The organism is Duganella sacchari (genome assembly GCF_900143065.1).
In the GTDB taxonomy this organism is placed as follows: Bacteria; Pseudomonadota; Gammaproteobacteria; order Burkholderiales; family Burkholderiaceae_D; genus Rugamonas; species Rugamonas sacchari.
The window spans coordinates 459700-517370 of record NZ_FRCX01000003.1; the positions used below are offsets into that span (position 1 = coordinate 459700).

Consider the following 57671-nt stretch of genomic DNA (forward strand, 5'->3'; position numbering starts at 1 on the left):
ACCTGGGCCATCTGCGTCATCAGACCGATAACCAGCGCCTGCAAACGGCGGGCTTCGGCGCCGAGCTCAAGACTGAACACGGCGCGGCACTGCGGGCCGGGCGTGGCATGCTGCTGTCGGCCGATGCGCGCAATGGCGGCAGTGGCCAGCAGCTCGACACGCGTGAAGCGCAATCGCAGATCGAGCAAAGCAATCAGTTGCAGATATCGATGGCGGACCTGGCGCAAAAACAGAACGCCAGGCTGGCCGCCAAGGGGGGCGCGGAACCGGCGCCGGATCAGCTGCCAGCGATTGCGCAACTGGCTGCCAGTGCCAAGGCGGTCGGCACCACGGGCAGTGGCAGTGGCGGCGACAGCGGCGGCAGTGGGCAGGTGACGGCCTACAGCAATCCGCACCTGCAGCTATCGGCGCCGGCCGGCATTGCCGCCGTGACGCCGGTCAGTGCGGTGCTGCGTTCGGGCACTACCTCCAGTCTGACAGCGGGACAGGACATCAACCAGGTCGCGCAAGGGAACAGCATGCATCTGGTGAAGGATGGCATCAGCCTGTTCAGTTATGGCAAGGCCAGCAGCGCGGACAAGCCGAACCAGGAAACCGGCATCCGCCTGCACGCGGCCAGCGGCAAGGTCAGCGTACAGAGCCAGTCGGACCAGACCAGCATCACCGCCGACAAGCTGATTACGGTGGCCAGCATCAGCAAGAGCGTGACCGTGGCCGCCAAGCAGCACGTGAAGCTGACGGCACAGGGCGCCTACCTGCAACTTGAAGGCGGCAACATCCTGGTGCACGGCCCGGGCACCATGTCGTTCAAGGCCAGCATGAAGGAGCTGACCGGTCCTGCGGACGGCAGTGCCGGCAAGCCAGCGCTGCCGCAAGCCAAGGACCTGTACAACGAAGCTTTTGTGCTCAACCACGAAAAGACGGGCGAGCCAATGGCCAATGTGCCTTACCGCCTGGAGTCCGCCAGCGGCCAGATCCTTGAAGGCATCACGGATGCCGAGGGCCGCACACAGCGTCTGTTCACCAGCAAGGCGGAGCAGGTCAAGCTGTTCCTGTTAAACCAAGATTGATTTTTGTTGAGATGGTACGACCATGAGCCTGGATTCTTCCGCATCCTCTTCCACCACTGGCGTGATGGCGCTGCAACCGCACGCGGAGGGCACCACCAACATCCCCGCCGGCACCTTCATTCCCGCCAAGCTGCCGGAAGGCGAAGGCGCGTTGATGTACTGGCCGGAACAGAACGCCTTTCTGGCGCTGTTTGCGCCCGAGTTCAATGCCCTGCACTTCCAGGCCGACGAACACAGCAAGAAGATCGCGGCGCTGCAAGAGGCCAACAAGAAGGTCACCGAAGCGGCGGTGGTGCTGCGCGCTGCGCAAAAGGCCAATGTCGCCGCCGACATGAAGAAGGCGGAGGAAGAGCTCAACAAGGCGCTCAACGAGATGCAGCAGGCCAGTGACGAAGTCAAGAAAAAGCTGGAGCCGCTCGACAAGCTCGATGCCAAGGGCGGTAACAAGATGATCGAGCTGGTTTCGCTGAAAGCGGGCCGCTACGACAAGAAGGACAAGGGCGTGCCGATCTACGTCACCAGCGACAAGATCAAGAAAGTGCTGGCGGAAAAGCGTCTCTACCTCGTCGAAAGCGAAAAGGCCAAGCGCGAGAAGGACAAGATCTTCAAGGACGGCAAGCTCAACACCAAGGAAATCAAGCACCGCATTGCCGAGAAGGCGCAGTCCAAGGATTTCAAGAAAGAGTGGAAGCTCAAGCCGGACGATGCCGATGAATACACCGGCGTGCTGTCCGAGTGGGCGCGCACCATGAACGGCGACATCGCCAAGTTCATCGAGCGCAATACGGATGACCTGCAAAAGAAATTCAACCACGACCCCAAGGATGAGCACCGCAACATCGACCTGTCGGTGGATGCGCAGCTGATGCGCTACACCGCTGGCGCCGGGCTGGCGGTCAACTTCAAACCGTTCCAGGGCAATCTGTTCGACCAGCGCGACCGCAACTGGCCCAGCCGCATCAAGCGCGGCCTGATGTCGGCCGACTGCGGCATCAAGGCCAATGCCAAAGCCGCGTTTGCTGTGGCCGAAGGCCGCGTGCACACCGAGCTGTACTGGCCGCATTATGCGGGCTGGCATGCGACCGCAGAGATCGCCGGTCAGACGGTGGAGTTCGGCTATTGGCGGCTGTATGGTGACATCGTCCTGTCCGGCAGTGTGGGCGCCAGCGTGGCGGTCGAGCTTGGTGTCGAGGTCAGCCTGACGGGCGGCAAGCAGGGCATCCGCGGCATCCCGCCAGCCAACAAGAAAAAGAGCGGCGCCAAGGCCCGCGTCGGCGCCAGCGGTGACCTGGACGCGTTTGCCGGCGCCCGCGCAGGCCTGGACGCGAAAGGCGCGCTGCAATGGCTTAACCCGGAAGGCGCAGAGAGCAATGGCAAACCGCTCAAAGTCAAACCCGGCAAGGCGATTGCTGAATACAAGGACATGGCAAAAATCGACACCGGCGTGGCGGGCACGGCAGGTATTGGCGTGCGCGGTGCGTTTGCGATCAAGCACGAGGCGGGTAAATTCGTCATCTATGCCAAGATAGGTGCGTGTCTTGGCCTGGGCGGCGAAGGCTCACTGAAGTTCGAAGCGGGTACCGCCACGATCGGTGAATTCTTCAAGTGCATGGCCTATCATCTGAAACGTATCGACTACCATAAGCTTGCCGACGCTATTGACCAGCAGGCTTATAAGACCTATTGCCAGGTCAAATACCTGATCGTCGCAGGGGGCCGGAAAATCGAAGACTTTGCTGTCAAGGCAGCAGCTGAAATCGGCCGGGAATTCGATAATCTCTTGCAAAAAATTGATAGAGCGATTCAGCAAGGTGCCCAAGAAGCAAAGGATTTCCTTCAGCGTATACGTACCGAGTTGGAACTGGAGACTGCCAGTTGGTTAAGTTATGCTCCGCCAGAGGTGATGGGGCAGATTACGCGGCAGATCGCTGCGGCAGGCATGAGTACGGATTCTTCGATCAGTGCAGAGGCGCCGGTATTAATGGCCATGGCATTAGGTGCTCCGCAAACGATGAACCATCTGAATACTATTGCCGAGCGCATGACCGTCGCGATGGGCGACAAGCAAAGTGAAGCTGCTGGCCTGACCATGATACAGGCATGCTTGTCGGGCAGCCGTTATGCGAATTCACTCGATGATGCACAACAGCGGCTGGCTGGTATTCAGCCTTTAGTCAGCCAGCCGTTTATCTGGAATAGCGAACCCGAATTCATGACCGCTTCTTTGGCAATTGAACACTCTATGTTTGCCTAGCGACATATCCTCTAGCGATTTCGTACACAACGGAAAGCATTATCTTCGTAGCTTGAATATTTGGTGTGCGGAATCTCGCGGTCGGGATCGTTTTTAGTCTTGCCATACTGCGTCCAGCTTCCTTTCCGGCCGCCGTTATCGTAGGACCAGCGCTTGATTGTCATGGCTGAACTATCGCTGCCGAAGTAGCCACGAATAACGTGGACCTTGCCGGTTTTAGGGCCAGCAGGATTCTGTGTGGGAGAGGTCTGGTAATACTTGGCGTCATACCAGTCGTTGATCCATTCACGAATGCCTGCGCTCAGGTTATAGATCCCGGCGGCATTGGGAGGATATTTTCCGATTTCGACGATACCGCCCGCCGCCTCGCGCTGTTCAAATGAGGGGGTGTTCTGCCCTGGAATAGATTGGCCGTTGTCCGTGGGATAAAGGTGGCGCTTGCCGCCGCTGCGCGCCGCATATTCCCACTGTGCCTCCGTTGGCAAATCATAAGGCTCGCCGGTTTGCTTGGCCAGCCACAAGCAGTAGTCTTTTGCGCCCTGCCAGCTTACGCCAGCAGGATTTTTGGGTTTACGGAATTTTTGAGCAATTTCTTCCTGATTGATTCTTGGGAGACGCTGGGCTGCTGTAAACACGTCAAATTCTGCATAGGTCACGGGATATTTCCCAATGAAGAATGCACTGAGTTTCACTTTGTGCAACGGTTTGGAATCGGCATCGCCGTCAAATGGCAGGCCGTTTTCATTAACCTCTGCCCCCCAGTCTCCCATGTCGAAGCTACCAGCAGGCAGCGGCACCATGTTTTTCTTCGTATCGGCCAGTAGCTGCTTGATGGCTTCTGCACTTGGTGCCGGATCGCGCCAGTTCCCGTCTGGCATTTGCTCAGCCTGATCGGCTGACGCGATGTTGGCGGCGAACAGAAGATTTAGCAACAGGGTTGAGCTGGCGAGTACAGTACGCATGGTGGTCCATCATCTAAGCAAGTGTGCTTATTATGTCATCAATAAAACCAGTCTGATTTCCTGTTGAGCCCGACGCCGGGGCGGCGCTGCGGATGTTGAGAATGCCTTATCATGGTGCCTTGCAAACGACCGTATCCTGGGCGCCATTGGAACCGACTAATTACCATCTTGCCGTCTGCGCTTATCTGGAGCAGCGGGAGCCAGAACTGTGGAACTGGATCGCCGCTTCACGGCAGGAGCAAGACCCCGCCTTACGCCTGCATCTGCTGAAAACCACCTATCAATTGAGCCAGGAAGCACATCCCGCCTTGCATGCGGCGGTGGCGCAGGCCTCGCAGCGGCTCAACATCGCGCCAGAGGTGGCGCTGTATCAGGCCAATCACGCGGAGCAGATCAACGTTGCGATCTATGTCGAAAACAATGCGGCCCACATCATTTTCAGCGGCGCCGTGCTGGAATTGCTGGATGACGCCGAACTGAGCGCCGTGATCGGCCACGAGCTGGCCCACTACGAATTGTGGCAGCGGGATGGTGGCCGCTTCTGGATCGCCAGCCGCCTGGTCGAACGCCTCGCCGATGAAGAACCGGGCCGTGGTGAATGGCATTACACCGCCTTGCGCTATCAGCAGTACATGGAGATTTATGCGGACCGCGGCGCCTACCGCGTGTGCCAGGACATTGCGCCGTGCATCGCCAGCCTGGTCAAGATCCAGACTGGCCTCAAGCAGGTGCACGTGGACAGCTACCTGGAACAGGCGGAACGCATCCTGGCGCACGATGGCGTGGTCAGCGACGCTGTCAGCCATCCGCAAGCCTTTATCCGCGCCAAGGCGCTGGCGATGCACGCTGCGGCCGCGCCGGAACTGGATGCCACGCTGGATCGCCTGCTGGCCGGCGCCATGGAGCCGGATACGCTGGATATCACGGGCCAGGTCGCCCTGGCCGCGCTGACCCGCAGCGTGGTCGCCAGCCTGCTGACCTCACCGTGGTTTGCCAGCGATGCTGTCAAGGCGCTGGCCCGGCGCTACTGGGACGACTTCACGCCTGGCGAGGCCGCAGCGCCCCAGCATCTGGGGGCGGTCGGCCAGGTGCTGCTGCCGGATGCACACAAGCTCGATACCTATCTGTCCTTTGTCCTGCTGGATTTCGCCTGCGTCGACCCAACGCTGGAAGAACTGCCGATGGCCGCCGCGCTCCAACTGGCCGACCAACTCGGCATCGGCGACACCTTTGAAACCACCGTGCTGAAAGAAACCAGGCTGAAAAAGACCGCCCCGGCCAAACTGCGCGCCATGGTGATTCCCACCCATATCGATCGCCCATGAGTACTCCTGCCCCCGGCTTTTTTGATTTTCTCAACGGCCTGCACGATGCTCCGCAGACCGAAGACCTGCAGGCGTGGCTGCTGCCGCTGTTTGAACAGGTAGCACAGCTGCACGCGCAGGATCAGGTGGCGCCGTTGAAGGGCGTGGCGAGTGTGCGTTTCGATTATAACCAGCTGTGGTTTGAGCAGGGGCTGGCGCAGGCGCCGCAACGCGCCGACGATAAAATCGCTGCACTCGATCCGCAAAGCACGCTGACCATCAGCGCGCGCCTGTATCAGGACGATGAGGAGACGCGCAACCTGCGCATCGCTGCGCTGCAGACGGGGACGGGTGTCGAAGCACCGGCCTACCTGCCCGGCTATGTCTCGTGGGAGCACACCTGGTCGCACCACGATCCGCTGACCGATATCTTTGTCCTGGGCCTGATGCTGGCCAGCGCCGCGTGCCGGCTGAACCTGTCGCAGGAAGAGGATCTGGCGCGCTTCGCCGCCCATCGCCACAATCTGTTTGCCTTGAACGACAGGCTGAATCCTGTCTGGGCGCGCATGATTGTGCGGATGACGGAGCTGTCGCGCCACCGTCGCGAGCCGGACCTGCAAGAGGTGATTCATACGTTGCGCAACTACCGCGTGCTGGATGCGCCGGTGGCGTTGCCTGCGGTCGCGCAGGGCGAAGGTTCGCGCAACCGCCAGCTGCAGGCGCATTTGCGCGACCGCCTGTTTGAGGTATCGCGCCGCAACAAGCTGCTGTACTTCCGCCAGTCGCAGCAGACGCTGAACCTGACGGTCGGCTCGTTCCCGCTGATGCTGGATGTCCGCAACATCAAGGAAGAGCAGCTGTTCTACTGGCATGAGGGCGTGGCAAAGCAGGTATGCAGCGAGGCGCCGATCCCGCTACAGAAGTATCTGCGCTTTGAAGACCTGCCGTTCCTGCCATCGCAGCTGGATGCGATACGTACTGCGGCCCAGCGTGACCAGAACGAGTACGGCTGTTCGCAATTGCGACTGGCCGTGTGCATGCTTCGCTGGCATAACTTCAAGGAAGACAAGAACGAACGTATCACCACGCCATTGCTGCTGTTGCCAGTGACGCTCACGCGCAAGAAGGGGGTGCGTGACACCTATCAGCTGCAGGCAACGACGTCGGTGGCGGAAGTCAATCCTGTGCTGCGCCATGTCCTGCGTCAGGTGTATGGCATGGAACTGCCGGAAACCGTCGATCTGGAGCAGCCGCTGGATGCCTTCCATGCGCAGCTGGAACAGCAGATCCGCCAGTCGGAGCCGGGCATCACGCTGCACAAGATAGAGCGCCCGCAGATTCAGGTGATCCGCAAACTGGCCAAGGCGCGCCTGGACCAGTTCGAGCGTCGCCGCAAGAAGCAGCTCAGTGGCCTGACCCGCCGCAGCCATGGCGATTTCGAATACAGCTACGACCAGTCTGCCTACCATCCGCTCGGCGTGCAGCTGTTCCTTGACCGCGTCAAGCCGCAACCGGCGCCGCTGGCCAACCTGGTCGGCAAGCCACGCCCGCTGTACATGACGGCGCCTGGCTTGGTCGAAAGCGAGACGTACGTGATCGATGAGGACCGCGCAGGTTCGCCCTACGACTGGGAGTTTGACCTGTGCGCGCTCACGCTGGGCAATTTCAACTACCGCAAGATGTCGCTGGTGCAGGACTATAACGCGCTGCTGCGCGAGAACCTGTCCAGCCCCGCGTTCGACGGCATCTTTTCGCTGGAGCCGCGCCGCAGCTTTGCCGACACGGTGGAGCAGCCGGACCTGGCCAGTCAATTCACGGTGGTGCCGCAAGACCCGACGCAGGCCCGCGCGATAACGCACGCCCGCAGTGGCGCCAGCATGATTATCCAGGGGCCGCCCGGCACCGGTAAATCGCAGACCATCACCAATCTGATCGCGGACTATGTGGCGCGCGGCAAGCGCATCATGTTCGTCTGCGAAAAGCGCGCGGCGATCGACGTGGTTTACCACCGCCTGCAGCAGCACGGCCTGGAAAAGCTGTGCGCGTTGATTCACGATTCGCAGGGCGACAAGAAAGCCTTTGTGATGGACCTCAAAGCCTGCTACGAAGCGTGGCTGGCGCCAGTGGCCGAGCCGGAACAGGCCGAGCATCAGCGCAATGCCTTGCTGGCGCTGGCGGGCCGCGAACAGGAGCAACTGGCCGCGTTCTCATCGGAGATGACGGCGACGTACGCCAATGTCGGCATTCCCTTGCGCGACCTGTACAAGCGCATCGCCATACTCGGCGTCGATGAGGGCGCCAGCGTTTCCATGGAGTTGCCGGACTACGCGCAGTGGGCCGGCAATGGCGCGATACTGCTGGACCTGGCGACGCGCCTGCGTGACGCCGGGCAGGACCCGGTGCTGGCACATCATCCGCTGCGCAATGTGCACCCGCAGTTGCTGGCGACGCCACAGCCGGTGGCAGCCGTGCGTGCGGCGGCGGCAGAGGCCTTGCCGTTGCTGCGACAGCTGCAGTCATCGCTGTCGGCCTTGCCGGCGGAGCTGTGGCAGGACATGGCCGGGTTGCGCCGTCTGGCGGGCTATCTGCAGGCGGTGCGGCCGCTGCTGCAGCGCCAGCTGCCGGAGCTGCTGGACGCAGATCTGCCGCGCAGTGCCGCCTTCCTCAAGCTGCGCAAGCAGTATCTGGCGCAGCGTGAAGCGGTGGTTGCTGCCACAGGCAAGAGCGCGCACTGGCGCGTGCGGCCGACTGCGGATGAAGTGGAAATCGCGCTGCCGCAAGCAACGGCGGTGGAGCAGAAGCTGCTGGGTTTTCTCAGTCCCGTATGGTGGCAGTTGCGGCGGTTGTTCAAATCGGCGTATGACATGGGCGCGCATGCGGTCAAGCCGCGCTGGAGTGATTGCCTGCGCTGGCTGCAGCAGGATTACCAGGCCACCGCTGCGCTGGCCGCCGTTCAGCGCGAGATCGACAGCGAATGGCATGTCGATGATGTGGATGCCTTCTCGGCGCAGGTGGAGGCGCTGCACGCACAGAGTGCCGCGCTGCCGCCGGCCCTGCTGCTGTTCCAGCGCGAGCTGACGAGCCGCCGCCATGCCGATCTGGCAGGTCTGGTCGAGCTGGAGCACTTGTGCACCGTGGTGTTCCGTGCGCTGGATGCGGGCTGGGTCGACTTCGATCACCTCAGCGTACCGCAATGGCTGGATCAGCTGGAGGCCACCGGTGACGCCAGTGCATGGCTGCCGCTGATGGCCAGTGGCCTGACGGCGCTGCATCAGACCCCTGCGGCGTTCGCGCACGCCGCGCGCACCTGGCCGGGCCAGCCGGAAGCGCTGGAACTGGCGATGGCGCGCGCTTCGCTGGCGCAGGTCTACCGTGACAATGCGGCGTTGTCGCGCCAGAGCGGCGCCCAGCTGGACCAGTTGTGCGCGCAACTCAGCGCGCATCTGCGGGAACTGCATGCGCTGAACGCGCGCGTTATCCTGGAGCGCCGGCGTAACCAGTTCCTGGCGCAGCTGGCGATTGCCAACAGCAGCGCAAGCCAGTTGAGCGCCGAACAGAAGGAGTTCAAGAAGAACTACTCGGCGGGCCGCCGCGAACTGGAAAACGAGTTTTCCAAGGTGATGCGCTACAAAGCCATCCGCGAGTTGGCTTCGAGTCATTCCGGGCTGGTGGTGCGCGATCTCAAGCCGGTGTGGATGATGAGCCCATTGTCGATCTCCGACACGCTGCCGCTGGAAGCCGATTACTTTGATGTCGTGATCTTCGACGAGGCCAGCCAGATACCGGTGGAGGAAGCCATACCGTCGCTGTACCGCGGACCGCAAGTGATTGTGGTCGGCGATGAAATGCAGCTGCCGCCCACGAACTTCTTCAGTGCTCAGCATGACCCCGATGAAGCGGATGAGGAGATGATGGCGGACCTCAGCAGCGATAGCTTCCTGAACCAGGCCGCGCGCAGTCTGCCGTCAACCATGCTGCAATGGCACTACCGCAGCCGTTCCGAGGCCTTGATTACCTTCTCCAACCATCGCTTCTACGAAGGCAGCTTGCTGACGATTCCGGACCATGCGCTGATGCAGCCGGCGGCGCCGATCGTGATGGCAAATGGCGCGGAAGCCGCGCCAGCATTGGTGCAGGCGCTGCAACGGCCGATCAGTTTCCACTTCCTGTCCGACGGCCTGTATCGCGACCGCCGCAACCAGCCGGAGGCGGCCTATATTGCCCAGCTGGTGCGCCAGCTGCTGGTCAGCGGCAGTCCTCTGACCCTGGGCGTGGTGGCGTTCTCCGAGGCGCAGCAGGATGAAATCGTCCAGGCCTTGCGCGCGCTGGCCAGCGCCGATGCCGGGTTCTCAACGCTGCTCGATGCAGCGTATGAACGCGAGGAAGATGGCCAGTTCTGCGGCCTGTTCATCAAGAACCTGGAAAACGTGCAGGGTGATGAGCGTGACCTCATCATCATGAGCGTCTGCTACGGCTACGACGCCCAGCGCAAGATGCTGATGAACTTTGGTCCGATCAACCGTGCCGGCGGCGAGAAGCGTCTGAACGTGGTGTTTTCGCGCGCGAAGCGGCATATGTTCCTGGTGTCGAGCGTCAAGCATACCGACATCCGTAACGACTACAACCCTGGCGCCTTTGCGCTCAAGGCCTACCTGCAGTTTGCCGAGTTGTCATCCATCGGCGATCTGCCGGGTGCGCGGCAGGTGATTGAGCTGTTGGGCGGTAAGCACCGCGTGCGGCGGCAGACGGAATATCATCCGGTGGTGGCGCAGTTGCAGCACGTCCTGCAGCAGCGCGGCTATCTCGTGGACACGGATATAGGCGAGTCCAGCCTGCGTTGTGACCTTGGTGTACGCCGCCATGGCGACAGCGCGTATCGCCTGGGTATTCTGGTGGACACGGATACCCACTACGCCGCGCCGGATCTGATCGAGCGTTACCTGCAGCAGCCGGATTTGCTGTCCGGCGCTGGCTGGCGCATCGCGCGCGTCTACAGCAAGGACTGGGTGGCGCGTCGCGAAGCCGTGCTGGATGAATTGTTCAAGACGCTGGACGCTTGAGCAGCTCCGTCAGGGCTTGCGCCGCGCGGCTCTGGTGGCGCTGACGATGATGCAGCAGCGAGAATGGCCGTGGCGGCAGGTCCAGATTCACCTTGCGCAGCAGGCCCGCCTGCAGATGCGGCGCCACCACGAGTTCTGACACTACTGCCGCATATGGTCCCGCCAGCACGGCGCTGCGTACGGCTTCGTTGGACGGCAGGTCCAGCGCGACGCGCAACTGCGACGGCATGATGCCCATGGCCGCCAGCCGTGCCTCGAATGCGGAGCGAGTGCCGGAGCCTGGCTCGCGCATGATCCACTCGGCGTCACGCAGCGCATCCGCGTCCACTGCGCGGCCATCGGCCCATGGATGGGCGGGCGCCACGACCGCGACGATGTCGTCCTGCGCCACGGTGGTGCTGGCCAGCTCCTGCTCGTCCACGCCATCTTCCACCAGACCGAGATCGGCCATCCCTTCACGCACCGCTTGCGCCACGCTGCTGGTGTTGCCGATGGTGAGGCTGAGGGTAATCAGCGGATACTGCTGGTGGAAGGACAGCAGCAACGGCGGCAGCCAGTAGCTGGCGATGGTCTGGCTGGCGTGGACGGCCAGTGCGCCGCGTTGCAGGCCTGCCAGTTCGGCCAGCGTCAGTTCGGCATTGCGGGCGGCGGCCAGCGTGGCGCGTGCTTCAGCCAGGAACAGGCGTCCGGCGTCATTGAGCTGGATGCCGCGCCCCATGCGGTGGAAGAGCGGCGTGTCGTAGCGCTCTTCCAGCGCGCGGATGGAGGCGCTGACGGCCGAGGGTGTGAGCGCCAGGGCATCGGCCGCCTGCGTCAGGTGCTCGCGCTCGGCGACGGCAATGAAGATACGCAGCTGTTCCAGCGTCATACGGATTCCTTAAGCGATATGCAGAAAATGGATCAGTCCCAGGCTGATGGCCGACAGTGCCAGCAGGGACAGCACCACGACCATGGTAACCCGGCCACCGGCGCGCAGCACAGAGCGCGCATCGACACCCAGGCCCAGTGCGGCCATGGACATCACGGTCAGCGCATTGGCGGCGATGTGGGTTGGCGCCAGCAGCGCTTGCGGCAGCAGGCCGAAGGAACGCAGCGCCATCAGCGTCAGGAAGCCGACGATGAACCATGGCAGCAGGTGCGACAGTTGCGGGCGCTGGCGTTCGCTGCGTGGACCGAACAGGGACAGTAGCAGCACGACCGGCCCGAGCATCAGCACGCGGACCAGTTTGACCAGTGTGCCGATGTGGGCGCTGGTCAGCGATACGGCGCTCGTGGCGGCCAGCACTTGCGGCACGGCGTACACGGTCAGGCCGGCAAACACGCCGTACTGCATGGCGGACAGCGACAGCAGCGGCATCATCAGCGGCAAGGTCAGCACCACAATCACGCCCAGCACGGCGGTGAAGGAGATGGAGGCGGCAACGTCTTCGCCATCCGCATCAATCACCGGCGCTACGGCGGCGATGGCGGAATTGCCGCAGATGGAGTTGCCGCAGGCGATCAGGATGGCCAGTTTGCTGGGCAGGCCGCCGAGGCGGCCAATCGCGTAGCTGCAGGCGATGGCCAGCAACACCACGCCGGCGATGCCAGCCAACAGCGTCCAGCCGCTCGCAAGGATGGCCCCGGCACTGACCGATGCGCCCAGCAGCAGGACGGCAAGTTCCAGCAGGGTCTTGGCGCTGAAGTGGATGCCGGCGTCCCAGCGCGGCGATAGCTGCACGGTGGTGCGCAGTGTGGTGCCGAGCACGATGGCCAGCACCAGGCTTTCCAGCCAGGCGCGGCCGAATAATGCTGCTTCGATGCGCTCCAGGCCGATGGCGGCGGCAGTGACGGCTGCACACAGCAGCAGGCCAGGCAGGATATTGTTGCGCATTTCATACTCCTTATTACAAATCCGAATAAGCAAAGTATGAAACCGCATGGCCATGCAGTCCATTGATATGTTCTGCACAAATCGTTCGATTTCATAAAACAATTGGCCTCCACCCGCTGTCAGGCGAGCGGAATCGCTATGGACATTAATATCACGCTAAGATGGCCGTTTCTTGGTCGGGGGAGCAGCGATGGGAATGCGTGATTGGCTGGCGGCGGTGCTGGTTGGGGTATGCAGTCTGGCGCAGGCGGCCGGACCGAACAACCGCGCGGAAGCGGTGCAGATCGTCGCGGAGATGCGCCGCGTGGTCACGCCCGGCGGCGTGGAGCGCAGCCAGATGGTGCGTATCGGCGGCATCGACCAGGCGGTGACGATACGCGGCACGGACCTGCGCAATCCCATCCTGCTCATGGTGCATGGCGGCCCGGGTTATGTGGCGATGCCGACCAGCTGGTATTTCCAGCGTGGCTGGGAGGACTACTTCACCGTGGTCCAGTGGGACCAGCGCGGCGCCGGCAAGACCTACGCCGCCAACGACCCGGCCACCGTGGCGCCGACCATGACGCGCGCACGCATGCTGGCCGATGCCGAAGAAATGGTGACGTGGCTGCGCAAGGAATTCGGCAAGGACCGTATTTTCCTGATGGGGCATTCCTGGGGTAGCTCGCTGGGCGTGGACATCGCCAGCCGCCATCCGGAGTGGCTGCATGCCTACATTGGCATGGGGCAGATCGCCAATTCGCCCGAGAGCGAGCGGCGCGGCTGGCGTTTTGCGCTCGATGCGGCAAGGCGTGACGGCAACCAGCCGGCGGTGCGCGAGCTGGAAGCGTTGGCGCCCTATGCCGCGCCGGGGCAGACGGTACGGCTCAAGGACCTGTACGCGCAACGCAAATGGCTGGGTTACTACGGCGGCGCGGTGCATGCGCGCCGTGGCTTTGAGGCCGAGTCGGCGGCTGTGAAGCTGGCGCCCGAATATTCGGATGCGGAGCTGAAGACCATCTGGGAGGCCGGCGACTTCTCCGCCAGCCATCTGCTGGCCGACGTGGTGGCGATCGATTTCAGCAAGCTGACGCAGTTCCGCTGCCCGATCATCATTTTCAACGGCCGCCATGACTACAATGTGTCGTCCAGCGTGACGGCCGAGTGGTTCGAGACGATACAGGCGCCGTCGAAAAAGCTGGTGTGGTTCGAACACTCGGCGCATGAGATGTTCAACGAGGAGCCGGGCAAGATGCTGGTGTCGCTGGTGAATCTGGCGCGGCCATTTGCCGAGAAAGCAGGCGATGTAGCTCCCTGATACAATAGCCGCGTGAAAAAAATACTGCTCATACTGCTGCTGACAATATTGCCTATCCAGTACTCCTGGTCGATGGCGGCCGTCTATTGCCAGCACGAGTCGAGCAAGGTCACGCACTTTGGCCACCATGGCCATCAGCACCAGTCGCAAGCCGATGATGGCGCGGACAAGAGCAAGCTGTCCAAGCATGGCGATTGCGAGGTTTGCCACCACGCGGTGCAAGCCTCGCTGTCCGGCGCCGATGCGGTGCTGGCCGCTGCGCCGGCAGTCGTGTACACGCCGTCCGGCGTGCCGCGCTACCACTCCTACATTGCCGACGGGCCGCCGCGGCCCAACTGGTCCCTCGTCGCTTAACGCGGCGAGACCTGATCTCCTATTCCCTGTCACGTCTCGTCGAATTCCATCCTTTTAACTGGAGAATTCGATGTACAAATTTGTTTTGCCGCTATGGCTAGCGGCATGGCCTGCCTATGCGCAGGCCGGAATCGAGCCGCCTGCGCCATTAACGCTGCCCGCAGCGCTGGCGCTGGCGGATAGCGCCAATGCCGATCTGGCGGCGGCGCGTCATGAACTGTCGGCGGAAGATGGCGTGGTGCAGCAGGCTGGCTTGCTGCCCAATCCCTCGCTGACCGTGGAGCGCGTCGATACGCGGCGCGATACGCGCGAAACCACGGTGCAACTGAGCCAGCCGCTGGAACTGGGCGGCAAGCGTTCGGCCCGGGTGCAGGCAGCGCAGCGCGGACGCGAAGGTGCGGCGGCTGCGCTGGTCCAGCGTCGCGCCGAGGTCCATTCTGAAACCACGGCGGCGTGGTTTGCAGTGCTGGCCGCGCAGGAGCAGTTACGTCTTGCGCAGAAGGCGTCCGAGCTGGCGCAGCGTGCGGCGGCGGCGACTGGCCGCCGGGTGGTGGCCGGCAAGGTGTCGCCGGTGGAGGAGACGCGGGCGCAGGTGGCGGCATCCACCGTCAAGCTGGACCTGATCCGCGCGCAAAGTGCGCTGGTGACGGCGCGTGCGCGGCTGGCGTCCATGTGGGGCAATCCGGCGCCGGTGTTTGAGAAAGTGGCGGGCGAGATCGAGGCGCTGCCCGAGTTGGCGCCGCTGCCGGCGCAGCGTGCGTTGCTGGCGCAGGCGCCGGCCATGCAGGTGGCGCGGTCGGAAGTGGAACGCCGCCAGGCGCTGGCGAAGGTGGAACTGTCGCGCCGCGTGCCGGATGTGTCGGTCAATATCGGCAGCAAGCGTTCGGAAGAGCTGGGGCGCACGCAGGCGGTGTTTGGCATTTCCGTGCCGCTGCCGCTGTTCGACCGCAATCAGGGCGCGGTGCTGGAGACGGCACGCCGCGCCGACAAGGCGCGCGACGAGCTGACGGCGACTGCCGCGCGGCTGGAGGCCGAGCTGGCGCAGGCACGCGAGGAGTATGCCGCGTCGCGCGCACAGGCGCTGGCGCTGCGCAGCGAGATTCTGCCGGGCGCGCAAAGCGCCTACGACGCGGCCATCACAGGCTTCGACTACGGCAAATTCGGCTTCCTCGATGTGCTGGACGCGCAGCGCACCCTGTTGCAAGCCCAGTCCCACTACCTGACCACCCTGGCCGACGCGCATCGCGCGCAAGCCGCCATTGCCCGCATTCTGGGAGCAGATCATGAATAAGAAACAGACCATTACCATCGCCGCCATGGCGGCTATTGCGCTGCTGCTGGCGGCGTTCATTCTCAAACCGCGTGCAGAAAGCGCACATGACGGTCATGCGGACAGCGAGCCGGCCACCGCTCGCGAAGGCGCGGCTGCGGTCGAGGCGGTGGCGTTGAGCGAGGCGCAAATCAAGGCGGCCGGCATCACGCTGGCCGCCGCCGGCCCGGCGCAAATCAGCACCGTTCTCACGCTGCCAGGCGAAATCCGCTTCAACGAAGACCGTACCGCGCACGTGGTGCCCAAGCTGTCGGGCGTGGTGACCGCCGTGCATGTGGAACTGGGCGAGACGGTGAAGCGTGGCCAGTTGCTGGCGGTGGTCGCCAGCAGCGCCTTGTCGGAACAGCGCAGCGAACTGCTGACTGCACAACGCCGGCTGGCGCTGGCCGGGACCACGCTGGAGCGTGAACGCAAACTGTGGCAAGACAAGATCTCCGCCGAGCAGGACTATCTGCAGGCAAAGCAGGCTGCGAGCGAAGCGGAAATCGCGGTGCAGAACGCGCGCCAGAAACTCAGCGTGCTGGGTACTGGCGCTGCTGGCGGTACCCAGCTGAATCAGTTGAATCAACTGGAATTGCGCGCACCATTCGATGGCGTGGTGATGGAAAAGCACCTGGCGCTTGGCGAGGCGATCAAGGAAGACGCCAACGTCTTCACCATCTCCGACCTGTCCACCGTATGGGCCGATTTCGCCGTGCCGCCGCAGGATCTGAACCGGGTGCGTGTTGGTGAAACCGTCATCGTCCGTGCGTCCGCGTTTGATGCCCAGGCCAGCGGCAAGATCACCTATGTCGGCGCCCTGCTGGGCGAGCAGACCCGCACCGCCAAGGCGCGCGTGTCGCTCAAAAATCCGCAAGGCGCCTGGCGTCCCGGCCTGTTCGTCAATGTCGATGTGCAGTCGGGCCTGAGTTCCGCTGCCGTCACAGTGGCGGCGGATGCGGTGCAGACGATAGACGGCAAATCCGCCATCTTCGTACGCAATGCCAAGGGCTTCCAGGTGCAGACGGTGACGCTGGGGCGCAGCGATGGCAAGCTTACCGAGGTGCTGCAAGGTCTGTCCGCAGGCGCGCAGTATGCCGCCGTCAACAGCTACGTGCTGAAAGCGGAACTGGGCAAAGACAGCGCCGAACACGAACATTGATACGGGAGACGACTATGTTTGAACGTATCATCCGCTACGCCATCCATCAGCGCTGGCTGGTCCTGCTGCTGGTCGCAGGCATGGCTGCCCTGGGCATCTACAGTTATCAAAAGCTGCCGATTGACGCGGTGCCGGACATCACCAACGTGCAGGTGCAGATCAACACGGCGGCGCCGGGCTACTCGCCACTGGAGGTCGAGCAGCGTGTGACCTTCCCGCTGGAGACGGTGCTGGCTGGCTTGCCGCGCCTGGAGCAGACACGCTCGCTGTCGCGTTATGGCCTGTCGCAGATCACCGTGGTATTCAAGGACGGTACCGACATCTACTTCGCGCGCCAGATGGTTAGCGAACGTTTGCAGCAAGCACGCGCGCAACTGCCTGCCGGGATCACGCCATCGATGGGGCCTGTCTCGACCGGCCTGGGTGAAATCTACCTGTGGACGGTGGAAGCCAAGCCCAACGCGAAAAAAGCCGATGGCACGCCGTACACGCCAACCGATCTGCGTGAGATTCAGGACTGGATCGTCAAGCCGCAGCTGCGCAACGTGGCTGGCGTCACCGAGATCAATTCCATCGGCGGCTACGCCAAGGAATATCATGTGGCGCCGCAGCCGCAACGGCTGGCGTCATACGGCCTGACCTTGCAGGATGTGGTGACTGCGCTGGAGCGTAACAACGGCAATGCCGGCGCCGGCTACATCGAAAAACGTGGTGAACAGCTGCTGGTGCGCGCACCGGGGCAGGTACGCTCGCTGGAAGACATCCGCAACATCGTGCTGCGCACGGCCGGCGGCGTGCCGGTGCGCGTGCGCGATGTCGCGGAAGTTGACGTCGGCCGCGAACTGCGCACCGGCGCCGCAACCGAAAATGGCCGCGAGGTGGTGCTCGGCACCGTCTTCATGCTGATCGGCCAGAACAGCCGCGCCGTGTCGCAGGCGGTGGACAAGCAGATGGCCGTCATCAACCGCAGCCTGCCGCCAGGCGTGGAGGCGATCACCGTCTACGACCGCACCGCACTGGTGGACAAAGCCATCCGCACCGTGAAAAAGAACCTGCTGGAAGGTGCGGTGCTGGTGATTGCCGTGCTGTTTATCTTCCTCGGCAACCTGCGCGCGGCATTGATTACAGCCATGGTGATCCCCTTGTCCATGCTGTTCACCTTCAGCGGCATGGTGGCGTACAAGGTCAGCGCCAACCTGCTGAGCCTTGGCGCGCTGGACTTCGGGATCATCGTGGACGGCGCGGTGGTCATCGTTGAAAACTGCGTGCGCCGCCTGGCGCATGCGCAAGCGACGCTGGGCCGTTCGCTGACACGCGCGGAGAAGTTCGAAGAAGTCTTCGCTGCCGCCAAGGAAGCGCGCCGGCCGCTGTTATTCGGTCAGCTCATCATCATGGTGGTCTATCTGCCGATCTTTGCGCTGACGGGCGTGGAAGGCCGCATGTTCCATCCGATGGCGCTGACGGTGGTGATGGCGCTGCTGGGTGCGATGATCCTGTCGGTGACCTTCATTCCCGCCGCCGTGGCGCTGTTTATTGGCGACCGTGTGGTGGAGAAGGAGACGCATCGCATCAATCTCTGGTACGGCGCAATGCTGGAACGCGCGCTGGCGAATACTCCGGTGGTGCTGAGCTTTGCCGGGATTGCGGTGGCGCTGTCGCTATTACTGGCGACGCGCATGGGCAGTGAGTTCGTCCCCAGCCTGAACGAAGGCGACATCGCCATGCAGGCCCTGCGCATCCCCGGCACTAGCCTGACGCAGTCGGTCGAGATGCAGAAGCAGATCGAGACGACGCTGATGCGCAAGTTCCCGGAAATCGAGCGTGTCTTTGCGCGTATCGGTACGGCGGAAATCGCATCCGACCCGATGCCGCCGAATATCTCGGACGGCTACATCATGCTGAAGCCGGAGCCGCAATGGCCCAAGCCCCGGAAGTCGCATGCCGAGCTGCTGGAGGCGATACAGAAAACCGTGGCGGCAATGCCGGGCAATGCCTACGAGTTTTCGCAGCCGATCCAGCTTCGCTTCAACGAGCTGATATCGGGTGTGCGCAGCGACGTCGCCGTCAAGCTGTTTGGCGACGATGCCGATGTGCTCAACGATACCGCTGCGCGCATTGCCGCCATGCTGGGCAAGGTGAGCGGTGCGCAAGAGGTGAAGATCGAGCAGACCAGCGGCCTGCCGGTGCTGACCGTCGATATCGACCGCAGCAAGACCGCGCGCTATGGCCTCAACGTCAGCGATGTGCAGGACGCGATTGCCACCGCCATCGGCGGCAAGCAAGCCGGCACCATGTTTGAAGGTGATCGCCGCTTTGATATCGTGGTGCGCTTGCCGGATGCACTGCGTGCGGATATGGAGGCGATCCGACGCCTGCCGTTGCCGCTGCCGGGCGGCGCCAACTTCATCCCGCTGGGCGAGGTGGCGACGTTCACCATCGCACCGGGGCCGAACCAGATCAGCCGCGAGAACGGCAAACGCCGTGTCGTCATCAGCGCCAATGTGCGCGGGCGCGATATCGGCTCATTCGTTGCGGAGGCGGAGCAGCGCTTGCAGCAGGTGACCATCCCCGCCGGCTATTGGACCACGTGGGGTGGCCAGTTCGAGCAGCTGCAATCGGCTTCGCAGCGTTTGCAGATCGTGGTGCCGGCGGCACTGGCGCTGGTGATGCTGCTGCTGTTCGCGATGTTCGGCAATCTGAAGGATGGCTTGCTGGTGTTCAGCGGCATTCCGTTCGCACTGACGGGCGGCCTGGCGGCGCTGGCGCTGCGCGGCATACCGTTGTCGATCTCGGCGGTGGTGGGCTTTATCGCCTTGTCCGGCGTGGCGGTGCTGAATGGCCTGGTGCTGATTTCCGCCATCCGCAAGCTGCGCGAAGATGGCCGCACTGTTGAACAGGCGATTCGCGAAGGTGCGCTGGGCCGTTTGCGTCCCGTGCTGATGACGGCGCTGGTCGCTTCGCTGGGCTTCATCCCCATGGCGATTGCTACCGGCACCGGTGCGGAGGTGCAGCGGCCACTGGCCACGGTGGTCATAGGCGGCATCCTGTCGTCTACCGCGCTGACGCTGCTGGTGCTGCCGCTGCTTTACCGTCTTACTTCGCAGCGCAGCGCGCCTTGATGTAGGCAGCGTGTGACGGCATCTGGCTGACGCACTGGCCGATCACGGAAGCGATGTCGCGCAGGTAGCCGGCGACTTCGCTTTCGTCCATCAGGTCGGCCAGCGGGTGATAGCCCTCGACCGGCACACGCTGGCCCTGCAGCACCTGCAGCCAGCCTGCTTCCGCAAACAGCTCGTTATCGACGCGCACGATGCGGCCACGCGTGCGCCACAGTGCCATCTTGTCCCGCAGCGTTTGCGGCACGTCCATGGTGCGAACATGGTCCCAGAACGGCGTGTCGTTGCGCTCCGTGGCGTGGTAGTGCAGGATCAGGAAGTCGCGAATGCGTTCCACCTCGAAGTCGCACTGGCGGTTGAACTCCGCCACGTCCGCGGCGCTGAAGCCCTGGTCCGGGAAAAAGGCAATCAGGCGCGCGATGGTGGACTGGATCAGGTGGATGCTGGTGGATTCCAGCGGCTCCATGAAGCCGGAAGACAGTCCCACCGCGACCACGTTCCTGTTCCAGACCTGTTTGCGCTTGCCCGCTGTGAAGCGCAGCTGTTTGGGCTCGGCCAGTGCGCGGCCGTCCAGGCTGGACATGAGGATGCCGGCCGCTTCATCGTCGCTCATGAATTTTGAGCAGTAGACATGGCCGTTGCCGGTGCGGTGCTGCAAACCGATGCGCCATTGCCAGCCTGCCGGGCGCGCGGTGGCGCGCGTGTAAGGCAGCAGTTCGTTCCCCAGTTCGCACGGTACGGCGTAGGCACGATCGCATGGCAGCCAGTGCGACCAGTCTTCAAAGCCGGTGTGCAGCGCCTGTTCGATGAGCAGGCCGCGGAAGCCGGAGCAGTCGATGAACAGTTCACCGCCAATCAGCTCGCCGTTTTCCATGCGGACGGCATCGACATGGCCATCCGAGGCGCGCGTCAAGGCATCAACCACTTTGCCTTCGATGCGGCGTACGCCTTTGGCTTCGGCATAGTGGCGCAGATAGCGCGCGTACAGGCCGGCGTCGATATGGAAGGCATGCACGATGTCGGCCAATGGCGAGTTGCCGTGCGAGCGGTCGGCGCGCATGAATTTGCCGGCCTTGGCGGCCATGCGGTTGATGGAGTAGTGTTCGATGTCCGGCGCCTTGCCGGCATGCTGCATGCGCAGCCAGTACTGGTAGAACGGCAGCGTGGCCAGGTCCTGGCCGAAGATGCCGAAGCCGTGCATATAGCTGTCGCCAATGCGGCCCCAGTCCTTGAACTCGATGCCCAGCTTGAAGGTGGCCTGGGTGGCGCGCATAAACTCGTCTTCGTCTATGCCCAGCACGGAGTTGAACAGCTTGATCATGGGGATGGTGGATTCGCCCACGCCCACGGTGCCGATGTCGTCGGACTCGATCAGTGTCAGTTTGATTTTATCGCCCAGCACGCGGGCCAGGGCCGCTGCTGTCATCCAGCCGGCGGTGCCGCCGCCGACAATCACTACCTGCTTGATGTTCTCCATCCATTCCGCCTTTATGGTTTATTTTTTGACGCGATGCGGTGTCACTATATCGCATCGCGGCCGGCAGTAACGGCCAAGGCGGAAGCTGTTACTGCCGGTGTCAGGCTGCTTACTCCTGTGGTGTCAGGGCCAGGGCGGCGCTGAAGTCGCCCATCGGCTTGGCGCCGCTGCTAGCCAGCGCTTTGTCACGCGTGGTCAGGCCATCGAGCACCGGCAGGTTGAAGCGGTGGGTGATGGCGCGCAGGATCGATGCGGAGTCGTACTGCGTATGGTCGACGGTCCCCTTCTTCACGTATGGCGACACGATGATTGCCGGGACGCGGGTGCCTGGACCCCAACGGTCGCCCTTTGGTGGCGCGGCGTGGTCGTAGAAGCCGCCGTTCTCGTCGTAGGTCACGATGACCAGCATGTTCTTCCACTGGGGGCTTTTCTTCAGTTTGGCGATGACGTCGGCGATGTGCGCGTCGCCGTCCGCTACCGAAGCGTAGCCGGCGTGCTGGTTCAGGTTACCCTGCGGTTTGTAGAAGGCCACGGCTGGCAGCGTGCCGGCAGCAGCATCCGCCACGAACTGGGTGTCGTAGTCTTTCAGGTGGGCCGCGCGGTAAGCCGGGAACTTCACCGGGTCCATATTGGCGAAGTAGTTGAACGGCTGGTGGTGGAACTGGAAGTTAGGCGGATTGGTGAACGCGCCGCGTGGGGCGGCGGTACCGGCTGCCAGCGTATCCTTCCATGCGCCGGCATACCAGGCCCAGTCGACGCTCTTGGCGGTGAGCAGGTCGCCAATGTTTTTCTGGGTTTGCGGTGGCAGCGTATTGGACTTGTTGGTGTCGGCATACAGGTGGGTGCTGTCGTCGCCGGCCGGGGCGTTCGAGCTAGGCTGGTACGGCGGCTGCATGGTGTTGACCGCGTAGAACATGCCGCTCGAATCCGCCGGCGTGATGGCGCCGTCGTTGGCGTAGGCCGGTGCGCCATTCAGCACGCTGGCGGGCGCGGTGGCCGATGGCGTCAGGCGCAGGAAGTTGCCTTTGCTGTCCAGGTCGATCTTGGCGATCAAGCCCGAGGCGACCGACTTGTCGGCGTTCGGGTATTGCGGTGCGCAGGCGCAGATCAGGTACTGGTGGGTCAGGAAGGAGCCGCCGAAGGCGCCGATGAACAGGTTGTCGGCCAGCGCGTACTGCTTGGCGATGTCCCACATCTTCATCTTGCTGCCGTCGTAGTAGCCCATGGTCAGGCCGCCGGCGTCGGAATAGGCCGCGAACTTGTCGTTGGCGCCGCCGTTAATCTGCATCTGGTTGTTGTAGAAGCGGTGGACCAGGTCGCGCGTGATGACCGATTGCGGCATCGAGATCGCGCTGTTGGCGTCGTCGATCTGGAATGGCTTGTTGGCCAGGTTGGCCGACTGCGCCTGGGTGATGACCAGGCTCTGGCCCGCTGCGGTCATGCCGCCCCAGGTCGGTGGCAGTACCGGCAGGGTGCTGTTGTCGTAGTCTTTCTGGGCGACATAGCCGCCGGTCGAGGTCGGGTTCACGCCCGGTACGCCGTTGGCGCCGGGGAACAGGCCGTACAGGTTGTCGAAGCCGCGGTTTTCCGCGTAGATCACGACGATGTTCTTGATGTTGGCCAGCGCGGCGCCAGCGGTGACGGTGCTGGCGATGTCGGACGCGGCGGTCTGGGCGGCGGCGTTGGCAATGACGCCGGTCATGACGTCGTTCTCGGCCTTGAGCTTGGCCTGGTCGTCGCCGCTGACCTTGTTGACGTCGGCCAGCAGGTTGGCTTCCGCAACGCCGAGACGCGCGGCCAGCTGGCTGCTGGCTTTGGCGAAGTCGCCGCCGTTGGCGTCCATGAGCGCGGTCAGCTCGGTGCTGATGGCGTCCACCACGGCAGTGTGGCCGTCGGGGGCGCGGAACAGCAGTTTCTGGGTGACCTTGGTGCCGGCATCGCCGACCGCGTCGTGGCGGATGGCGTCGGTGCCCACCGTGACCAGCAGCGCGCCATGGTTGGCGCCGGTGATGGTGAAGCTGCCGTCCGCGCCGGTGCGTACGGTACCGGAGTTGCTGTCGCAGGTGAATTTGGCGCTGCTGCTTTCCAGGCAGACCACAGCGTTTTCATAATAGCTGCCCACGACCTGGCCGGTCATGGTGGGGACGCTGCTATCGGACGAGCTGCCGCAAGCGATCAGGCCGGCGCCGATGCCGGCGGCCGCCAGCACCAGCGGCAGTGGACGCAGCGCCGTTTTCAGGGTGGATTTCATCTTCATGCCTTGAGGGTGGGGTGTGAAAGCGGCTCATGCTAATTAGGAAATATTTCAGGACGATGAAATGAAACGGCCGCAAAAGTATCGTTTTGTATCGGTTTCTCACTGTCATGTAGCGGTCATGTCATTTTGGTAGGCTGCGCGCATGAAAATTATTTATGCAGTGTTGACCGCTGCGCTGCTCAGCGCCTGCCATCCCAAGACCCCCGACGACGCCCCCAAGGCGGCCTATGCGCCCAGCGCCCACCAGCCCACCGTGCCGGAGCTGACCGCGCTGGGCCGCGCCATGTTTGTGGAGCCGAGCCTGTCTGCCTCAGGCCGCACCTCGTGCGCCAGCTGCCATAGTCCGGACAACGCCTTCAGCCCGAATAACAATCTGGCGGTGCAGCTGGGCGGCGGCGATGGCCGCACCGAGGGCACGCGCGCGGCGCCGTCGCTGTGCTATATCCAGAACGTGCCGGCGTTCACCGAGCACTATCACGATGACGATGGCGACGACAGCGTCGATGCCGGCCCGACCGGCGGCCACAACTGGGATGGCCGCGTGCAGACCGCGCACGAACAGGCGCTGGGACCGCTGCTGTCGCCGCGCGAAATGGGCAACAAGGATGAGGCGGCCGTGCTGGCCAAGCTCAAGGCCGGGCCGCTGGCGCCGCAGTTCCGCAAGGTGTTTGGCGACGACGTGTTCGAGCGTCCGCGCGCGGCCATGCAGGGCGCGCTGATGGCGCTGGAAGTGTTCCAGGAAAGTCCGACCGAGTTCTATCCCTACACCAGCAAGTACGATGCCTTCCTGCGCAAGCAGACCACGCTGTCGGCGCAGGAGCTGCGCGGCATGCAGCTGTTTAACGACGAGACCAAGGGCAATTGCGCGTCCTGCCACATCAGCCGGATTTCGCCGGGCGGCGTGTTCCCGCAATTTACCGACTATGGCCTGATCAATATTGGCGTGCCGCGCAACCGCCAGCTGGCGGTGAATGCCGACCCGGCGTATTACGATCTCGGCCTGTGCGGGCCGGACCGCACTGATCTCAAGGATCACAAGGAATACTGCGGCGCGTTCAAGACGCCATCGCTGCGCAATGTCGCGCTGCGCAAGGTGTTCTTCCACAATGGCAGCTTCACCAGCCTGGAGCAGGTGATCCGCTTCTATGTCACGCGCGATACCACGCCGCAGAAGTGGTACCAGGGCGGCCGCAAGTTCGACGACCAGCCGGCCGGCATGGACGCCAACGTCAATAGGGAAGCGCCGTTTGGCGGCAAGCCGGGCGACAAGCCGGCGCTCAACGAGCGCGAGATTGCCGACATGGTGGCGTTCCTGAAGACGCTCACTGATGGCTATCAAGTGAAAAATTAGCAAATGTGTCATAGAATGCTGATTCCGTTGCTTTAAAGAATTGCATTCTCATGAAGAAAAAAGTCCAGTATCTGTTGATCATTGCCGCTGTGGCGGCGGGTGTGGCGGGGCCGGTTGCCTACTTCGGCGGGCGGCAGGGCGCGGCGCCCACTGCGGGGCCGGCTGCCGCGACGGCCGCCGTGCCGCAACTGCAACCCGAGTTGCAGGCGCTGCTGGCCAACTACCGCAAGATCATCGTCCTGCTGGCGGATGAGAAATCGCTCAATGATGGCGAACGCAAGGCGGCCAACCAGGTTGGCCAGGCACTGTTCCATGAAAACCTGGAACGTCTGGCACGCGTGCAGACGCTGCTGGGCCAGGCGCAGGCGCTGCCGCAGTCCCAGCGTGATGCGGCGGACGACGCGCTGCTGTCGTATATCGAATCCTCGGCCGAGCTGTTTGACGCCGACCGTCTGGCCTTCCGCGAAGTGTTGATCAGCCTGCAAAAACTGGCCGCTGCCGACCAGACGCTGCCGGCCATCAAGCTGCACAAGCGCGTCAGCGAAGACCTGGCGGCGCTGGAAGACATCGAAAAGCAGTATGACAAGGAACTGAGCGGCATCTTCGGCCGCTTTGAAACGCGCGCCATCGTGCCCAAGCGCGAGCGCTGGGAGGACTACATCGCCAAGCTGCGCAAGCTGTACAGCCGCGAACAGATCATGAAAGACTACGGCGTCATCGTGCCGTATCCGGACCCGCCGAAGACCGCCGAGCAGGAAGAGCAGGGCAAGGAAATTTTCGGCAACACATTGCCGCCGAAAACCGTGGTGCTCACCTTTGACGACGGTCCGCATGGCACGTACACGGAGGAAGTGGCGGCCATCCTCAAGCAGTACAACGTGCCGGGCGTGTTCTTCCAGGTGGGACAGAATGTCGGCAAGCTCGACGCGCAGGGCAAGCAGACTTTGAGCAAGAACGCGGCCGAGAGCCGCCGCCTCATCGACGCTGGCCATACCGTCGGCAACCACAGCTTCACCCACGCGCAGCTGTCCAAGCAGAAGGGCGAAGCGCTGTATGGCGAGATCGCCAATGCGGACGCGATGCTGAAGGCGGCCGACTCACGCCGCTCGCAACTGTTCCGTTTCCCGTACGGCGCGCGCAATGCCGAGGGCATGGCCGTGCTGTCCAAACTGGGCCTGCGTTCGGTGATGTGGAATGTCGATTCGCTGGACTGGGCCGATCCCGTGCCGAGCTCGATTGCCAACCGCGTGCTGACCACGCTGGGCAAGGAGCAGCGCGGCATCATCCTGTTCCACGACATCCACGAGCGCAGCGTCAAGGCGCTGCCGATGGTGCTGGACAAGCTGATTGCCGATGGCTACAGCTTTGCTGGCTGGGACGGACAAGCGTTCAAGGTCGCGCAGGGCAGCCGGCCCGAGCCGGAGAAGATTGCCGTCAGCACCGGCTATGCCAACAGCTACGCGGTGGTGATCGGCATTAACGATTACCAGAAGTGGCCCAAGCTGCAGTACGCGGTGCAGGATGCCAAGGCGATCCGCGACACGCTGGTCAACCGCTTCGGCTTTGCCAGCGAGCGTGTATTCACCCTCAGCAATGGCGAAGCGACGCGCAACAACATTCTCGCGGTATTCCACGACAAGCTGGCCGATGCCAGGCTGAACAAGGACGACCGCATCTTCGTGTTCTTTGCCGGCCACGGCGCTACGCGCCAACTGAGTTCGGGGCGCAACCTCGGCTACATTGTCCCGGTGGACTCCGATCCGCAGCAGGTCAGCGTCGATGCGATCCCGATGACGGATTTGCAGAATATTGCCGAAAGCCTCAACGCCAAGCACGTGCTGTTTGTGATGGATGCCTGCTACAGCGGGCTGGGCCTGACGCGCGGCGGCGGCAACACCGCCTTCCTGCGCGACAACGCCCGCCGCATGGGCCGGCAGATGCTGACGGCCGGCGGCGCCGACCAGATGGTGGCCGATGGCGGCCCGAACGGCCACTCGATCTTCTCGTGGACGCTGCTGCAGGCGCTGGGCGGCAAGGCCGACCTCAACGGCGACGGCCTCATCACCGCAACAGAGCTGGCGGCGTATGTGGCGCCGGCGGTATCGAGCGTATCGCAGCAGACGCCCGCGTTTGGCAGCCTGCCGGGATCGGAAGGCGGCGAGTTCGTGTTCCAGCTGCCGGCCGAGGCCGAATTCCTGAGCGCGCAATCGAGCCAGCTGTCGCCGGAAGCGATCGCCATGAACAGCAAGCTCGACAGCGGCCGCAACCAGCAGGCGGACGGCAACACCGTTGTCATCAAAAACCTGCAAGGCGGCGAACAGAAGATCGCCGCGCCGAAACCGGTGGATGCCTCCGCGCGCCAGCTGGCGCAGCGCGCCAACGACAAAGGCCTGCAACTGTACAAGGAAAAACAGTACGCCCAGGCAGAAGCCGCGTTCACCGAAGCGTTGAAATACCGACCCGACTTCGGCCTGGCGGCCAACAACCTCGGCTTCGTCTACTACAAGCAGGAGAAATATGCCGAGGCGGCGCGCTGGTTCGAGAACACCATTCAAATCGACACCTCGCGCGCCATCGCCTACCTCAACCTGGGCGACGCGCGCATGCACCAGGGCGACAACGACAAGGCCCGCAAAGCCTACAGCAGCTTCCTCGAACTGGCGCCGAATCACGCCAGTGCCGGTTATGCGCGCGAGCAGCTGAAAAAACTCTAATCAGTCGCTGCCGGCCCGCTCGATCACGAGGATGCGGGCCGCGCCGCGCGGATGAGCGCAATGAGCGTCGCCGGCGCCGGCAAAGAACAGATCGCCAGCATGCAGCGTGGCCACTTGTTCATTGCCGGCGATACGGTAGTGCATATCGACCACGCCATCCATCACGGCAAACACCTCCTCGCCATCGTTGACGTGCCAGCGATAGGGCTGATCGGTCCAATGCAGGCGCACGGTGGCGCTGTCCATCGCCGCAATCAACTCGCTGCCCCAGGCCTGCGCCGCAGTGAAATCCTTACTTCGAATCACTTTCATACTTTCTCCCAATCCAGGGTCAGGTCCGTCATTTCTACACGCACTCAGCTGTAGCGGCGGCTTACGGCCGAGCTCGTGTAGAAATGACGGACCTGACCCCGGAGTTAAGCTTCTTTCCAGTCGTATTCCATTTGCAGGGCGGTGCGCTGTGCCAGCTCGCGGCTGGCCAGGCGTTCGACCAGGTGCAGCGACATGTCGATGCCGGCGGAGATGCCGCCCGAGGTGACGGTGCGGCCGTTGTCGACCCAGCGGCGGTCGGTCCTGACGGTGACTTGCGGCCAGCGCTGCTGCAGTTCGGCGATGTCTTCCCAGTGGGTGGTCGCTTCTTTGCCGTTCAGCAGGCCTGCTTCGGCCAGCAACAGGGCGCCGGTGCAGACGGCGGCGACCAGCTCGCAATCGCGCGCTTGCCCGGCGATCCACGCAATCACTTCCGGTTTGGCCAGTTCTGCCGTGACGACGCCACCGGGAATCACCAGTACGTCGATCGGGCCGGCGTCGGCAAACGTGGCCTCGGGATGTAGTTCCAGTCCGGCCCGTGCGCGGATCGGTGTCCGTTCCGGGGCCAGGGTGCGGACCCGGAATGGGGCCGCCGTGTCGGGCGCCAGCTTGCCGGCGACGCGGCTGGCGCAGGTGAAGACTTCGTAAGGACCGGCAAAGTCCAGGACTTCGACGTCGTCATAAATGTAGATGCCGATGGTGCGTGTCATGTTGTGCTCCTTTCGAATGAATAGTGCCATCACGGTGATTGACACAAATGACATCAATGGTGGAATATCTGCCATTATGAATCCCATCGATATCTGGCTGCTGGTCTATCCCGGCTTTACTTTGCTGGACGCCGCCGGCCCCGCGCAGGTGTTTTCTTCGGCCAATGACGAGGCGTGCGATGCCGGCTTGCCGCCGCCTTACCGGATTCAGATGATTTCGGCCGATGGCGGCCTGGTCGCCTCCACTTCGGGCGTGGCGTTGCAGACTGCGCCGTTGCCGCGCGACGGCCTCGGCGGGGCGACCTTGATTGTTTCCGGCGGCCGCGGCCTGGAGTGCGATGCCAGTCCGGCGCTGGAACCGTCGCTGGTGGCCTGGGTGCGGCAGGCGGCCGCCACGGTGGGGCGTTGCTGCTCGGTCTGCACGGGGGCGTTTGTGCTGGCCCGCACGGGACTGCTGGATGGCCGGCGGGCGGTCACGCATTGGCAGGACGCGGCGGCGCTGCAAGCCCAGCACCCCGCCATTACGGTGCAGGAGGATGCGATCTATATTAGAGATGGCGCGCTGTACACCTCGGCCGGGATTGCTGCGGGCATGGATCTGGCCCTGGCGCTGGTGGAAGAGGACCTGGGCCGCGCCGCCGGGCTTGCGGTGGCCAAGCGGCTGGTGGTGTTTTTCAAGCGGCCCGGCGGCCAGCGCCAGTTCAGTTCGGAGCTGCTGGCGCAGGCTGATCCGCAGGGCTTGCATGGCCAGCTGACGGGCTGGCTCAGGCAGCGGCTCGCGCAGCAGCTGGATGTGGAGCAGATGGCGGCGGCGTTTGCGCTGTCGGTACGCACGCTGCACCGGCGTTTGCAGCAGGAGGCGGGGATTTCGCCGGCCCAGCTGTTGTTAAGGCTGCGCATGGAGGCCGCTTGCGCGCTGCTGGAAAAGCCGGGCATGACGGTCAAGCGCGCTGCCCACCAGAGCGGCTTCGGCAGCGAGTACAATCTGCGGCGCGCGTTTGCCGCGCAGCTGGGGGTGGCGCCCAGCGATTATCAATCTCGCTTTGGATGATGATGCTGGAATTCGAAAAATGGCTGGCTCGGGTATTGCTGCTGAATAGCGCGCTGGCGCTGGGTGTCTCGCTGGGGCTGCTTGGAGAGCCGCTCAGCGGCACTGGCTTGCATCTGGTGTTTGGTGCCGCGTTGCTGGGCTTTCTCTCGGCCGTGTTGTCGCTCAAGCGCTGGCTGCCCGGCCTGTGGGGCGGCGCGCTTTATTACCTGCTGCAGGTGGCCAGTTATTTTCCCTTCGATGGCAGCGCGTCGTTTAGCGTCAAGGCTGGCGTCAGCATTGGCCTGGTGCTGCGTTTCCCCAACGCAGTGGTGGTGCTGAATATGGTGGCCCTGCTGCTGCTGGCAGCGACGATGGCGGTGCTGGTCTGGCGTCAGCGCACCAAATTGTCAAATTGACAGCGATTTATCCCGCTGTTCTGTCATCTGCCTGTCATACCGCCACGTCAAAATAGCCGTACGGATACTTTTTTCCGTAGTGGAACTTATTTCTTCTACCAATGAGTTACACTTATGAAAATGGCTGCCAGGCAATTATTATGAAACCATAATATTGCCAGGAAGTGGTTGCGACTTGACGACATTCCGGCAAAAAGTTCCTGACGGCAATTAGACTTCGCTATAATGTGAGGTCCAATAGTCCCGAATTTACTGCGCTCGGGAACTGCTGTAGGCCTTAAGTTTTACCCGTATAAAAGTTTACTTAATGGAATCCAGATTTCCGTCGTTATATACACTGCGGAGCTGTTTTTACCGCATAAGTGGGCAATAAAACTTGCCAATAAGTATACATAAATACGTAATGATGTCCTAACAGGGCTTGGGGCCAGATCAGGCTGGCACTCAGGTTGCTATCTGCGCAAAAAAACGTAGTACCTCCAGGAGAAATACAATGGGTTTCGCGTCTACCTTAACCACGGCACAGCTGGCTGCGCTGAGTACAAACTTCGTCGCTTCGATCAGCACCGAAGACATTGTGGCCTTCAGCTCTGATCAGCTACAGGCATTCACGACGGCTCAAATTCCTGCGTTCACGACCGCCCAGCTGGCGGTTGGCTTTGGTACTGCGCAAGCCGCAGCGCTGACCTCCACCCAGGTCGGCGCACTGAAATCGACCCAGGTCGCCGCGCTGCGCACCGCCAGCTTTGCCGCCTTGTCGACTGGCGACATCGCCGCGCTGGCGACCAGCGCACTGGCTGGCGTTACCACCAGCCAGATCAAGGCCCTCACCACTGACCAGGTGGTCGCACTGACCACCAGCCAAGCCTCCTCGCTGAGCACCGCGCAAGTCGCCGCCCTGAATACCGGCGCCATCGCTGCCATGGAAACCGCGGATCTGGCCGCCGTTTCCACCGCAGCGATCGCGCAACTGAGCACCGCCCAGGTTGCCGCCCTGACCACCGCGCAGATCAACAACCTGTCGACCAATGCGCTGTCGGCCCTGAGCACCAACGCCATTTCGGCCCTGAGCACCGATCAGGTGGTGGCGCTGACCTCGAATGAAATCGCCAGCCTGAGCACTGGCCAGATCGCCGCCCTGTCGAGCCGTTCGCTGGGCGCGATCGAAACCGCCGACCTGGCCGGCCTGAGCACCAAAGATATTGCCGCGCTGCGCAGCGCGCAAGTTGCCGGCCTGACGACCGCTCAGATTGCCAACCTGTCGACCAACCAGGTCAACGCCTTCACCACCACCGTGCTGGCCAGCCTGAGCACCAACCAGGTTGTCGCGCTGACGTCGCAGCAAGCTGGCGCGCTGAATAGCAGCCAGGTTGCCGCCCTGAGCACCAACGCGGTTGGCGCACTGGAAACGGCTGATGTGGCCGCACTGGCCACCGCTGCCATCGCCGGCCTGAGCACTGGCCAGATGAAAGCGCTGGACAGCGCGCAAGTGGTGGCGCTGACCACCGCACAAGCCGCCGCGCTGAGCGCGGTTCAGGTGGCCGCACTGGGCACGTCCGAACTGTCGGCCATGGAAACCGCCGACCTGAGCGTCCTGAAAACCGCTGCCATCGCTGCCCTGAGCACCGCGCAGGTATCGACGCTGACCACCGGCCAGGTGACCAGCCTGGCGACCGGCGCGATTGCTGCGCTGAGCACCGCCGGCATCGCTGCACTGACCACCAACCAGATCGTTGCGCTGAGCTCGCAACAACTGGCCGCCTTCAGCACGTCGCAAGTGTCGGCGCTGAGCAGCAACAGCATCGGCGCGATTGAAACCGCCGACCTGGTTGGCCTGAGCACCAGCGCCGTCTCCGCCCTGCGCAGCGCGCAGCTGGTGGGCCTGACCACCGGCCAGGTAGCCTCGCTGTCGACCAGCCAGGTCGCTGCGCTGACCTCGGCGGCTGTGGCCGCACTGAATACCGCCCAGGTCGTCGCCCTGACCACCCAGCAAGCCAGCATCCTGAGCACCGCGCAAGTGGCGGCACTGGGCACCGCTGCCGTGGCTGCCCTGGAAACCGCGGACTTTGCCGCACTGTCGACCAATGCCGTTGCCGCCCTGACCACCAACCAGGTCAAGGCACTGACCAGCGACCAGGTGGTTGCGCTGACCACCGGCGAAGCCGCCGCGCTGACCACCGGCCAGGTGGCTGCCCTGAGCACCACCGCGATTGCCGCGATGGAAACCGCCGACCTGAGCGCACTGAAAACCGCCGCCATCACCGCGCTGACCACCGCGCAAGTGTCGTCGCTGACCACCAGCCAGGTATCGTCGCTGGCCACCGGCGCGGTAGCTGCGCTGAGCACCGCTGGCGTGGCCGCACTGACCACCAACCAGATCGTCGCACTGAGCTCGCAGCAGCTGGGCGCGCTGAGCACCGGCCAGGTGTCGGCGCTGAGCAGCAACAGCATCGGCGCGATCCAGACCGCTGACCTGGTAGGCCTGAGCACGGCAGCGATTGCTTCGCTGCGCAGCGCCCAGCTGGTGGGTCTGACCACCGGCCAGGTGGCTTCGTTGCTGACCAGCCAGGTTGCGGCACTGAGCTCGGCGGCCATCTCGGCCCTGAACACCGCCCAAGTGGTCGCCTTGACCACCCAGCAAGCGAGCATCCTGAGCACCGCGCAAGTGACCGCGCTGGGCACCGCTGCCGTGGCTGCGCTGGAAACCGCTGACTTCGCCGCACTGTCGACCGGCGCTGTTGCCGCGCTGACCACCAATCAAGTCAAAGCACTGACCAGCGATCAGGTCGTGGCGCTGACCACCACCGAAGCCGCCGCGTTGACCACCGGCCAAGTCGCCGCACTGAGCACCACCGCGATTGCCGCGATGGAAACCGCTGACCTGAGCGCACTGAAAACCGCCGCCATCAGCGCGCTGACCACTGCACAAGTGTCCGCACTGACCACCGGCCAGGTCACCAGCCTGGCGACTGGCGCGATTGCCGCGCTGAGCACCGCTGGCGTAGCGTCGCTGACCACCAACCAGATCGTGGCGCTGAACTCGCAACAACTGGGCGCGCTGAGCACCGGCCAGGTAACGGCCCTGAGCAGCAACAGCATCGGCGCGATTGAAACCGCTGATCTGGTGGGCCTGAGCACTGGCGCGATTGCCGCGCTGCGCAGCGCCCAGCTGGTCGGTCTGACCACCGGCCAGGTCGCTGCCCTGTCGACCACGCAAGTGGCCGCACTGACCTCGGCCGCGATCTCGGCCCTGAACACGGCACAAGTGGTGGCACTGACCAGCCAGCAAGCCAGCATCCTGAGCACCGCGCAAGTCACTGCGCTGGGCACCGCAGCAGTCGCTGCGCTGGAAACCGCTGACTTTGCCGCACTGTCGACCAACGCAGTTGCTGCGCTGACCACCAACCAGGTCAAGGCACTGACCAGCGACCAGGTTGTCGCCCTGACCACCGGTGAAGCCGCTGCGCTGACCACCGGCCAGGTCGCTGCCTTGAGCACCACCGCGATTGCCGCGATGGAAACCGCTGACCTGAGCGCACTGAAAACCGCTGCGATCAACGCCCTGAGCACGGCGCAAGTGTCGTCGCTGACCACCAACCAGGTCACCAGCCTGGCGACCGGTGCAGTGGCTGCCCTGAGCACTGCCGGCGTGGCCGCATTGACCACCAACCAGATCGTGGCGCTGAACTCGCAACAACTGGGCGCTCTGAGCACCGGCCAGGTGTCGGCGCTGAGCAGCAACAGCATCGGCGCGATCCAGACCGCCGACCTGGTGGGCCTGAGCACCGGCGCGATTGCCGCCCTGCGCAGCGCCCAGCTGGTCGGTCTGACCACCGGCCAGGTGGCTGCCCTGTCGACTACCCAGGTGGTGGCACTGAGCTCGGCCGCCATCTCGGCCCTGAACACCGCCCAGGTGGTAGCACTGACCAGCCAGCAAGCCAGCGTACTGAGCACCGCGCAAGTCACCGCGCTGGGCACCGCTGCGATTGCCGCACTGGAAACTGCCGACTTTGCCGCACTGTCGACCAACGCGGTTGCCGCGCTGACCACCAACCAGGTCAAAGCACTGACCAGCGACCAGGTCGTGGCCCTGACCACCGGCGAAGCCGCCGCCCTGACCACCGGCCAGGTCGCCGCGCTGAGCACCACCGCGATTGCCGCGATGGAAACCGCTGACCTGAGCGCACTGAAAACCGCTGCCATCAACGCCCTGAGCACGGCGCAAGTGTCGTCGCTGACCACCGGCCAGGTGACCAGCCTGGCGACCGGTGCAGTGGCTGCCCTGAGCACCGCTGGCGTGGCATCGCTGACCACCAACCAGATCGTGGCGCTGAACTCGCAACAACTGGGCGCGCTGAGCACCGGCCAGGTGACCGCGCTGAGCAGCAACAGCATCGGCGCGATTGAAACCGCTGACCTGGTGGGCCTGAGCACCGGCGCCATCGCTGCCCTGCGCAGCGCCCAGCTGGTCGGCCTGACCACCGGCCAGGTCGCTTCGCTGTCGACCAGCCAAGTTGCCGCACTGACCTCGGCCGCGATCTCGGCCCTGAACACCGCACAAGTGGTGGCACTGACCAGCCAGCAAGCGAGCATCCTGAGCACCGCGCAAGTGGTCGCGCTGGGCACCGCTGCTGTCGCCGCACTGGAAACCGCTGACTTTGCCGCGCTGTCGACCAACGCTGTTGCTGCGCTGACCACCAATCAGGTCAAGGCACTGACCAGCGACCAGGTCGTGGCGCTGACCACCGGTGAAGCCGCTGCGCTGACCACCGGCCAAGTCGCTGCACTGAGCACCACCGCGATTGCCGCGATGGAAACCGCTGATCTGAGCGCACTGAAAACCGCTGCGATCAACGCCCTGAGCACGGCGCAAGTGTCGTCGCTGACCACCAACCAGGTGACGAGCCTGGCGACCGGTGCAGTGGCTGCCCTGAGCACCGCCGGCGTGGCCGCACTGACCACCAACCAGATCGTGGCGTTGAACTCGCAACAACTGGGCGCCCTGAGCACCGCGCAAGTGACCGCGCTGAGCAGCAACAGCATCGGCGCGATCCAGACCGCCGACCTGGTGGGCCTGAGCACCGCGGCCATCGCGTCGCTGCGCAGCGCCCAACTGGTGGGCCTGACCACCGGCCAGGTGGCTTCGCTGTCGACCACCCAGGTGGTGGCACTGAGCTCGGCGGCCATCTCGGCCCTGAACACCGCCCAGGTGGTGGCACTGACCAGCCAGCAAGCCAGCGTGCTGAGCACCGCGCAAGTCACCGCGCTGGGCACCGCTGCGATTGCCGCGCTGGAAACCGCCGACTTCGCCGCGCTGTCGACCGGCGCCGTAGCGGCCCTGACCACAAACCAGGTCAAGGCACTGACCAGCGACCAGGTCGTGGCGCTGACCACCACCGAGGCTGCCGCGCTGACCACCGCGCAAGTGGGCGCGCTGAGCACCAACGCCATCGCCGCCATGGAAACCGCGGATCTGGCGGCACTGAAAACTGCTGCCATCGCGGCCCTGAGCACCGGCCAGGTGGCTGCGCTGAGCACCAATCAGATCACCAGCCTGGAAACGGAAGCGATCGCGGCCCTGAGCACGGCCGGCGTGGCGTCGCTGACCACCAACCAGATCGTGGCGCTGAATTCGCAGCAGATCGGCACGCTGAGCACCGCGCAAACCGTGGCGCTGAGCTCGGCCAGCATCGGTGCGATTGAAACGGCTGATCTGGCCGGTCTGAAAACCAGCCAGATCGCTGCGCTGCGCACCGTCCAGCTGGCGGGCCTGAGCACCGGCCAGGTGGAGTCGCTGTCGACCGCGCAAATCACCGCGCTGAGCACCGGCTCGATCAACGCGCTGAGCACCAACCAGATCGTGGCGTTGAGCACGCAGCAAGCGGCCGCGCTGAGCGCCGCCCAGGCTGCCGCGCTGAGCGCTGCCGGTCTGGCGGCCATGGAAACGGCGGACTTTGCCGCCCTGTCGACCGCTGCCATCGCCGCGCTGACCAGCAACCAGATCAAAGGCCTGACCACCAACCAGGTCGTGGCCCTGACCACCGGTGAAGCGGCTGCGCTGACCACCGGCCAGGTAGCCGCACTGGCCACCAGCGCGATTGCTGCGCTGGAAACCGCTGACCTGGCGGCGATCAAAACCGCCGCGATTGCCGCACTGGGCACCGCCCAGGTGGTGGCACTGACCACCAACCAGGTCAACAGCCTGGCCACCGGTACGCTGGCCGCGCTGAGCACCAGCAGCATTGCCGCACTGAGCACCGACCAGATCGTGGCGCTGAGCTCGCAGCAACTGACCGCGCTGAGCACCAACCAGTTCGTGGCGCTGAGCTCGAACAGCATCGGTGCGATCCAGACTGCCGACCTGGCAGGCCTGAGCACCACCGACGTGGCGGTACTGCGCAGCAGCCAGCTGGCCGGTCTGACCACCAGCCAGGTGGTTGCCCTGAGCACCAGCCAGGTCGCCGCGCTGTCCTCGGCGTCCTTCGCTTCCGGCCTGACCACGGCGCAGATCGCCGCACTGACCACCGCCCAGGCAGCAGCGCTGGCGACGGCCCAGGTGGCGGCACTGTCGACCCGCAATCTGGCCGCACTGTCGACCGATGCACTGGGCGCGCTGAGCACCCAGGACATCGCGGCACTGACCACCTCGCACATGGCAGCGCTGAATTCGGCGCAAGGCGTGGGCCTGACCTCGAACCAGGTCGCCGCGCTGAGCACCGCGCAAGTGGTGGCGCTGTCGACCGCAGCACTGAATGCACTGGAAACCGGCGACTTCGTGGCCCTCAAAACCAGCGCGATCCGTGCCCTGACCACCACCCAGATCAAGGCGCTGTCGACCAACGACATCCACGCAATGAGCACCACGCAGGCGGCGGCGCTGACCACTGTCCAGCTGAACGCCATGAGCTCGGACCAGTCGCATGCGATGACCACCGACCAGATCGCGGTGCTGACCCCGATCATGCTGGACCTGAACGGTGACGGCATCCAGACCCTGGCGCGCAGCGCTGGCGTGCAGTTCGACCACCTGGCCAACGGCACCAAGCTGAGCACCGGCTGGGTTGGCGGCGGCGACGGTCTGCTGGCGCTGGACCGCAACCATGACGGCATCATCAACGATGGTAGCGAGCTGTTCGGTTCGGGCACCACGCTGGCCAACGGCAAGAAAGCCGACAATGGCTACCAGGCCATGGCCGAACTGGATACCAACGGCGACGGTGTGATCGATGCCAAGGATGCCGAGTTTGCCGACCTGCGCGTCTGGGTCGATGCGAATGCCGACGGCGTCAGCCAGGCGGATGAACTGAAGTCGCTGGCCGACCTCGGCATCACCAAGCTGAACCTGGATGTCAAGAAAGACAACACGGTCAACAATGGCAACATCATTGGCCTGACCTCGACCTACGAGACGGCCGATGGCGCCAGCCACGCGGCAGCCGACGTCTGGTTCCAGGTGGCGCCGGTGGCTCAGCTGAGCAGCAATGTCAGCAGTCTGAGCCAGGCACTGGCTTCGTTCAGCAGCCCGGCGCCGGCAGCACCGGCGGCCAAGCTGGAAGTGCCAGGCCAGAGCGTGAACGGCGGCGCGGCCCAGCTGGCGGCGGCAATGCGCCAGTTCGATGCCGACGGCAAACCGACCCTGAGCAGTACGCAGGCGGCCAGCGACAGCGAGCTGCGTCTCAAAGCGCTGCAGTCCGGCGCTGCGCACGGCATCCTGGCGGTGCCAGGCAAGTAAGCATCCCGCAGTAAGTCAAACGGCAGAGCAAACGCTCTGCCGTTTGTGTCTGGGGCGGCAAAAATGCAGTTGATTCTCATTGCCCCGAGTAAACAAAAAAACTTAATGCTTTTGAGAAAAAGGTCGCTTTGTACGTTCAGGCCAGCTAGCCCCGCAGATTTGTAGGGATGATTGGCCGAAACTATGCAGTAGAGCAAGGCCATTGAAATGTTAACGCAGGGCAAAAACAGCAGCGGCCGGTCCTAAAGTTGCTTCAAAGATTGACGTTAAGAACTAAAGCGCGCGAAATTAGTGTTGTCGCGTCAGTAATCCGCAGTAGATACCGCAAGAAAATTCAAGTTGGAGCCGCAGAAGGGTCTGCTGGCTCCATCATCTGTCCCGTTAAGAACTGTGTAGTGCCCCAAGGAGAATGGAAATGAGCCTCGTAACAAGCTTTAGTACTGATCAGATCGCAGCGTTGACGACTGACACCGTTGCAACGCTCTCGACAGCCGATCTTGTCGCGCTCAACTCCGCTCAGACGCGGGCGTTCACGACGGACCAGATTGGTGCGCTGACCACCAACCAGATCTCCGCGCTGGCCACCAAACAGCTGACTAACGGCCTGACCACCGACCAGGTGGTGGCGCTGACCTCGAACCAGGTTGCGACCCTGAACTCGGCCCAGGTCAACGCGCTGTCGACCCAGTCGATCGCCGCGCTGGAAACCGGCGACTTCGCTGCCCTGAAAACCGCCACCATCGCTGGCCTGAGCAGCAGCCAGCTGGCCGCCGTGACCACCGACCAGGTCGTCGCGCTGACCACCGCGCAAGCCGCCTCGCTGAGCAGCGGCCAGGTTGCGGGCCTGAGCACCCAGGCGATTGCCGCAATCACCACCAGCGACTTTGTCGCCCTGAAAACCGCCGCTATCGGCGGTCTGAGCACTGGCCAGGTGACCTCGCTGTCGACCGACCAGATCAGCGTGATGACCACCGGCCAGGTAGCTGCCCTGAGCACCAATGCGCTGTCGAGCGGCATCACCACCGACCAGATCGTCGCCATGAATTCGGCCCAGCTGTCGACGCTGAGCACGGCCCAGTTCAGCGCGCTGAGCACCACCTCGGTGGCCGCCATCGAAACGGCTGACATCATTGGCCTGAAAACCAGCACCATCGCCTCGCTGCGCACCGCGCAACTGGCCGCGCTGACCACCGACCAGCTGAGCAACCTGACCACCGGCCAGTTCTCGGCACTGACCACCGGCAGCATCGCCGCCCTGAGCACCGACCAGGTCGTGGCCATCAACGTCAACCAGGCTGGCGTGCTGAGCTCGGCTCAAGTGGCCGCCCTGAGCACCAACGCCATCGTGGCCCTGGAAACCCAGGACCTGGCCGCACTGAAAACCGGCGTGATCTCGGCCCTGACCACCAGCCAGACCAAAGCCCTGACCACCGACCAGGTCGTCGCACTGAGCAGCCAGCAAGTGTCCGTGCTGAACAGCCAGCAAGTGGCTGCCATGGGCACCACCGCGATTGCCGCGATTGAAACCGCCGACTTTGGCGCGCTGAAAACCTCGGTCATCGCCAACCTGACCACCGGCCAGTCGACCGCGCTGACCACCGACCAGATTTCCGTGATGACCACCGCGCAAGTGGCGTCGCTGAGCACCACCAACCTGGCGTCGGGCCTGACCACCGACCAGGTCGTGGCCATGACCTCGAACCAGCTGGCGACCCTGAGCACCAGCCAGTTCAACGCGCTGAGCACCACCTCGGTGGCTGCCATCGAAACCGCTGACATCGTCGGCCTGAAAACCAGCATCATCGCGTCGCTGAAAACCGGCCAACTGGCTGCGCTGACCACCGACCAGCTGTCCAACCTGACCACCGGCCAGATCTCCGCGCTGACCACCGGCAGCGTCGCGGCCCTGAGCACCGACCAGGTAGTGGCACTGACCTCCAACCAGTTCGGCGTGCTGAACAGCGCCCAGGTGTCGGCCTTCACCACCCAAGGTATCGCCGCGATTGAAACCGGCGACATCGGCGCCCTGAAAACCTCGACCATCGCCGCGCTGAGCACCAGCCAGGCCAAGGCCCTGACCACCGACCAGGTCGTGGCCCTGAGCGCCGGCCAGGTTGGCGCGCTGAACAGCCAGCAAGTTTCGGCCATGTCCAGCACCGCGATTGCCGCGATTGAAACCGGCGACATCAGCGCGCTGAAAACCTCGGTGATTGCCGCCCTGAGCACCCAGCAAGTGGCGGCACTTACCACCGACCAGGTGACCGCGCTGAGCACGGCCCAAGTCGCTTCGCTGAGCACCAATGACCTGGCCTCGGGCCTGACCACCGACCAGGTGGTGGCACTGACCTCGAACCAGCTGGGCGCGCTGAGCACCACCCAGTTCGGCGCCCTGAGCACCACCGCGATTGCCGCCATCGAGACCGCCGACATCGTCGGTCTGAAAACCAGCATCATCGCCTCGCTGAAAACCGGCCAGCTGGCGGCGCTGACCACCGACCAGCTGTCGAACCTGACCACTGGCCAGATCACCGCGCTGACCACCGGCAGCATCGCTGCGCTGACCACCGACCAGGTGGTGGCACTGACCTCGAACCAGTTTGGCGTGCTGACCAGCGCGCAAGTGTCGGCCTTCAGCACCAACGACATCGCCGCGATTGAAACCGGCGACATCGGCGCCCTGAAAACCAACACCATCGCCGCGCTGAACACGGCCCAGGCCAAAGCCCTGACCACCGACCAGGTCGTCGCACTGAGCAGCCAGCAGATCGGCGCCCTGAACAGCCAGCAAGTCGGTGCGCTGACCAGCACCGCGATTGCTGCGATTGAAACCGCCGACATCGGCGCGCTCAAAACCTCGGCCATCGCCAACCTGACCACCCAGCAGTTCGCTGCGCTGACCACCGACCAGATCACCGTGCTGAGCACCGCACAGGTATCGTCGTTCAGCACCGCCGACCTGGCTTCGGGCCTGACCACCGACCAAGTCGTGGCCATGACCTCGAACCAGCTGGGCGCGCTGAGCACTGTGCAGTTCAACGCCCTGAGCACCACCGCTGTGGCAGCCATCGAGACGGCTGACATTGTTGGCCTGAAAACCAGCATCATCGCCTCGCTGAAAACCGGCCAGCTGGCTGCCCTGACCACCGACCAGCTGTCGAACCTGACCACCGGCCAGATCACCGCGCTGACCACCGGCAGCATTGCCGCGCTGACCACCAATCAAGTGGTGGCCATGACCTCCAACCAGTTTGGCGCACTCAGCAGTGCCCAGGTGGCCGCCTTCAGCACCAGCGATATCGCGGCGATTGAAACCGCCGACATCGGCGCGCTGAAAACCAACACCATCGCTGCCCTGAGCACCGGCCAGGCCGCTGCGCTGACCACCGACCAGGTGGTTGCGCTGAGCAGCCAGCAGATCGGCGCCCTGAACAGCCAGCAAGTCGGCGCGCTGACCAGCACTGCAGTTGCCGCGATTGAAACCGCCGACATCGGCGCGCTCAAAACCTCGGCCGTTGCCGCACTGACCACCCAGCAGTTCGCTGCGCTGACCACCGACCAGATCACCGCGCTGAGCACCGCGCAAGTATCGGCCTTCAGCACCTCGGACCTGGCCTCGGGCCTGACCACCGACCAGGTGGTGGCACTGTCGTCGAACCAGCTGGGCGCCCTGAGCACCACCCAGTTCAACGCGCTGAGCACCACGGCGGTAGCCGCGATCGAGACCGCTGACATTGTTGGCCTGAAAACCAGCATCATCGCCTCGCTGAAAACCGGCCAGCTGGCTGCGCTGACCACCGACCAGCTGTCGAACCTGACCACTGGCCAGATCGCCGCGCTGACCACCGGCAGCATCGCTGCGCTGACCACCGACCAGGTTGTCGCGCTGACCTCGAACCAGATCGGCGCCCTGAGCAGCGCGCAAATCGCTTCGTTCAGCACCAACGACATCGCCGCGATTGAAACCGGTGACATCGGCGCGCTGAAAACCAACGCGATTGCCGCGCTGAACACGGCCCAGGCCAAAGCCCTGACCACCGACCAGATCGTTGCCCTGAGCAGCCAGCAAGTTGGCGCCCTGAGCAGCCAGCAAGTTGGCGCGCTGAGCAGCACCGCGATTGCCGCGATTGAAACCGCCGACATCGGCGCGCTCAAAACCGCTGCCGTCGCCAACCTCAGCACCCAGCAGTTCGCTGCGCTGACCACCGACCAGATCACCGCGCTGAGCACCGCGCAAGTGTCGGCCTTCAGCACCGCTGACCTGGCCTCGGGCCTGACCACCGACCAGATCGTGGCCATGTCGTCGAACCAGCTCGGCGCCCTGAGCACCGTGCAGTTCAGCGCCCTGAGCACCACTGCGGTGGCTGCCATCGAGACCGCTGACATTGTTGGCCTGAAAACCAGCATCATCGCCTCGCTGAAGACCGGCCAACTGGCTGCGCTGACCACGGACCAGCTGTCGAACCTGACCACGGCCCAGATCGCTGCGCTGACCACCGGCAGCATCGCCGCGCTGACCACCGACCAGGTTGTTGCGCTGCAATCGAACCAGATCGGCGCCCTGAGCAGCGCGCAAATCGCCTCGTTCAGCACCAACGACATCGCCGCGATTGAAACCGGTGACATCGGCGCGCTGAAAACCAACGCGATTGCCGCGCTGACCACTGCCCAGACCAAGGCCCTGACCACTGACCAGGTCGTCGCCCTGAGCAGCCAGCAGATCGGCGCCCTGAACAGCCTGCAAGTTGGCGCGCTGACCAGCACCGCGATTGCCGCGATTGAAACCGCCGACATCGGCGCGCTCAAAACCTCGGCCATCGCCAACCTGACCACCCAGCAGTTCGCTGCGCTGACCACCGACCAGATCACCGCGCTGAGCACCGCGCAAGTGTCGGCCTTCAGCACCTCGGACCTGGCCTCGGGCCTGACCACCGACCAGATCGTGGCCATGTCGTCGAACCAGCTGGGCGCGCTGAACACTGTCCAGTTCAACGCCCTGAGCACCACCGCGGTGGCTGCCATCGAGACGGCTGACATTGTTGGCCTGAAAACCAGCATCATCGCCTCGCTGAAAACCGGCCAACTGGCTGCGCTGACCACCGACCAGCTGTCGAACCTGACGACGGCCCAGATCGCCGCACTGACCACCGGCAGCATCGCTGCGCTGACCACCGACCAGGTTGTCGCACTGCAATCGGTCCAGATCGGCGCCCTGAGCAGCGCGCAAATCTCGTCCTTCAGCACCAACGATATCGCCGCAATTGAAACCGGTGACATCGGCGCGCTGAAAACCAACGCGATTGCCGCACTGAACACGGCCCAGGCCAAAGCCCTGACCACCGACCAGATCGTTGCCCTGAGCAGCCAGCAAGTTGGCGCGCTGAGCAGCCTGCAGGTTGGCGCGCTGAGCAGCACCGCGATTGCCGCGATTGAAACCGCCGACATCGGCGCGCTGAAAACCGCTGCCGTGGCCAACCTCAGCACCCAGCAGTTCGCTGCGCTGACCACCGACCAGATCACCGCGCTGAGCACCGCGCAAGTGTCGGCCTTCAGCACCTCGGACCTGGCCTCGGGCCTGACCACCGACCAGATCGTCGCCATGTCGTCGAACCAGCTGGGCGCCCTGAACACCAACCAGTTCGGCGCACTGAGCACCACCGCGATTGCCGCCATCGAGACGGCGGACATTGTTGGCCTGAAAACCAGCATCATCGCCTCGCTGAAAACCGGCCAGCTGGCGGCGTTGACCACCGATCAGCTGTCGAACCTGACCACTGGCCAGATCGCCGCGCTGACCACCGCCAACGTCGGCGTGCTGACCACCGACCAGGTTGTGGCACTGCAATCGGCCCAGTTTGGCGCCATGAGCAGCGCGCAGATCGCCGCCTTCACCACCACCGACATCGCCGCGATTGAAACGGCCGACATCGGCGCGCTGAAGACCAACGCGATTTCCGCCCTGAGCACCAACCAGGTGAAAGCCCTGACCACCGACCAGGTTGTCGCGCTGAGCAGCCAGCAGATCGGCGCCCTGAACAGCAGCCAGGTCGCGGGCATGAGCAGCACCGCGATTGCCGCGATTGAAACGGCCGACATCGGCGCGCTGAAAACCTCGGCCATCGCCAACCTGAGCACCCAGCAAGTGGCCGCCCTGACCACCGACCAGGTGACCGCGCTGAGCACCGCGCAAGTGGCCTCGCTGAGCACCGCTGACCTGGCCTCGGGCCTGACCACCGACCAGGTCGTGGCACTGTCGTCGAACCAGCTGGGCGCCCTGAGCACCAACCAGTTCAGCGCACTGAGCACCACCGCCGTGGCCGCGATCCAGACCGCCGATATCGTTGGCCTCAAAACCAGCATCATCGCGTCGCTGAAAACCGGCCAGCTGGCAGCCCTGACCACCGACCAGCTGTCGAGCCTGAGCACCGGCCAGATCGCTGCGCTGACCACCGGCAGCATCGCGGCGCTGACCACCGACCAGGTCGTTTCCCTGCAATCGGTCCAGATCGGCACCCTGAGCAGCGCGCAGATCGCCGCCTTCAGCACCAACGATATCGCCGCGATTGAAACGGCTGACATCGGCGCGCTGAAATCGAACGCGATTGCCGCCCTGAGCACCAACCAGGTGAAAGCCCTGACCACCGACCAGGTCGTCGCCCTGAGCAGCCAGCAGATCGGCGCCCTGAGCAGCACCCAGGTGTCGGGCATGAGCAGCACCGCGATAGCCGCGATTGAAACCGCCGACATCGGCGCGCTCAAAACCTCGGCGGTCGCTGCGCTGAGCACCCAGCAAGTGGCAGCACTGACCACCGACCAGGTGGCGGTACTGAGCACCGCGCAAGTAGCCTCGCTGAGCACCGCTGACCTGGCCTCGGGCATCACCACCGACCAGATCGTGGCACTGACCTCGAACCAGATCGGCGCCCTGAGCACCGCCCAGGTATCGGCACTGAGCACCGGCGCGATTGCGGCGATTGAAACGGCGGACATCGGCGCACTGAAGACCTCGGTCATCCAGTCGCTGCGCACCGCCCAGGTGGCCGCACTGACCACCGACCAGATCGCCACGCTGAGCACCCAGCAGGTGACCGCGCTGACCACCGCTGCACTGGCCAACAGCCTGAGCACCGACCAGGTCGTCGCGCTGAACACCGCGCAAGTCGCTGCGCTGAGCTCGTCGCAAGTGGCGGCCCTGTCGACCAACGCGATTGCCGCGCTGGGTACCGAAGACGTGGCTGCGCTGAAGACCTCGGCCCTGGCCGCACTGCAAACCGCCCAGGCTGCAGCGCTGACCACCGACCAGATCGTGGCGCTGTCGAGCCAGCAGGTTGCTGTGCTGTCGAGCAACCAGATCAAGGCGATGTCGACCACCCAGCTGGTGGCGATTGAAACCGCAGATCTGCGTGCCCTGCGCACCTCGGCGATCGCTGCGCTGAGCACCTCGCAACTGAGCGCGCTGACCACCGACCAGATCCACGCGCTGACCACCTCGCAAGTGTGCGCCATCACCACCGCACAAGTGCCAGGCCTGACCACCGCGCAAGTGGCTGCACTGTCCTCGCCGCTGGGTACGCCAATCGTGCTGGACCTGAACGGCGACGGCATCAGCACCCTGAACCTGTCGGCGGGCGTCAACTTCGACGTGCTGGCTAACGGCAACAAGGTCAACACCGGCTGGGTCGGCGGCGGCGATGGTCTGCTGGCACTGGACCGCAACCACGACGGCATCATCAACGATGGTAGCGAGCTGTTCGGTTCCGGCACCACGCTGGCCAACGGTCAGAAAGCCACTAACGGCTACACCGCCCTGGCGGAGCTGGATACCAACGGTGACGGCGTCATCGACAGCAAAGACAGCGCGTTTGCTGATCTGCGCGTGTGGGTGGATGGCAACGCTGACGGTGTGAGCCAGGCTGATGAGCTGAAATCGCTGACCGACCTGGGCATCACCAAGCTGAACCTGGACGCCAAGCAGAACGTGTCGGCCAACAACGGCAACATCGTCGGTATCACCTCGACCTTCGAGACCAACGATGGCAAGTCGCACACGGCGGCTGACGTCTGGTTCGCACTGGGTGCCAGCACCAGCAACGTCAGCAGCTCGGTCAGCAGCCTGTCGGCCGCGATGTCGACCTTCAACGCCGCAGCCAGCGCTGCGACCGAGAACGCCGGCAAGCTGGATCTGCCAAGCGCGACCAGCACGGCGGTGTCGGCCCTGGCCAGCGCCATCGGCAGCTACGACAACAAGCTGACCGCAGCGTCCAGCCAGGCCTCGACGGAAGAGACCCAGCGCCTCAAAGCGCTGCTGACTGGCAACCACGGCGCCGGCATCCTGGCCGCCAAGTAAGCCACACACTGCTCAGCAGTAAGAACGGCAAGACCTGCGGGTCTTGCCGTTTTTTTTTGAGGGGCGGAACAGCGTGGTAAACCAGCTTGTGTTTCTACAACAGAAAAGGCGCCGATAACCGTTGCGCTGGGTTAGAATCGCAAGGCTGGCACAATAGTGCGCTAATGCAAGCTTTTACCTGTACAGGCCTATGCAAGATAAATTTCCCCATACCGCGATTCAGTGTCTGACTGCCATCGCGCAGCATCACGGTCTGCAAATCAACCCCGAACGCATCATCGATGAAAACGCGTTGCGCGCGGAAGAGCCGACCACCGGGGCACTGTTGCGGATTGCATCGGATATAGGCTTGAAAGCCAAGGCGGACAAGCTGAACTGGACACGCCTGATGGCGCAAGGCGGGGTGTTCCCGCTGATGGCGCGCCTCGTCGACGGCAATATGATTATCGTGGTCGGCGTCAAGCCGGGCGAGAACGGCGCGGAAGACCAGGCGGCAGTCCTGAATCCGGCCGCCGCCAATGCGCAGGTGATGATGGTGCCGCGCAGCGAGTTTGAAAAGCGCTGGCAGGGCGAGATCTTCTTCGTCAAACGCCAGCACAAGCTGACCGATCCCAACCAGCCGTTTGGCCTGCGCTGGTTTATCCCGGAAATCCTGAAACAGAAAGCCGCGTTCCGCGACATCTTCATCGCCGCGATTGCGATGCAGCTGCTGGCGCTGGCCTCGCCGATCTTCTTCCAGCTGGTGATCGACAAGGTGCTCACGCACCAGAGCGTGACCACCCTGCAGGTACTCGGTGTCGGCATCGTGATGGCGCTGGTGTTCGACTCCACGTTCGGCTTCCTGCGCCAGACGCTGACGCTGGCCGCGTCCAACAAGATCGACATGCGCCTGACGCGCCGCGTGTTCAGCCATCTGCTGTCGCTGCCGATCGACTTCTTTGAAACCACCAGTGCCGGTGTGGTCACGCGCCACATGCAGCAGCTGGAAAAAATCCGCAGCTTCCTGACCGGCCGCCTGTTCATGACCGGCCTGGATCTGATTGCGCTGGTGGTGTTCGTGCCTATCCTGTTCAGCTACTCGTTCAAGCTGACGCTGATCGTGCTGCTGTTTGCCGCCATGATCGGCGGCATCGTGATGGCCATGGTACCGACCTTCCAGCGCCGCCTGAACCAGCTGTATTCGGCCGAAGGCCAGCGCCAGGGCATGCTGGTGGAAACCATCCACGGCATGCGTACCGTGAAAGCGCTGGCGATCGAGCCATCGCAGCGCCGCGTGTGGGACCAGCGTTCGGCGGAAGCCATCACCATGCACTTCCGCGTCGGCCAGATTTCGATTGCCGGTAACTCGGTCACCGACTTCCTCGGCAAGCTGCTGCCGGTGACCATCATCATTGCCGGCGCCGCCGACGTGTTCAGCGGCTCGCTGACGGTGGGCGCGCTGATCGGCTTCCAGATGCTGTCCGGCCGCGTGACGCAGCCGCTGATTTCGATTGTGGGCCTGGTCAACGAATACCAGGAAACCGCGCTGTCGGTGAAGATGCTGGGCGAGGTGATGAACCGCGCGCCGGAAGGCCGTCCAGGCGCCAATGGCCTGCGTCCGATCCTGCAAGGCGAGATCAAGTTCGACAACGTGGTGTTCCGCTATCCGGGTTCGCAGAACATGGCACTGAACAAAGCTTCCTTCACGATTGAAGAAGGCACGGTGGTGGGCATCGTTGGCCGTTCCGGTTCCGGCAAGACCACGCTGACCAAACTGATTCAGGGCCTGTATCCGCTGCAGGAAGGCCTGGTGCGCTTTGACGGCATCGATGCGCGCGAGATTGAACTGTCGCACCTGCGCCGCCAGATCGGCGTGGTCCTGCAGGAGAACTTCCTGTTCCGCGGCACCGTGCGCGAAAACCTGGCCGTGACCAAGCCGGATGCCACGTTTGAAGAACTGGTGGCCGCGGCGCAGGCGGCTGGCGCCGACGAATTCATTGAACGCCTGCCGCAGGGCTATGACACGGTGCTCGAAGAGAATGCCACCAATCTGTCCGGCGGCCAGAAACAGCGCCTGTCGATTGCGCGCACGCTGGTGTCGCGTCCGCGCATCCTGATTCTGGATGAAGCGGCATCGGCGCTCGATCCGGAATCGGAAGCCATCTTCATTAACAACCTGTCCAAGATTGCCGTCGGCCGCACTGTGGTGATGATTTCGCACCGCCTGTCGACGCTGGTGAACTCCGACAAGATCATGGTCATGCAACAAGGCTCGCTGGTTGATTCCGGCCGCCACGAAGAACTGCTCACCCGTAGCGATACTTACCAGCACTTATGGAACCAGCAAACAAGTCACCTTTAAACTTCAAGCGCGGCAAGAAGGACGAGACCGAGATCGAGTTCCTGCCGGACGCCGACGCCATCGAGCGCGGCCCGCTGCCGAAGTCCGTGCGCATCACGCTGCACGTGCTGCTGTTCGCGTTTGTGTCCTTCATCATCTGGGCCTGCGTGTCGCCGGTGGAGAAGATCGTGGTCGCCCACGGCAAGCTGGTGAACCCGCTGCCGAATATCGTGGTGCAGCCGCTGGATACGTCCATCATCCAGAGCATCGATGTGCGCGTGGGCCAGGTGATCAAAAAAGGCCAGGTGCTGGCGACGCTGGACCCGACTTTTACCGCCGCCGACGAGACGCAGCTGCGCGTGCGCCTGGAATCGCTGGATACGCAGGCGCAGAGCCTGCGTTCCGAGCTGTCCGGCAGGCCCGGCGCCACCACCAGTGCCGGCAGCAGCGACGATGCAGTGCTGCAGGCGCAGTTGTCGAGCGAACGCAAAGGCAACTACGAAGCGCAGAAAACCAAGATGGACCAGAACATCGCGCGCCTGCGCGCCGGTCTGGAAACCAACAAGCATGACCAGAGCATCCTGGCCCAGCGCGTGAAATCGCTGCGCGAAGTGGAAGCCATGCAGGAGCAACTGATGGCCGAGCAGTTCGGCGCCAAGATGCACTTGCTGGAAGCGCGCGACCGCCGTCTGGAAGTCGAACGCGACATGGATTTGCAGCGCAATAAATCGATCGAGATGGGGCGCGAGCTGGCGTCGGCGGAATCGGAGCGCGCGGCGTTTGAAAAGAGCTGGCGTCAGAAGTCGATGGAAGACCTACTGAGCGCAAGCCGTGAACGCGACAGCATCAACGAACAGCTGGCCAAGGCCGACAAGCGTCACAAGATGGTGCAGATGGTGGCGCCGGCCGATGGCGTGGTGCTGGAGATCGGCAAGCTGTCGGTGGGCTCCATCGTGCGCGAAGCCGAACCGCTGTTCACCATCGTGCCACTGGGCGCCGAGCTGGAAGCCGAAGTGCAGATCGATTCGATGGATGTCGGCTTTATCAAGCAGGGCGCCGCAGTGCATTTGAAAGTGGATGCGTTCAACTTCCAGGAACACGGCATGTTGGAAGGTAAGGTACGCTTCATCAGCCAGGACTCGTTCAAGCGCGATACGGCCGACAAGACTGGCGGCGGACTGGATCAGTATTACCTGAGCCGCATTCCTTACACCGGCAAGCTGCGCAAGCTGACCCCCGGTGCGCGCCTGATGCCCGGCATGACGGTGACGGCGGAAGTGGTGGTGGGCCATCGCACGGTGATGTCTTACCTGCTGTTCCCGCTGACACGCGCACTCGACGAATCGATACGCGAACCATAATTTGCAGGAGCTGCCCCGTGTTCACCATCATCATTCCTACCCACGACCGTCCGCTGCTGCTGAAACGCACGCTGGAATCGCTGATTGCGCAGACCTGCCAGGACTTCAAGATTGTGGTGGTGTCGGACACGCCGGGCTATCTGCCGCCGTACCAGGAGTTGTCGCAGCTGGACAAACGCTTTGACTACGTGCTGCGCTCGACCGGCGTGCCGGGACCGGCCGCCAGCCGTAATCTGGGCTTGGCGATTGCGGATGCCGAATACATCCTGTTCCTCGATGACGATGACACCTATCGTCCGGATCATCTGGAAAAGCTGAAGGCGCGTCTGCTCAAGGACAAGCCGGAGCTGTTGTTCCATGACTTCCAGATCCAGAACGAAGACCGCACGGTGTATCCGCCCACGCTGCTGCCAGGTGGGCAGAAGGTGTCGATTGCGGATGTGACGTCTGACAGCGTGTATGTGCGCAACCGCATTCCGAACAGCTGCGTGGCGTACCGCCGCGATGTGCTGCAGGGCGTGCGCAATGAAACCGATCTGATTATTTACGAGGATTGGGATTTCCTGCTGGCCGCCATGCATGGCCGCAAGCTGGTGCACTTCGCCACCGATGGCGTGGTAATCCACAAGAGCGCCGCGACGGCGCCGGAGAATATGCGCCGCGGGAATTCGCGCGATGACAAGATTGTGGAAGTGATGCTGCAGCTGTACCGCAAGCATCCGGCGCCGAACATGGAAACCCGCAAGACGCGCCAGGCGCTGATGGCCAGTGCCGGTGTGGTACTCGATATCGCGAACTTTTAACCCGCACAGCCAACCAGTCGGGGTCTGACCCGTCCGGGGTCAGACCCCTGCGCCTGCGGGGGTTATGCGGTGTGGAACAGCGCCAGGCCCTGGGCCAGATCCACTTTCGGCTGCCAGCCTGGCACGGTGCGGTAGCTTTGCCACGGCACCATCACTTCGCGCTCGCGGTACGGACGGCCGCCCCATTCGATATTCAACGGTTTGCCGCTGACCTGTGCATATAGCGCGGCGATGTCTTTGAGCGGCAGGGGCTTGCCGCTGGAGACGCCATAGTCTTCCATCGGATTCGCCTGCGCATCCATTTGCTGATACGCCAGCATGAACGCATCCAGCACATCATCAATGTAGACCAGGTCCACCAGCTGCTCGCCCGGCGACATGCCCAGCGACGTGCCTTCGTTGGCCACGCGCTTGAGCAGGTTCAGCACCTTGGGCCGCGTATCGCCAGCGCCGTAGGTGTCGAACAGCTTGAGCGTGACCACGCGCAGGCCGGACACTTCGACGTAATAGCGCAGCAGCGCATTGAAGGCTTGCTTGGTGGCGGCGTATAAACAGACCGGATTGTAGGCAGCATCCTCGTAGTGTTCCCAGGACGTGCCAGTGTTGACCAGCTTGCGCACGCCGCACACCGACATGGCTTCCACCAGCTGCGTGGAGAACAGCAGGTTGGCGTTGATCAGGCGTTCGATGTCTTCCGGCTTGTGCGCGGCCAGGAACAGCGAGGCCAGATGGAACACGGCTTCCGGCGCCGCAGCGCGCATGATCTCGATGAGCTGCAGCGTGCCGCCGTCGTGACGGTGCAGATGCAACTGCGGGCTGGCAGGCAAGCCTGCGTCAGAAGAGCTTTCGCGCAGCAGGACGTGGACTTCCCAGCCGTCAGCCAGCAGGCGACGGGTCAGCGCAGCGCCGATGAAGCCCGATGCGCCGGTGACGAGGGCGCGGCGCGCGCTCATGCGGCCGCTCCTGCGTTGGCGGCGTAGACGAATGGCGAATCAAACGCCGCCAGCGCCGGGAAGGTGCCATCGCGCGGCGACATGACCGGATCCTGCACCGGCCAGGCAATGCCGGCCGAATTCCACAGCACGCCGCCGTCGTTATTCGGCGCGTAGGTGGTGGTGACTTTGTAGACCATCAGCGACTGGTCGCTCAGCGAACAGAATCCGTGCGCCAGGCCGGCAGGCAGATACAGCATATGGCCGTTCTCCGCGCTTAGCTCCAGCGTGATGTGCTGGCCGTACATCGGCGAACCTTTGCGCAGGTCGAGCGCCACGTCCATCACCGCGCCGTGGGTGCAGTAGACCAGCTTGGCGTGGTCGTGCGGCGGCGTCTGGAAGTGCAGGCCACGGATCACATTGCGCTGCGAGGTCGAATAGTATTCTTCCCTGAAATCCGTCGCCAGACCGTGCTCGCGGAAGATGTCTTCGTGGAAGACCTTGACGAAGCTGCCACGGTCGTCGCGGCGGATGTCGGTGATGATCTGGTAGCAGCCAGGAATGGCGGTAGCAACAATCTTCATGATGGCCTTACTTACAGATTGGGATAATTTTCGCCGAGCAGAACCAGCGGACGCTGGATCACTTTGTCCTGGCCCCATTCCGCAATGCGCTTGGACAGCAGGAAGGCCTGCAGGCGCTCGCAGCAGAACGCGATGCTGCGGTCGGCATAGCCTTCGCGGTACACATAGTGATGGCGGAAGTAGCGCGAGGCCACCAGCTCCAGGTCGTGGATGATCTCGACAAACCATTGCACCGGAATGAAGGCCACGGTCGGCGCCGGAATGAAGGCTTTGCCGCTCAGGAAGTTGGCCGCTTCCAGATTGGTGATGACGCCGCAATCGATGGCGTCGCCAAAGAACATCAGGATGTCACGGCCCGTGACGCAGGCTTCGTATTGCTGTAGCACGGTGCCGGCCCAGCCGACCGAAATCGGCACGATGGGTGTCTTGCCGTCGCCGTAAAAATGCTCGGGCTTGACCTTGGCCAGCATGTCCGGGTGGGCGTGGTAGTTGAACTGGTGCAGAATGCCGATCGGATCGGTCAGCGCAAAGCGGCGGTAGTGGCAGAAGCCGACAAAGCCTTCGGCCTTTTCCGCGATCAGGCGGCGGCGGATTTCAAACAGCGCCAGGTATTCGCCCAGATAGCGGTTGCGCAGTGCTTCTTCCGGCGACAGCAGCTGGCTCATGGCCAGGCCTTTTTCCGGCACGTAGTCGCCGGAGCCGACCATGGTCATGAAGTCCGGCATCTTCCAGTTGAAAGGCGCGTGGGCGATGCAGTAAAAGGGCGGAGTCGGATTCATTACGCGGGGACGGCTTTGATCAGGTAGTGAGACGGCAGGGCGGCTTCGATGAGCGCTTCCGCCACGCTGCCGTCGCGCGCGGCTTGCGCGCGCAACGTGGCTTCGACGTCGGCCGGCAGCGGCGCCGGGTTCAGGAGGATGCCGCTGACGACACGGAAGTTGGCGCCAGTGAACAGCTCCAGGATGTCGGCGATGCCCCAAGCATGGCGCGCTGGCGTGGACGAGCCTTCCCAGTGGTCGCGGTTGGCAATGCGGGCAATGATGGCGGCGTCCACCGGCATCACCTTGCGCACCTGCTGCAACACGCGCTGCGGCTGCTGGTACTGCTCCAGTGTGGTATCGAAATACCAGCCGTCGGCCCATTCCAGCTGCTTGTAGAAGGCGGCGCTGACGGTATCCAGATCGGCCATATACACACGGTCGGCATAGTCGCGCGCATGTTTTGCGCGTTCCGCATCGGCATCCACCACCATCAGCGAGGTGGCGGGATACAGCTTGCGGTAAGCGCGTGCCAGTTCGCCGTCGTTGCCGCCTGCCTGCACCAGCAGGCGGGCGTTTTGCTGCAGGATGTCACGGAACGGTGTGATGTATGCAGCGGGGGCGCTCATGGCAGGCTTAGAAATTGACACCGAAGAAGGCTTCCAGCTTGTCGACCACGAAGTCCAGCATTTCACGGCTCAGGCCTGGGTAGACGCCGACCCAGAAGGTGTCGTTCATGACGCGGTCGGTGTTGGTCAGCTCGCCCGAGATGCGGAAGTTACGGCCTTGCATATACGGCTGGCGCACCAGGTTGCCGGCGAACAGCAGCCGGGTGCCGATCTTGTGCTGGTCCAGATAGGTCAGCAGGTCGACGCGCGCGACGTTGGCTTCCGGCTTCAGCGTCATCGGGAAACCGAACCACGACGGATCGGAGTTCTCGGTGGCTTCCGGCAGGATCAGGAATTCCTCGCACGACTTCAGGCGGTCTTTGAGGTAGGCGAAATTGTCCTTGCGCGCCTGCACGAAGCCAGGCGCACGGTCGATCTGCGCCAGGCCGCAAGCGGCTTGCATGTCGGTGATCTTGAGGTTGTAGCCCAGGTGGCTGTAGGTGTACTTGTGATCGTAGCCGGCTGGCAGCGTACCGAAGCACTGGCAGAAGCGCTTGCCGCAGGTGTTATCCTTGCCTGGTGGGCAGTAGCAGTCACGGCCCCAGTCGCGGAACGATTCGGCGATCATTTTCAGTTCCGGATTGTTGGTGAATACCGCGCCGCCTTCGCCCATGGTGATGTGGTGCGCAGGGTAGAAGGACATGGTGCCGATGTCGCCAAAGGTGCCGACCATCTTGCCGTTGTAGGTCGAACCCAGCGCGTCGCAGCAGTCTTCGATGAGCCACAGGTTGTACTTCTTGCAGATCGCGGTGATGACGTCCAGGTTGTACGGATTGCCCAGCGTGTGGGCCAGCATGATGGCCTTGGTCTTCGGCGAGATCGCCGCTTCCAGCTTGGTCACATCGATGTTGTAGGTGCCCAGTTCGACGTCCACAAACACGGGAATCGCGCCGAACTGGATGATCGGGTTGACGGTGGTCGGGAAGCCGGCAGCGACGCCGATCACTTCATCGCCCTGCTGGATCGCGCGCGGACCCAGTTTCGGCGAGGTCAGTGCGCTGAACGCGACCAGGTTGGCCGAGGAACCGGAGTTCACGGTGATCAGGAAATCCACGCCGATCAGCTTGGCCAGCTTGGCTTCGAACTGGTCGTTGAAGCGGCCGGTGGTCAGCCACGCATCCAGCGAGGCTTCGACCATCAGTTCCATTTCCGGTGCGCCCACCACTTTGCCGGCCGGCGGGATGACGGTCACGCCCGGCTCGAATGGTTTTGGTACGCTGGCCAGCGCGCCGTATTCGGCCACCAGCTTGTTGATCTGCGCGCGGAGTTGTTCCTTGGTTTGTGCTTCACTCATGATTGCTGCCTTAGATGGGTGCGGTGTTTTGATAGGTGTCGATTTGTGCCAGCGTCAGTGCGCGCATGTCGGCGCCCGACACGTGGGCCTGATGCCAGGCGACGATCATGTCGATCGTGTGTCCCAGGTGCCAGCGCGGCTGCCATTGCAGGCGGCTGCGGGCCTTGGAGCAGTCCAGTTTGAGATAGTGTGCCTCATGCGGCTGTGGCGCGGCGTCCAGTTCCCACGCGGCGCCATCGCCCCAGCTCTGGCACAGGTGTTCGATGATCCATTCGACGGGACGGGCATCGATATCGTGCGGGCCAAAGTTGAAACCTTCGGCAAAGGCCGGGCCGTGCTGGTACAGATGCTCGGCCAGCGTGAGGTAGCCGGACAGCGGTTCCAGCACGTGCTGCCACGGACGGATGGCGTGCGGGCTGCGGATGCGCACCGGCGTGCCGGCCGCAATCGCGCGCACCATGTCGGGGATCAGGCGGTCTTCGGCCCAGTCGCCGCCGCCGATCACATTGCCGGCGCGGCCCGAGGCCAGCGCCACGCCATGCTCGGCGTATTTTTCCGGATTGAAGAAGGACGAGCGGTAGCCAGCCGTCACCAGTTCGGCGCAGGCCTTGCTGTTGCTGTACGGGTCGTAGCCGCCGAAGGCTTCGTTTTCACGGTAGCCCCAGGCCCATTCCTTGTTTTCGTAGCACTTGTCGCTGGTGACGTTGACTACCGCCTTGATACCGGGCGTGTTGCGCACCGCTTCAAAGAAGTTGACCAGACCCATGACATTGGTCGCGTAGGTTTCAACCGGGTTGGCATACGAGTAGCGCACCAGCGCCTGCGCTGCCATGTGGATGACGATTTCCGGCCGGGCGTCCTGCATTGCCTTCTGCAAGGCGGCGCCATCGCGGATGTCGCCGATGATGGACGTCATGCCGCTGCCGACCTTGGCTACGTCAAACAGGCTGGGCTTGCTTGGCGCTTGCAGCGCAAAGCCGGTTACGTGGGCGCCCAGCTGTTGCAGCCACAGGCTGAGCCAGCTGCCTTTGAATCCCGTATGGCCGGTCAGGAAAACCCGCTTTCCTTGCCAGAACGACGGCTTCATGGCCACTTCTTCCACGGCGCCTTGCCGCTGTCCCACAGGTCTTCCAGGTGGACTTTGTCGCGCAGCGTGTCCATCGGCTGCCAGAAGCCGTGGTGGAAGAAGGCGTCCATCTGGTTGTCCAGGGCCAGCGTTTCCATCGGTTCTTTTTCCCAGATGGTGGCGTCGCCTTCGATGTAGTCGATCACCTTCGGCGACAGCACGAAGTAGCCGCCGTTGATCCAGGCGCCGTCGCCGCGCGGTTTTTCCTTGAAGCTCACGATGCGCTGGCCGTCGATGTCGATGGCGCCAAAGCGGCCTGGCGGCAGCACGGCCGACATGGTGGCCAGCTTACCGTGGGCCTTGTGGAATGCAATCGACGCGGTGATGTCGATGTCGGCCACGCCGTCACCATAGGTGAAGCAGAAGGCTTCCTCGTTCTTCAGATGTTCGCGCACGCGCTTGAGGCGGCCGCCGGTCATGCTGTCGGCGCCGGTGTCGATGAGCGTGACGCGCCATGGTTCGGCGTGGCGCTCGTGCACTTCCATGCTGTTGGCTTGCAGGTCGAACGTGACGTCCGAGGTGTGCAGGAAGTAGTTGGCGAAAAATTCCTTGATGACGTAGCCGCGGTAGCCGCAGCAGATCACGAAGTCATTGATGCCATGCGCCGAATAGCTCTTCATGATGTGCCACAGGATCGGCTTGCCGCCGATCTCGACCATCGGTTTCGGCTTGACGGTGGTTTCTTCGCTGAGTCGTGTGCCCAGGCCGCCTGCCAAAATCACTGCTTTCATGCTGTCTCCGGAATGGTGATGAGTGTGTTCGCAGACTGCATTGTCAGCCATTGCCGTCGTATTTTAAACGAAAAGAACAATGGTTTTGGCCCCTCTGCCGGGTGGATCGCATTTTCTGCAGGAAATATTTTAGTGGGATGCCAGTAGCATCTGATAACCCTGGCGCAAGGCCTGCTGGATTGCCTCGTTGTGCTGCGGGTCGCCCTCCGCCAACGCGCGGTAGTGCTGCTGGACCAGTGCGCTGAGCACGTTCAAGCGGCTGGCCAGCAAGGCCTTGAATTTAACGCTGTCCGTGAGGAAGTGCTGGCGGGTGTGGGCCTCATACAACAGATACAGGCGCTCCAGTGCCGGCGCCAGCAATTCCTGCACGGCGCTGGCGCTATCGGCGGCGGCTGGCAGTGGCGGCTGGAAGGTCGATAGCGGCGCCGGCAGGTAGGCGCATTCGCGCCCGGCCAGCGCGGCCAGCGCGGTGGCAACGCCGGCCAGGTGACGATAACGGCGTCCCTGGTAGTGGCCGAAGGAAGCGCCCAGCTCGGTACGCCGCAGCAGCAGGCTGGCAGGTTGGCACAGCACGCCGCCAGCGCCGCTTTCACTGGTCAGCAGCACATTGGCCAGCGAGGCGCCGACTACCGCGGTTTCCGTTGGCAGCAGCGGCGCGCCGGGCAAGGGCGTGCCGTCCGCGCCGACCGGCTGGCGCCAGCACGCCACCAGACCGATGCCGGGATAGGTCTGGTAGAAGTGCATCATCCGGCTGAGTTTGTCGGCATGCAGCACGTCGCCTGGCGGGGCGACGGCGATGTAGTCGCCGAGGGCCAGCGTCAGGCAATGGTCCAGATTGTCTTCGGGATTGAGCGCTGGCGCCCGGTTGTAGCGCAGCTGCGGATGGGCTGCCAGCAGTTTGGCCAGCTTGCGGCGGCGGCTGTCGCCGGTGCCGCTGTCGCTGACGATGATTTCGCAGCGGCCGTAGTGCTGCTCCAGCGCGCTGCGCACGGT

The 57671-nt window shown here is 63.5% G+C and carries 33 protein-coding genes (2 of these 33 only partly in view); 18 read left to right on the forward strand and 15 right to left on the reverse strand.

The features are described from left to right. Together BUA36_RS08490 and BUA36_RS08495 are read left to right on the forward strand one after the other, a co-directional pair. Window positions 1-1070 carry the final stretch of a type VI secretion system Vgr family protein gene (locus BUA36_RS08490; RefSeq protein WP_084560057.1) on the forward strand. Its footprint begins 1858 nt before the window's first position, so only the last 1070 of its 2928 coding nucleotides appear in the window; the start codon falls outside the window, past its left edge; the stop codon is at window positions 1068-1070. Between the two features lie 22 nt (window positions 1071-1092). Continuing rightward, on the forward strand, window positions 1093-3324 hold the full coding sequence (locus tag BUA36_RS08495) for a hypothetical protein (RefSeq protein ID WP_072783442.1): 2232 nt from the start codon (window positions 1093-1095) through the stop codon (window positions 3322-3324). Between the two features lie 11 nt (window positions 3325-3335). Here the strand turns inward: BUA36_RS08495 and BUA36_RS08500 are convergent, their stop codons facing one another. Continuing rightward, window positions 3336-4286 (reverse strand): formylglycine-generating enzyme family protein, encoded by a 951-nt coding sequence (locus BUA36_RS08500; RefSeq protein ID WP_084560058.1) that lies wholly within the window; start codon window positions 4284-4286, stop codon window positions 3336-3338. Window positions 4287-4432: 146 nt separating this feature from the next. On the opposite strand from BUA36_RS08500, the gene BUA36_RS08505 reads away from it, so the two are divergent. Both BUA36_RS08505 and BUA36_RS08510 read left to right on the forward strand, forming a co-directional pair. Beyond that, entirely contained in the window at window positions 4433-5611 is a 1179-nt protein-coding gene (locus BUA36_RS08505; RefSeq protein WP_072783444.1) for a M48 family metalloprotease, read from the forward strand. Then, window positions 5608-10650 (forward strand): AAA domain-containing protein, encoded by a 5043-nt coding sequence (locus BUA36_RS08510; RefSeq protein ID WP_072783446.1) that lies wholly within the window; start codon window positions 5608-5610, stop codon window positions 10648-10650. Before BUA36_RS08505 ends, BUA36_RS08510 begins: the two co-directional genes overlap by 4 nt. Here BUA36_RS08510 and BUA36_RS08515 read toward each other — a convergent pair. Both BUA36_RS08515 and BUA36_RS08520 read right to left on the reverse strand, forming a co-directional pair. Continuing rightward, window positions 10631-11518: a LysR family transcriptional regulator gene (locus tag BUA36_RS08515; protein ID WP_072783448.1), complete on the reverse strand. Its 888-nt coding sequence runs from the start codon at window positions 11516-11518 to the stop codon at window positions 10631-10633. The two genes, BUA36_RS08510 and BUA36_RS08515, sit on opposite strands and share 20 nt — an antisense overlap. Window positions 11519-11527: 9 nt before the next feature. Continuing rightward, the gene (locus BUA36_RS08520; RefSeq protein WP_072783449.1) at window positions 11528-12523 is read right to left on the reverse strand and encodes a YeiH family protein; all 996 of its coding nucleotides are present in this window, start codon (window positions 12521-12523) and stop codon (window positions 11528-11530) included. 190 nt (window positions 12524-12713) lie between these two features. On the opposite strand from BUA36_RS08520, the gene BUA36_RS08525 reads away from it, so the two are divergent. The 5 genes from BUA36_RS08525 (at window position 12714) to BUA36_RS08545 (ending at window position 19764) form a co-directional block, all read left to right on the forward strand. Then, window positions 12714-13820 carry an alpha/beta fold hydrolase gene (locus BUA36_RS08525; RefSeq protein ID WP_072783450.1) on the forward strand — a complete coding sequence of 369 codons (1107 nt, stop codon included), beginning with the start codon at window positions 12714-12716 and terminating at the stop codon, window positions 13818-13820. Between the two features lie 12 nt (window positions 13821-13832). Then, window positions 13833-14174 carry a DUF2946 family protein gene (locus BUA36_RS08530; RefSeq protein WP_072783451.1) on the forward strand — a complete coding sequence of 114 codons (342 nt, stop codon included), beginning with the start codon at window positions 13833-13835 and terminating at the stop codon, window positions 14172-14174. A gap of 70 nt (window positions 14175-14244) precedes the next feature. Further along, window positions 14245-15465 (forward strand): TolC family protein, encoded by a 1221-nt coding sequence (locus tag BUA36_RS08535; RefSeq protein WP_072783452.1) that lies wholly within the window; start codon window positions 14245-14247, stop codon window positions 15463-15465. Then, window positions 15458-16645: an efflux RND transporter periplasmic adaptor subunit gene (locus tag BUA36_RS08540; protein WP_072783453.1), complete on the forward strand. Its 1188-nt coding sequence runs from the start codon at window positions 15458-15460 to the stop codon at window positions 16643-16645. The genes BUA36_RS08535 and BUA36_RS08540 overlap by 8 nt, the downstream gene beginning before the upstream one ends. 14 nt (window positions 16646-16659) lie before the next feature. Beyond that, window positions 16660-19764 carry an efflux RND transporter permease subunit gene (locus BUA36_RS08545; protein WP_072783454.1) on the forward strand — a complete coding sequence of 1035 codons (3105 nt, stop codon included), beginning with the start codon at window positions 16660-16662 and terminating at the stop codon, window positions 19762-19764. Here the strand turns inward: BUA36_RS08545 and BUA36_RS08550 are convergent. Then, window positions 19739-21238, reverse strand: coding sequence for a tryptophan halogenase family protein (locus BUA36_RS08550; RefSeq protein ID WP_072783455.1), 1500 nt, complete (start codon window positions 21236-21238; stop codon window positions 19739-19741). The two genes, BUA36_RS08545 and BUA36_RS08550, sit on opposite strands and share 26 nt — an antisense overlap. Window positions 21239-21347: 109 nt before the next feature. After that, window positions 21348-23489 (reverse strand): acid phosphatase, encoded by a 2142-nt coding sequence (gene acpA / locus BUA36_RS08555; RefSeq protein WP_229255643.1) that lies wholly within the window; start codon window positions 23487-23489, stop codon window positions 21348-21350. Window positions 23490-23637: 148 nt separating this feature from the next. Between acpA and BUA36_RS08560 the strand changes: the two genes are divergently transcribed. Further along, window positions 23638-24846, forward strand: coding sequence for a cytochrome-c peroxidase (locus tag BUA36_RS08560; RefSeq protein ID WP_072783457.1), 1209 nt, complete (start codon window positions 23638-23640; stop codon window positions 24844-24846). A gap of 50 nt (window positions 24847-24896) precedes the next feature. Next, window positions 24897-27560, forward strand: a complete 2664-nt coding sequence (locus tag BUA36_RS08565; RefSeq protein ID WP_072783458.1) for a polysaccharide deacetylase family protein — start codon at window positions 24897-24899, stop codon at window positions 27558-27560. Here the strand turns inward: BUA36_RS08565 and BUA36_RS08570 are convergent, their stop codons facing one another. Together BUA36_RS08570 and BUA36_RS08575 are read right to left on the reverse strand one after the other, a co-directional pair. Continuing rightward, window positions 27561-27872 (reverse strand): cupin domain-containing protein, encoded by a 312-nt coding sequence (locus BUA36_RS08570; protein WP_072783461.1) that lies wholly within the window; start codon window positions 27870-27872, stop codon window positions 27561-27563. Between the two features lie 104 nt (window positions 27873-27976). Further along, entirely contained in the window at window positions 27977-28579 is a 603-nt protein-coding gene (locus tag BUA36_RS08575; RefSeq protein ID WP_072783464.1) for a DJ-1/PfpI family protein, read from the reverse strand. Window positions 28580-28655: 76 nt separating this feature from the next. Between BUA36_RS08575 and BUA36_RS08580 the strand changes: the two genes are divergently transcribed. From BUA36_RS08580 to BUA36_RS08610, 7 genes are all read left to right on the forward strand, one after another. After that, the gene (locus BUA36_RS08580) at window positions 28656-29630 is read left to right on the forward strand and encodes a GlxA family transcriptional regulator (RefSeq protein ID WP_072783675.1); all 975 of its coding nucleotides are present in this window, start codon (window positions 28656-28658) and stop codon (window positions 29628-29630) included. Window positions 29631-29632: 2 nt separating this feature from the next. Beyond that, window positions 29633-30025: a hypothetical protein gene (locus BUA36_RS08585; protein ID WP_229255644.1), complete on the forward strand. Its 393-nt coding sequence runs from the start codon at window positions 29633-29635 to the stop codon at window positions 30023-30025. Between the two features lie 493 nt (window positions 30026-30518). Then, a complete protein-coding gene (locus BUA36_RS08590; protein WP_072783468.1) occupies window positions 30519-37757 on the forward strand; it encodes an SPM autocatalytic domain-containing protein in 7239 nt (2412 codons plus the stop codon). A gap of 409 nt (window positions 37758-38166) precedes the next feature. Next, window positions 38167-46101 carry a beta strand repeat-containing protein gene (locus BUA36_RS31180; protein ID WP_443093066.1) on the forward strand — a complete coding sequence of 2645 codons (7935 nt, stop codon included), beginning with the start codon at window positions 38167-38169 and terminating at the stop codon, window positions 46099-46101. 190 nt (window positions 46102-46291) lie between these two features. Then, window positions 46292-48442: a peptidase domain-containing ABC transporter gene (locus tag BUA36_RS08600; RefSeq protein WP_072783470.1), complete on the forward strand. Its 2151-nt coding sequence runs from the start codon at window positions 46292-46294 to the stop codon at window positions 48440-48442. Then, window positions 48415-49782 (forward strand): HlyD family type I secretion periplasmic adaptor subunit, encoded by a 1368-nt coding sequence (locus tag BUA36_RS08605; protein WP_072783472.1) that lies wholly within the window; start codon window positions 48415-48417, stop codon window positions 49780-49782. The genes BUA36_RS08600 and BUA36_RS08605 overlap by 28 nt, the downstream gene beginning before the upstream one ends. A gap of 17 nt (window positions 49783-49799) precedes the next feature. Further along, window positions 49800-50585, forward strand: coding sequence for a glycosyltransferase family 2 protein (locus tag BUA36_RS08610; protein ID WP_072783474.1), 786 nt, complete (start codon window positions 49800-49802; stop codon window positions 50583-50585). Between the two features lie 62 nt (window positions 50586-50647). Here BUA36_RS08610 and BUA36_RS08615 read toward each other — a convergent pair whose 3' ends face one another. From BUA36_RS08615 to BUA36_RS08650, 8 genes are all read right to left on the reverse strand, one after another. Beyond that, a complete protein-coding gene (locus BUA36_RS08615; RefSeq protein ID WP_072783477.1) occupies window positions 50648-51538 on the reverse strand; it encodes an NAD-dependent epimerase/dehydratase family protein in 891 nt (296 codons plus the stop codon). After that, window positions 51535-52101: a dTDP-4-dehydrorhamnose 3,5-epimerase gene (rfbC, locus tag BUA36_RS08620; protein ID WP_208861867.1), complete on the reverse strand. Its 567-nt coding sequence runs from the start codon at window positions 52099-52101 to the stop codon at window positions 51535-51537. The genes BUA36_RS08615 and rfbC overlap by 4 nt, the downstream gene beginning before the upstream one ends. Before the next feature lie 11 nt (window positions 52102-52112). Beyond that, window positions 52113-52880: a hypothetical protein gene (locus BUA36_RS08625; RefSeq protein WP_072783480.1), complete on the reverse strand. Its 768-nt coding sequence runs from the start codon at window positions 52878-52880 to the stop codon at window positions 52113-52115. After that, window positions 52880-53488, reverse strand: a complete 609-nt coding sequence (locus BUA36_RS08630; protein ID WP_072783482.1) for a hypothetical protein — start codon at window positions 53486-53488, stop codon at window positions 52880-52882. The genes BUA36_RS08625 and BUA36_RS08630 overlap by 1 nt, the downstream gene beginning before the upstream one ends. 7 nt (window positions 53489-53495) lie before the next feature. After that, entirely contained in the window at window positions 53496-54821 is a 1326-nt protein-coding gene (gene rfbH / locus BUA36_RS08635; protein ID WP_072783484.1) for a lipopolysaccharide biosynthesis protein RfbH, read from the reverse strand. 10 nt (window positions 54822-54831) lie between these two features. Then, on the reverse strand, window positions 54832-55908 hold the full coding sequence (gene rfbG / locus BUA36_RS08640; RefSeq protein ID WP_072783681.1) for a CDP-glucose 4,6-dehydratase: 1077 nt from the start codon (window positions 55906-55908) through the stop codon (window positions 54832-54834). Next, window positions 55905-56678, reverse strand: a complete 774-nt coding sequence (rfbF, locus tag BUA36_RS08645) for a glucose-1-phosphate cytidylyltransferase (RefSeq protein ID WP_072783486.1) — start codon at window positions 56676-56678, stop codon at window positions 55905-55907. Before rfbF ends, rfbG begins: the two co-directional genes overlap by 4 nt. 129 nt (window positions 56679-56807) lie before the next feature. Next, window positions 56808-57671, reverse strand: the 3' portion of a protein-coding gene (locus tag BUA36_RS08650) for an O-linked N-acetylglucosamine transferase family protein (protein ID WP_072783488.1). Its footprint extends 1968 nt past the window's final position; 864 of the gene's 2832 nt are visible here — the last part of the coding sequence; the start codon falls outside the window, past its right edge; its stop codon occupies window positions 56808-56810.

Excerpts from the sequence above, each read along its gene's own strand:
- BUA36_RS08495 (WP_072783442.1), top strand. The coding sequence starts at position 1,093 with ATGAGCCTGGATTCTTCCGCATCCTCTTCCACCACTGGCGTGATGGCG.
- BUA36_RS08500 (WP_084560058.1), bottom strand. The coding sequence starts at position 4,286 with ATGCGTACTGTACTCGCCAGCTCAACCCTGTTGCTAAATCTTCTGTTC.
- BUA36_RS08510 (WP_072783446.1), top strand. The coding sequence starts at position 5,608 with ATGAGTACTCCTGCCCCCGGCTTTTTTGATTTTCTCAACGGCCTGCAC.
- BUA36_RS08515 (WP_072783448.1), bottom strand. The coding sequence starts at position 11,518 with ATGACGCTGGAACAGCTGCGTATCTTCATTGCCGTCGCCGAGCGCGAG.
- BUA36_RS08520 (WP_072783449.1), bottom strand. The coding sequence starts at position 12,523 with ATGCGCAACAATATCCTGCCTGGCCTGCTGCTGTGTGCAGCCGTCACT.
- BUA36_RS08525 (WP_072783450.1), top strand. The coding sequence starts at position 12,714 with ATGGGAATGCGTGATTGGCTGGCGGCGGTGCTGGTTGGGGTATGCAGT.
- BUA36_RS08535 (WP_072783452.1), top strand. The coding sequence starts at position 14,245 with ATGTACAAATTTGTTTTGCCGCTATGGCTAGCGGCATGGCCTGCCTAT.
- BUA36_RS08540 (WP_072783453.1), top strand. The coding sequence starts at position 15,458 with ATGAATAAGAAACAGACCATTACCATCGCCGCCATGGCGGCTATTGCG.
- BUA36_RS08545 (WP_072783454.1), top strand. The coding sequence starts at position 16,660 with ATGTTTGAACGTATCATCCGCTACGCCATCCATCAGCGCTGGCTGGTC.
- BUA36_RS08550 (WP_072783455.1), bottom strand. The coding sequence starts at position 21,238 with ATGGAGAACATCAAGCAGGTAGTGATTGTCGGCGGCGGCACCGCCGGC.
- acpA (WP_229255643.1), bottom strand. The coding sequence starts at position 23,489 with ATGAAATCCACCCTGAAAACGGCGCTGCGTCCACTGCCGCTGGTGCTG.
- BUA36_RS08560 (WP_072783457.1), top strand. The coding sequence starts at position 23,638 with ATGAAAATTATTTATGCAGTGTTGACCGCTGCGCTGCTCAGCGCCTGC.
- BUA36_RS08565 (WP_072783458.1), top strand. The coding sequence starts at position 24,897 with ATGAAGAAAAAAGTCCAGTATCTGTTGATCATTGCCGCTGTGGCGGCG.
- BUA36_RS08570 (WP_072783461.1), bottom strand. The coding sequence starts at position 27,872 with ATGAAAGTGATTCGAAGTAAGGATTTCACTGCGGCGCAGGCCTGGGGC.
- BUA36_RS08575 (WP_072783464.1), bottom strand. The coding sequence starts at position 28,579 with ATGACACGCACCATCGGCATCTACATTTATGACGACGTCGAAGTCCTG.
- BUA36_RS08580 (WP_072783675.1), top strand. The coding sequence starts at position 28,656 with ATGAATCCCATCGATATCTGGCTGCTGGTCTATCCCGGCTTTACTTTG.
- BUA36_RS08585 (WP_229255644.1), top strand. The coding sequence starts at position 29,633 with ATGCTGGAATTCGAAAAATGGCTGGCTCGGGTATTGCTGCTGAATAGC.
- BUA36_RS08590 (WP_072783468.1), top strand. The coding sequence starts at position 30,519 with ATGGGTTTCGCGTCTACCTTAACCACGGCACAGCTGGCTGCGCTGAGT.
- BUA36_RS31180 (WP_443093066.1), top strand. The coding sequence starts at position 38,167 with ATGGAAATGAGCCTCGTAACAAGCTTTAGTACTGATCAGATCGCAGCG.
- BUA36_RS08600 (WP_072783470.1), top strand. The coding sequence starts at position 46,292 with ATGCAAGATAAATTTCCCCATACCGCGATTCAGTGTCTGACTGCCATC.
- BUA36_RS08605 (WP_072783472.1), top strand. The coding sequence starts at position 48,415 with ATGGAACCAGCAAACAAGTCACCTTTAAACTTCAAGCGCGGCAAGAAG.
- BUA36_RS08615 (WP_072783477.1), bottom strand. The coding sequence starts at position 51,538 with ATGAGCGCGCGCCGCGCCCTCGTCACCGGCGCATCGGGCTTCATCGGC.
- rfbC (WP_208861867.1), bottom strand. The coding sequence starts at position 52,101 with ATGAAGATTGTTGCTACCGCCATTCCTGGCTGCTACCAGATCATCACC.
- BUA36_RS08625 (WP_072783480.1), bottom strand. The coding sequence starts at position 52,880 with ATGAATCCGACTCCGCCCTTTTACTGCATCGCCCACGCGCCTTTCAAC.
- BUA36_RS08630 (WP_072783482.1), bottom strand. The coding sequence starts at position 53,488 with ATGAGCGCCCCCGCTGCATACATCACACCGTTCCGTGACATCCTGCAG.
- rfbH (WP_072783484.1), bottom strand. The coding sequence starts at position 54,821 with ATGAGTGAAGCACAAACCAAGGAACAACTCCGCGCGCAGATCAACAAG.
- rfbG (WP_072783681.1), bottom strand. The coding sequence starts at position 55,908 with ATGAAGCCGTCGTTCTGGCAAGGAAAGCGGGTTTTCCTGACCGGCCAT.
- rfbF (WP_072783486.1), bottom strand. The coding sequence starts at position 56,678 with ATGAAAGCAGTGATTTTGGCAGGCGGCCTGGGCACACGACTCAGCGAA.